The following is a 55,493-nucleotide window of genomic DNA, read 5'->3' as shown; positions in this document are numbered from 1 at the left end:
GGCAAAACAGACTCATCTCGAGTCAGGGGGGAGTGTGATGTGTTAAAAAGGCCGGAAAATCCGGCCCCAGTAGCAATTGACTCAGCGGGTTGTTACCCACCCGCTGAGTTTACGGATTACATCGTTTGGGTGAACGTACGGGTAATCACATCTTGTTGCTGTTCTTTAGTCAGCGAGTTGAAGCGTACAGCATAACCGGATACGCGGATGGTCAACTGAGGATATTTCTCAGGGTTTTCCATTGCGTCCAGCAGCATTTCACGGTTCATTACGTTAACGTTCAGGTGCTGACCCCCTTCAATTGACGCCTCGTGGTGGAAGTAGCCATCCATCAGACCGGCCAGGTTGGCTTTACGCACGTCGTCGTCTTTACCCAGTGCGTTTGGCACGATGGAGAAGGTGTAAGAGATACCATCTTTCGCGTAAGCAAACGGCAGTTTGGCGACGGAAGTCAGAGAGGCTACTGCACCTTTCTGGTCACGGCCGTGCATTGGGTTAGCACCAGGGCCAAATGGCGCGCCAGCACGGCGACCGTCTGGGGTATTACCCGTTTTTTTACCGTACACTACGTTGGAGGTGATGGTCAGTACAGATTGTGTTGGCACAGCATTGCGGTAGGTGCGCAGTTTCTGAATTTTCTTCATGAAACGTTCTACCAGATCACACGCGATGTCATCAACGCGAGGATCGTTGTTACCAAATTGCGGATATTCGCCTTCGACTTTGAAGTCAATGGCTAAACCGTCTTCGTCACGAATGGTAGAAACTTTCGCGTACTTGATGGCAGACAGGGAGTCAGCCGCCACGGACAGGCCAGCGATACCGCAAGCCATGGTGCGGTAAACATCACGGTCATGCAATGCCATCAGCGCCGCTTCATAGCTGTACTTGTCGTGCATGTAGTGAATAATGTTCAGTGCGGTAACATACTGTTTAGCTAACCAATCCATAAAGTGATCCATGCGTTCCATGACTTTGTCATAGTCCAGCACGGTATCCATCATTGGGGCTTCTTTCGGACCAACCTGCATTTTCAGTTTTTCGTCAACGCCGCCGTTGATCGCATACAACATGGTTTTAGCCAGGTTGGCACGCGCACCGAAGAACTGCATTTGTTTACCAACAATCATTGGGCTGACACAACAGGCGATGGCGTAGTCATCGTTGTTGAAATCAGGGCGCATCAGATCATCGTTTTCATACTGTACGGAAGAGGTATCGATGGAGACTTTCGCCGCGAATTTTTTGAAGTTCAGTGGCAGTTTTTCAGACCACAGAATGGTCATGTTTGGTTCTGGAGATGGCCCCATGGTGTACAGCGTATTCAGGAAGCGGAAGCTGTTTTTGGTAACCAGAGTACGACCATCAACGCCCATACCTGCCAGGGATTCTGTCGCCCAGATCGGGTCGCCAGAGAACAGCTCATCATATTCCGGGGTACGCAGGAAACGAACCATACGCAGTTTCATGACCAAGTGGTCAATCAATTCCTGAGCTTGTTCTTCCGTCAGTTTACCGGCGTTGATGTCACGTTCGATGTACACGTCAAGGAAGGTGGATACACGACCGAAGGACATCGCCGCGCCGTTTTGGGATTTCACCGCGGCCAAGTAACCGAAGTAGGTCCACTGTACGGCTTCTTGTGCGTTAGTCGCTGGGCGGGAAATATCGCAACCGTATTTGGCCGCCATTTCTTTAATTTGACCCAGAGCGCGATGCTGTTCTGCGATTTCTTCACGCAGTTGGATGGTCATTTCCAGATCTTCGCCGTTTTCCAGCTTGTCTTGCAGTGACTTGAACTGGTTCAGCTTGTCAGCCATCAGGAAATCGATGCCGTACAGCGCAACGCGACGATAGTCACCGATGATACGGCCACGACCGTAGGCATCTGGCAGACCGGTCAGAACGCCAGATTTACGGCAGTTCAGGATATCTTTGGTGTAAACATCGAAGACGCCTTGGTTGTGCGTTTTACGGTATTCGGTGAAAACTTTTTTCAGCTGTGGATCCAGTTCGCGGCCATAAACCTTGCACGAACCTTCAACCATTTTGATGCCGCCGAATGGAATCAACGCACGTTTTAATGGCGCTTCCGTTTGCAGACCGACGATGGTTTCCAGGTCTTTATTGATGTAGCCCGCATCGTGGGAAATGATGGTAGAGGCAACGTTGGTGTCGAAGTCAACTGGCGCATGAGTGCGGTTTTCCAGTTTGATCCCTTCCATGACTTTGTCCCACAGCGTGGTGGTGGCTTGAGTTGCGCCAGCCAGGAAGGATTCATCACCCTCATAAGGGGTGTAGTTTTTCTGGATAAAGTCACGCACGTTGACTTCGTTCTGCCAGTCACCTTTGCTGAAACCTTCCCAAGCTTGGGCTAACTTCTCATTAAGTTCGGTCATTATACACCTACCTTCTAATTGTGGATTTCGGACCTGGCGTTGCGATGGCAGCTTAGTGCTGCTGGTCACCACGCAGATAAATTACCCAATAAGTCAATCCAACCAGCAGACCGCCGCCAATGATATTGCCGATAGTGACGGGAATCAGGTTGTCGAAAATGAAATTGCTTACTGTCAGGTGAGCGAAGTGCTCGGGTGCTGTTCCTACGGCTTGCCAGAACTCTGGCGTGGCGAAATGTTTAACCACAATACCCATAGGAATCATAAACATGTTAGCAATGCTGTGCTCAAAACCGCTGGCGACGAACATCGCGACGGGCAGGATCATGGCAAACATTTTATCCATCAAACTGCGGCCAGAGTAGCTCATCCATACGGCCAGGCAAACCATCAGGTTAGCTAAAATGCCAAGACAGACGGCCTCAATGAATGTGTGATGCAGCTTATGATCGGCGGTTTGTAATACGTTCAACCCCCATAAACCGTTGGCGGCCATATATTCGCCAGAAAACCAAATCAGAGCGACAAAAAACAGCGCACCGATCAGATTACCAATATAGACATTTAGCCAGTTGGCTGCCAGTTGACCCCAAGTAATACGGCCGCTGGCTTTGGCTATCACGATCAGTACCGTGGAGGTGAACAAATCCGCGCCGCAGACGACAACTAACATTAACCCCATCGAGAAACAGATACCACCAATCAGTTTGGCTATGCCAAAAGGTATTGCAGCGGTGCCTGTTGTCGCAGTGATATAGAATACAAAAGCGATAGAAATGAAGACACCAGCAGTAATCGCCAAATAAAATGTTTTTAACGGCTGTTTAGTAGCTTTATATACGCCTGCATCTTCGGCAACTTTTGCCATTGCGGCAGGTAATAACAGATCGAAAGGGTTGTCTGTTTTCACGCTAGCTCTCGCTCTAAAGGGTTAAAACAACGCAATGAGATACTAGCAAAGCAGTATAAGGTAAAAATTGATTTGGATCATGACGGGCCGAAGTAAAACGCTCAAAAACCGTAATAAAAACAAGGTTTAATGCGTTATTTTATTGAATTTTATAGGAAAAATATTTTTTAATGTTTGCAATTTTTTTTGAAAAACCCAGTGTTTACTACGTGTTTTGCGTTAAATATTTGCTTTATTTTCGCATGTAGACAGCTAAAGATTAATGCATGGTTAATTTATATTTCACCGTCACGTAACAAATAATCGATGTATTGCTGAATTGTGCTTTTTTTTTAAGATTAAAACCGATAATAACGATTAATTAAGCAGCATAAATTAATCTGAAAATAAGGCGCGGTAAGGATACCGATTGGGAAGTTGCGCCGGCACACAGCGGCCGGCGCAGATAATCAATTAGGCTTTAGCCCAATAGCGGCGTTTCGCCTGTTGTAGCTTTTCATAGGCGGCGAGCAGCGCCTGATGAGCGGGTAGCGCTTTGAGGTCGTTATCTACGGCAAACAACCCATTAAAGCGTTCTTCACCGCTCATGGCCGCAGACGCAGCGTCAACGGCTTCATGACCATACATCTTGACGAAAGCGTGATGATATTGCGCAGGATCGCGTTCTGGCTCTTGAGCGAGTAATAACAGTGTCTGTAGGCAACGATAGTAATTACTACGCTGTGGGCTCATGACTGACGCATTGAAGTCTTGCGTCCATTCCGTCCAAATCAGCGCCTGCTCCATATCTCCCCCAGCCAGTGCCAGCATGGACTTGAGCTCACCGACGCGCAGCGTATGCCAAGCGTTATCTTTACCAGAGGCGATGCCCAATAACTCGCGTACCCGAGTAAAGTCATCGAGGCCTTCATCATCCAGACGTTCGAGCAGGGCCAGATATTCTTCCGGTGCCCAATCGCTGCCAGGCAACGCCAACAGTGTATCGCGCAGGTGTGCGCCCATACTGTTATTGGCCAGCAGTAAATCCTCTGCCGGGTAGATGTCTGACATACCCGGCACGATGATGCGGCAGGCGTAGACACCCAAATGTTCGTAATCTGCGATGTACACTTCGGCATCTTCTTTTTGGAAGATGTTCATTAAGGTAGTGAATTCTTCCTGCGTGCTGCCGCTGAAGCTCCAGTCAACAAACGGGTAATCCGCATCTTGCTTAAACATATCCCAAGAAATCAGGCCGCTGGAATCAATGAAGTGTGTTTCCAGGTTGGCATGTTCGGCAACTTCTTCATCGTCAAAGGTGGGGGCGGTAAACACATCCAGATCTTTCAGGCTGCGGCCTTGCAACAGCTCGGTAACCGTCCGCTCCAACGCGACGCCGAAATCCGGATGGGCGCCAAATGAGGCAAAACAGGTGCCGTTGGCTGGGTTGAACAGCACTACACAGATGACCGGGTAATGACCGCCCAAAGAGGCATCATAGGACAAGATAGGGAAGCCTTCTTCTTCCAGCTTAGCGATAGCTTCGACCACCTCTGGATAGCGGCCCAGAACCTCGGCAGGAATTTCTGGCAGACTGATTGATTCGGCGATAATGCGGTTTTTCACATATCGCTCGAACACTTCCGACAGGCCTTGTACGCGGGCTTCACTGGCTGTGTTACCGGCAGACATGCCATTCGACACATACAGGTTGCCAATGATGTTCATGGGGATATACACCGTTTCCCGATCGGACTGACGGATGAACGGCAGGGCGCAGATACCGCGATCGCCATTACCTGACTGCAGATCGATGAGTTCACTGGCGCGCACTTCTTGCTCAGGATTATAGAAGGCATGCAAGCGCTCATCGAGGATCCCTGACGGTAGTGAATCATCTGCGGGGATCGGGAACCACTTTTCATTTGGATAATGGACGAAATCACCTTCTGCGATCTGTTTACCCAAATAGAAGTCGGCAAAGAAATAGTTGGTCGACAAACGTTCGAAATATTCGCCCAAAGCGGAAGCCAACGCGGCTTTTTTGCTGGCACCTTTACCGTTGGTAAAACAAAGTGGGCAATCGCGATCGCGAATATGCACAGACCAAACGTGCGGAACCGGATTAAGCCAGGAAGCCTCTTCGATGTTGAAACCTAAATCAGTTAATTTTTGTTGGAAACGGCTGATGGAGTCTTCCAGTGCGGCGTCTTTACCGGGGATAAAAGTTTGCGTCATCGTCTTCACTTTATGTTTTCATGTTGATAGGTGTTTTTATTTTGCCTTTATTTTTCAATGTATTAACTAAAAATGAGGGCTGTATATTGTTCCAGTGTTTTTTGACGTTTTCTCATTCTTGCAGCAAAATGTGGGGTACGTGGTGGGGCCGAGCTGAACACTAAAAACAGCCTGCCATGAAGATGGCTTTCCCCTGAGGCTTATCTCAACCTTGAGGAATATCTTCTCACACGTGAGAGTAAAAAGGGTAGGTTCGGTCGGTTCAGTCGGTTCAATATTTATATGTATATGATTTATATTGTTATCTTTCTATTTCTTGAACCGACCTTGAACCGACTTTGGGCGTGTTTGAACCGACCCTATACAATGAGATTCAGAAACATCAAGCGAGAGGCTGTGCATGGCTTATGGAATGAACAAGCTAACGGATAAGAAGCTCAGGGCTCTGCTGGGTAGGCAGAGCGAGCGAGAGTCAAAGATCTCTGATGGGGCGGGACTTATGATTCGGGTCAGTAAGGCCGGTTCTATCAGTTGGTTCTACAAATATCGCCTTGGCGGGCGTGATACTCCTGCTTTGATGCTCGCTTTGGGCAAATACCCTGATCTTACTCTTGCAAAAGCCAGAGAAAAGCGTGACCAATGCCGCGCCTGGTTGGCAGAGGGGCGCGATCCTCAGCGCATGTTCAAGCTTGGCAGGGAAGCGACCTTGAAGCCAGTGACGGTGAAAGAGGCTCTCGAATACTGGCTCACAGAGTACGTTGATGGGAATTTGGTGAACGATGTACGCTATCGTGAGCGGTTCACCAATCACATATACCCCTACATTGGCGATATGGCGCTCTCTGACTGCGAAACTCACCATTGGCTTACCTGCCTAGCCAGAACGAAGAAAAACGCTCCTAGCGTCGCTGGGATGGTTTTACAGATGGGTCAGCAAGCTTTCAAGTTTTGCCGCATACGGCGTTATGCTGTTTGTCATGTCCTTGACGGGCTCACGATGCAGGATATTGGGGTCAAAACCAGTAAACGGAAAAGGGTTCTGACGAGCAGAGAACTGACGGATCTGCTGGTCGCCTTAAAAAACGATTCATTCTCGCCGTACTACACCAACCTTGTATCGCTGCTGATCTCGTTTGGTGCCCGTACCGGAGAAGTTAGGCTTTCGGAACTGAAAGAGTGGGACCTGCGCGATAAGCTATGGACCGTTCCGGAAGCGCATAGCAAAAATGGTGAGAAGATAATCAGGCCTATTCCAGATCGTCTATGTCCCCTTATCGATCAGCTAAAGCAGCAGAACAAAAAGTCGGGGTTTCTATTGGGTGAAATTAAGACTGATTCGGCGGTGAGCCAGACTGGGCGCAAGATATGCCAGCGCCTGGGTCACTCCGAACACTGGCGGCTTCACGATTTGCGTCGGACATTCTCAACAGGGATGAGTGACCTCGGGATCGCTCCTCATATCGTAGAGCTTCTACTTGGCCATACGCTGGGGGGGGTCATGGCTGTTTACAACCGCAGTCAGTATTTGCCAGAAAAACTGGATGCACTCAGCAAATGGGTCGAAAGGCTGGAAGTTATTTCTGGACAAAATGACAATGTCATTCTAATAAAGAAATTAAGGTAGAGGTGATATATGAGTGCAAAAAATTACCATGATATATGGTTTAAAGACTCGACCAAACTTGTAGAAGAGTTTAATGAAATAGTTCCGAGAGAGTTTATTAAAAGCGATGAATACAAAAGACATGTTACTGCTTTGAATGAAGTCTATGATATTGATGAGAATGAAGTTAACAATGGTTTCATTGAGTCTATTGCAGGAGATACATTTGATAAAGATTGTGAGTATTTTTTTAGGAAATATGAAGAGTTTTTTATTAAGGAAACGGTAAATTACTCCGAAGTGTATTCTTCTATCTGGAATAATGTCGGTTACAAAGAAGGAACTTTTTGTCATTTTTTGAACTTAAGTGCCGTGGAGTTGTGTAGGAGGCTAAGGGTGTCAAAATTGTTATTTTTTCCTTTAGCTTTCGAGATAATTTTACACGTTATTCAAGAAAGAAATGATGAAGCTTTTGCTCTCTATATGATTATGTTTTATCCGATAAGATATGCAGAAGATAAGGCTAATTTCGCATCAAAATTGGGCAAAACAGGAGGGCGTCCGACTCACGAGCATAAAGAAGAAACTATTTCTATTGCGAAGGGAATTATTGAGAAAAACCCAAATATGAGTGTGGATGCTGTCTGCGCTATTGTTTATCAGGAAATCTATAGTAAATATACGAAGCCACCATCCTTAGCAAGCGTTAGGCGATGGGTTAACGATAAGAATTAACAAAACCGGTTTTGAAATTAAAAGCGGTATGTGTTTTGAACCGCTTTTATAAATTTAACGCCTTGATGGTTTTTATCTGGTTTATATAAATATCATTCTATTTAAATAGATATAAAAATGGTCTCCACAACATGCAAACAGTGGAGGCAAAATGCCGCAATATACATACTCTCCCTCTGAACAACGCCATACAATTCTTGCCGAATACGGCGAGCCTAAAGATCGTAATGCGAAAGAGCCTGAGCGAGGGCGCATCACAGGAATTTCACGTTCTACGGCCTGGCAATATGAACGCGACGGTTTATTTCCCACCCGTCGTCACTTGGGGCGAAAAACATGCGCCTGGTTACTGAGCGATCTGCTTTGGTGGATTCGCAACCCTCCTGCTAGCGGTGGTGTGCATAATCCACATGAGCGCCGGAAAGCCAAAGCAGCTACGGAGGTGGGCCAATGAACAAAATTGTTGGGGCGTCACCTTTGTATGGTTTCTCATACAACAACAAATATCATTACTGGGTTTTTATCCAGTTCTTTAGCGCTAAACTGTTCTCCATAGCTTCCAAACAAAAGGAGACAGTATGTTAGAGGCCATCTTTACACCACCCACACCAGAACAGCGCCGCAGTATTTTAGCGGAGTATGGGTTCACCTACGATAAACGCATCCGCGAGCGTGAGTGTTTGGATATTACCAGCCTATCCCGCACCACCCGCTGGCAGTTTGAGAATGAAGGTAAGTTCCCGGCCCGCTGCCACTTTGGCCGTAATTCATGCGCCTGGCTTCTCAGTGATGTGTTGTGGTGGGTTCGAAATCCACCAGCCGTTACAAACGTTAATAACCCATATAGCCGTCGTTCCGCTTAACGAGGAATAACCAATGAAACTGAAAAGTACGGCCATTCTTGGTCGGGCCCCAACTCACCCTGAATTCACCTCCGGCGCTAATATCGCGGAGCTGGTGGATGCCAAAGTCAACTTATTGTCTCTGGCTCCCACCATGAGCAGCCTTGAAATGGTGGATTACATAAACGCAGAACGTAAATCGAAAGCGGAGGCTGAAGGGCTGACCTTTCCGTGCAAGAAATACCGCAAGCTTCGCCATGCTGACTTTATGAAAAAAGTCCCGCGAGTTCTGGGGGAAGGGTGTGCGAAAAATTTCTCACACCCCCAAAAGAACGAGCAGAACGGTGAAGAATATCCAGGGTATGCATTCTCTAAGCGCGAAGCGTGTTTGATGGCGATGAGTTACAGCTATGAGCTTCAAGCTCAAGTGTTCGATCACATGACTGAACTCGAAGGTAACGGTGCAGGAGAACTGCACGACGCTATTCAGCACATGGAAAATATCGTTGCTACGGCATGGAAAGTTTCGGACGAAGACTCATCTGATGCAGGCAGACGTTTGCAGAAGCGCCAGGTTGATTTGCCGGTACTGAAAAAGGCGAAAAAACTGGTGATCGATTTCAAGCAACTTCCGCTCGGGCTGATTGGCGGCGGTAAGAAAGAGGTGCTTTCATGATGGCTAATATCTATGGGGTGTGTCCTAAGAGAACCGCGCCGTTCAAGGGCTGCCGCGATGTTGTCCAGCACACAGGCCCGGTGATTTCAGTTCAGTTACGAGTAAACATTGTTAACGCGCAAAACTTGCACAATTTATTCGAGGTTGCACAACCTAACCCGTTGAATCTTCCGAAAGCCTGCGACGCAGTGCGTCGGAAAACCAAACGCTGCGATTTACCGAGTTTGAAGGTTCCGACGAAATTCGTCGCTACCTGCACACCGGGTATTCAAAAGGATGGTAAACATTCTTTTACGGCTAATCAGCAGGTTAAAGGCAAAGAAAAGGGTCACACTGCGAATGTGACCCTTTGGGACGACGGCTTTCTCAATCAGAAGCACTGTCAGTATATTGCAGAACGACGGGGTAGGCACTACGAAGATTTCGTAGGTCAGTCCTCTGGAGATTCCTTAGCTTTCTTGCGTTGTTCTGCCTTGAGCTTACGCCCACATGCATCGAGTACCCAGGACGAAAAATTAATACTGGGATTATCTGCTTTCTCACGCTCAACGCTGGAGTCGATCTCTTCAATTAAGTCATGCGGGAAGCGAATCCCTTTTGTTGTTGACCGATTGTTTTTGAAACCTGTCGCCATATCGTTTCCCTTTTGTTGGTGTAGAAACACTATACAGGAAAACAAGCAGAATAAAATCGTTGACGTGTATGTGCACCTAAATGTAAGGTGTATGTGCACCTTGGTTTTATGCAAGGCTAAAATGGCAAAGCCCGAAAGTGCTACCAACACTTGCCGGGCTTCTATCCACAACGTTATCGGAGCTAACACTATGGAATTATCACATAGTACCCAAACTCGCCCTAAATTTGTATACCTGTTCTTGGGCACCCCCAACGAATTTTCGGATTCCACGCCGACTGTGCTGCGAGCTGAGGCAGATACCGAGGTTGACGCTCGCGCCAAATTCCCTCGCTGGACGCTGACCTTTGCCGCTCAAATCCGCACAGCTGCGCCTTGTCGCCTGCAAATTTTCTCCACTGATGAAGGTTTTATGTGGGTTTACGAACAGCGTCAGTCTGCATCGGAGGTGGCTCATGCATAACATTCCCCCTGAAATTCTGACCTTGTTTGGCATTTATCCGGGCACTACTGGCCGAGTGATGTTGTACGTCGAGAACGGCGTTATCACTTCGAACCTACCGATCCCCGATCATCATTTCTGTTGTTCGGTGGAATGCTTCGTTGAGCTGGCGCAACGCGCCGGGTGGCATGTATCGCCGGAAATAAAGGAGGTTGCCAATGTCGCATGAAACCACGTTAGGTCAGGCCAAATATAAGGCTCTGCAACTGAATGCTTTGCTGTCATCACTGGCGGTTTCCGCTGATGTGATCGATTCCGATGAGGTAAAGACGTTGGTCGAAATGGCGGTGAACCTCGCTGCAGATCCGGTTTGTTGGCTGTTGGAAGAAAATCGCCTGAGGGAGCTGAACCATGTGTAATGTTATGGAATTGGATGCTATCGACGCTCTCGGCAAAATTCAGGCGTTGGCAGCCGCTGCCGGCTATCTGACATCGAGCGGGAAAGAAAAGCAAATCTGTTTTGAACTTATCGACTTGATTGAGGAAATCGCCCGATGTGGTGCGGAGGCCGAAAATGAATAAGACCCATATCTATCAGACTTATGAAGACGTGTTGCTGCACGTACAGCGAACTGCTGATTTGCTGGACTGTGCTCAGCAGATGTTGGCATCCGGTAACGACCACCTTTTGAGATACGTCGGCTCGGTAGTTGACGCGGCTGGTGATTATGCGCAGCGCGCGGCTAATGCGCTGGATCTCGGTGAACAACCGGCGGTGGAAAACGAACAGGGGGTGTGCAATGGCTAAGAAAACTGAACTGGTGGCCGTCGAGGCCAAAGACCTGCAGATCATCGAGTATCGCGGGCAGCGTGTGGCGACCACCGAGCAGCTGGCGGCGGGGTATGGTGCGACTGAGAAAATGATCAGCAATAACTTTTCACGGAACCAAAATCGCTTTATCGAAGGTAAGCACTATTTCGATGTTGAGGGTGAAGAACTTCAGTCCCTGAAGAACTTACCCTCTTTAAGAGGGGTAGTTGATAAACGCACACCACGCCTGAAGCTCTGGACGGAGCGAGGTGCTGCCAACCACGCGAAAATGCTAGAAACCGATCGGGCGTGGGACTACTACAACGACTTGACTGAGTTCTACTTCACCCAGCGTGACGCCAAGGCACTGCCTGCGCCGGCCGACTTGTCGAAGTTGGAAATCCTGCAACTGGCCATTGAGTCTGAAAAAGGTCGGCTGGCCGAAAAGGAACGAGCGGATCACGCCGTGCGCACCAAATCGCAGATCAGCCGCAAACGCGAAGCCTCTGCCCTTGGCAAACTCAGCGCGGCCACCCGCAAATGCCGTGAGCTGGAAGAACGCCTAGGCGAAAGCGTGAAGCACGCGACCATCACCAAGGTGGAGGGCAAGACCGGCGGCGAGTACAGATTCGTGGAGCTGCGCCGTTGGTGTAAGGCGCACGGAGTCGCAGCGGTTGATGTGCCAGATCCGCGCTATGGCAGCGTTAAGTCATGGCCAGCGGGCGCATGGTTGGACGTGTACGGCGTCGATCTTCGTGAATTGTTCGGAGGTGAGGCATGAGCCACATTGAGCAGGTATTAACCCGGGCGACTATGCAGGAAGAAGATACCGATGCGTTGTTTTACATCCGGCAGCACTCTGATTCGGCCTATGAAGGCATCATTTCCGGGTTGGGCGCGATAGGTAATTTGGCCTTCTGGGCATGTGATAGTGAAAATTACTCGGGATCAGATGCGCGAGAGGATTTACGCAATTTAGGTGAAATGTTAATGCACCTACCGGGAATTGCCGCTGCACTGAAAACGAATGCGGAAACCGCAAACTTTAATATTGGTGAGCGTGAGCAGAAAAAGAAACGCTAACGTCCAGCATTAATTAATCGTTATCAAAAAATTTAATACCGACGCCGGTCGGGGGCTTCACTCGGCCGGAATTCGGAAAGGACATAATATGACTCACTCAATCGAATTAAATCGTAAGCATATTACGGAAGCATTTGTAGATTATTGCAAACGCCGTAGCGGTGGACACCCGGTGTGTACGGTAACGGTCAATCGCCAGCAGGTCATCATTGGCGAGTTGCGTGTAGAGGCTGTGCACCGTTGCCTGACAGAGTGCTTTGAAGCTGCCTGCTTTAAAAAATACGGGAAGGCGAACAGCTTCAAACTGTTGGTATCGACCTATTCCGGCATGCTGAATAAAGACAACAGCAAATTAACGCCGGAAGGCATCGAGTTTATGAACTCGTTGATGAGTAACGCGGTAGAAGTTGCACTGAAAAATCCCACGAATAATATCCTTGGCTTGGAGATGTACTAATGGTAACGAAAACTACTCCTGAAATTATTCGCTCAGGCGAATTTATTTTAACGCCAGGAATGTCGGAAGAGGGACTATTGGATATTACTGTTCATTCTCAAAATGGAAGAGCGTTTATCGCGACAATATTGGCGAAAGATATTCCCAAATGGATTAATGAGCAGGAAGTGAGCGTTAGTCTGTTAGACGCCGAGTTAATGGCATTTTGGGTTGGTCAGATGGGTGAGCCATCGGCAGACGATATGCTGCTTTTCTGGCGTTGGCGTTTTGTCGATTGCTGGCGGAATTACCAAAAGGAATCAACTGGCTCACCTTCTTTCACGCATGAGGTCAACGGCAATCTGAATATTTTGCCGATGTATCCCCGGGCCATGCGTTTCGCCGTAGCCAGCCATATGGAGGGGGCTATGATTGAGCATCTGGGCGAAGAGGAGGGCACCCAGATGGCGCTAAGGATGTATGCACGAATGGTGGCGCCGCCAGACTCTTCTAAGTGGTTGACTCCACTGGGCATCGAAGCGACAGAAAAGCTGAAACTGGTATTTTTCGAGGCCATCGAGCTGACGGACAACGGCCCGCTTCCTGAAGAGGTAATGCACTGATGCGTAACATCGAACTGATCCGAGAGGTAAAACGCCAGTCAAAGGGGGGATGGTCCCAGCTTTTACCGATGTGTGGCGTTGATGTTCCTGCTCGTGATGGGCATGGATCATGTCCTGTCTGTGGCGGTACTGATCGGTTTCACTTTATCGACGATCACGACGGCGGTGAGTGGCATTGTCGGCAATGCGATGCGCCGAATCATGGCGATGGTCTTGACCTAGTAGCGCGTACGCACCGCATCGGTATCACTGAAGCCGCAGATATGGTGGCTGGGGTGCTGGGTATCGGTGACCGTTCAGCGCAACAAGCAGCAATCGTCACTCCCTCGCCCGTCAAACCTGCCCGTGAGGACAGGGACGAGAAGCCGATCGCAGACCGTGTCGCGGAATTGCTGTTGAAAACCCATCCGGGTGATGCGCTCTACCTCGCTAATAAGGGGCTTCCAAGCCTCTTCGAAGCCCTGCTGGACGATGGCTCGATGGTTCTGGTGTTGCGGTCGATGGCGGGGGCGGTTACCGGCGCGCAGATCATCAAACCGACAGGCGAAAAGCGTCTGTTGTCCGGTACTAAAAAGAAAGGCGCGTTTATTGCGCCATGGCCACTACCCGATACGGTTGAAACGGTTGTAATCGCCGAAGGTAACGCCACCAGCGTTACAGCGGCGTTACTGATGCCCGATGTATTGCATGTTGCCGCGATTGACGCCGGAAACCTGCTGCCTGTGGCGCAGGCTTTTCGTGAAGCATACCAGGCAGCGCGGATCGTTATCGCCGGTGACAATGACTGGCACGCGCCGGGTGAAGTTGATGAACAGGGTAAACCTCGCATTAACACTGGCCGACTGGCGGCAGAGAAAGCGGCAAAAGCCGTTGATGGTTGGATCACTCTCCCGCCGGGGGAGGTAAAAGCCGATTGGGACGACCACCGGCAGTTGCATGGCGTTGATATTGCCCGACAGGACTTCGTCAATGGCTTGTATCAGCTGGCAGGCATCCAGATTACCGCTGCAGAAAGCCGCCCAACGAAAGACGACCTAAAGCCTTATATCGACGGACGCCGTGGCGGTCTGTACTGGGTGGAACCCAAGTTGGACAAGGACAGCGGGGAGGTTATCGAAAAAGAGGTGTGGCTCTCGTCGTTTGTTGAGGTGGTGGGCGTTGGTGAGGATGATGCAGAGCGCTACCTGATCCTCGCCTGGACACCGGAAGGCAGTGACGAGCGACGTACGGAAGCCGTGCCCCTGCGTGATATTGGTGAACGTGACGGCTGGGCCAAACTCAAGGCTGGCGGGATGCTAGTCACCTCAAAGAGCGGTCTGAGGGCCATTCTTGCCGATCACCTGCAGCGTAGTGGGCAACGTGACATGTGGGCGATCGCCAGCGCCAGTGGGTGGCAATGTGGCGCCTACATCATGCCCGACGGCGAAGTGTTGGGTAATCCTGAGAAACCGGTGCTGTTCAATGGGCGCTCTGCTGCTGCTCGGGGTTATACCGTCAAGGGAACGTCGGAGAGTTGGCGTAATAGCGTCGCTAGACTGGCGAAGGGGAACCCGTCAATGATGCTGGGCATTGCCTGTGCACTGGCTGCACCGCTGATTGGTATCGCTGGGGCAGACGGTTTTGGCGTCCATCTGTTCGGTGGTTCGTCGGCAGGTAAAACCACCACCGGTAATGCGGCCAGTACGGTTTACGGTGAGCCGGATGCGTTAAAACTCACTTGGTACTCTACCGCGCTGGGGCTGGTGAATGAGGCGGCAGCGCACAACGATGGATTTATGCCATTGGATGAAATCGGTCAGGGTAGTAACCGCAAGGCGGTAGCTGATGCAGCTTATGCACTCTTCAACGGCGTGGGAAAGATTCAGGGTGCTAAGGACGGCGGCAACCGAGATATCAAACGATGGCGGGCGATGGCGTTCAGTACCGGTGAAATTGATATGGAAAGTTATATTCGTGCTGATGGCGGAAAAATTAACGCCGGGCAACTGGTGCGCCTGCTCAACGTACCGATCACCAAAGCGGCGCAGTATCACGGTTATACCGACGGTAAAACACATGCTGATGCTATGCGCGACGCCTGCAAGCAGAACTACGGTGCTGTGGGCCGTCAGTGGATCAACCAGCTTGCCAGCCAGAAAAAGGAGGCGGTTGATGCAGTTCGTGCTGCTGAACGCCGGTGGTTGGGATTATTGCCCGAGGAAGCCAGTGAACAGGTTCGTCGGGTGGCGTCACGCTTTGCCGTGCTGGAGGGGGCGCTGATCCTGTCTAAAGTGCTTACAGGGTGGAGCGAGCAGGAAAGCCGCGATGCCCTGCAACACAGTTTCAACGCCTGGGTTAATGAGTTCGGCATGGGTAATCGTGAGTCCAAGGCTTGGGTCGAGCAGGCGGAAGCCTTCTTGCAACGCTTCGGTTACAGCCGCTATTTACCTCATCCACATACAGATCCGCGTGATTTACCGATCCGGGATTTGGCCGGGTATCGGGAAGAGCGCCCGGGGCTTGAGACGTTGATATTCCATACCTACCCGTCGGTGTTCCGCGATGAGATTGCCTCTGGCGCCAATCCTGTCGCGTTTGCGCAGGCTCTGGCCGATGCCGGCATGCTGGACAAACCGGCTAAGGGAATGACCAAAAAGACGTTAAGAATTGATGGAAAACAGCCGCGTTTCGTCGTTCTGATGATGCCAGACGACAGCGAAGAATAGACCGAATGATGTTATGAGTATGGCGGCCTGTTGGCCGCCTGTATCAGGCTGAACACAGGGTGTGCAATTATGAAAGACCAGAAAGCCGAAATCCTGCGCCTCAAACGAGAAGGTAAAGGCTATAAAACCATTTCACGCCTGACCGGTGTGAATCTCAACACGGTAAAGTCCATCTGCCGTCGCTCGGGACTGTTTCGCGATAACCCTGAACACCGGGTGCTCTTCACCATTCCAGAAAAGAAATACAGCACGGCGATAGCAGTTCCCAAACCGTTGCCGCCCCAGAGCACCATCACGGGGGACAAACAGACCGACGCCTATTTGTGGGTGCTGGAGGTTATCAAAACCGGCGAGCCAGCACACATAACCGCCGCAGAAGAAGCGCTGAAGAAACTGACCATTACGCCGAAACAGGCGCAGGATAATTACACGCATTACCTGCAGGCGAAAGGGGCCGGCTGGACATCGGTATTTACCACCATGTGGATGGACAATCCTCAGTATTATATTGAACAGGCAAAAGTACAGTATGAGAAGGCTGGTTCCGTACGTGGCGTATTTGGCAGCCTGGAGGCGGTGTTCCAGCCAGTTGAGGCTGAGCGCAGTATCGAAGACGTATATGGGGCCTATCAGGAGGTTTGTTGCGACATTATGGCTAAAGTGCCTGGGGAGTACGTTTTTACTGATGTGCTCCCTGAGCCCTACACACTGAGCGATGTGGTGAGGGAAATTCAATATTGGGACTGGTTGTCATCCATGCGAAATAGCGCATTTAGGGAGCTGTATCCCGACGAGTACCCCAATGAAAATATGCATCTGTGGGACAGGGAGCAATATCTTGATCACTTACTGGAGACTATCAGGCCGATTACCCGCGCTGAGGCGCTTGATGTGCTGAAATGGTATCTGACTTATCCACGCTATCAGGATATGAATGCTGATAGCGATGGGGTTTACCTGAATCTGATTGGTATGCATGAGGCGGCGTAGCACTGGTTGTTATGTTGTTTCGTAAAATGCAATGAAATGATTTTTGTTGCAATATATGCAATAATTAATGCATTGATTTCATTAGGTGAAAGGTGGCAAAAATGAGACTGGAAGCGGCGTTAAAGCATTTCAGCCCCCAGGGTTTGGCAATTACCGATTCATCAACGTGTACATCAGCAGATCGCGTTACGGGTACTGACGTGATGGCTGCGCTGGGTATGGCCGAGTCGAAAGCTGAATTTGGGATGGCGGCATTTTTGGGTAAAACCGGTATTAGCCAGGAGGATAAAACACGGGCGATCGTTGCGCTGGCTCAGTATGCCAAGCGGAAGGCACCCAAGCACGTAGGCAAGGTGGCAGGCAGACGTATGGCTCGGTGTATGGAAATTCTCGCCGTATTTGCCTATGAAGAATACTCACACTCTGCCGGTACCGGTGTTACGTGTCACGATTGTAACGGAGTGGGGTTGGTGTCCGTCAGGCGAGATGTTGTGAAGTATGCTGGATATATTGGCGCGGACGGCGAAGAAAAGATCCCCCCTGTGGTTGAAACCCAGACAGTGCAGGAGTTATGCACATCGTGCAACGGGAAAGGTATACGCCACAAACGTTGCCGAAATTGCAAAGGAACAGGCAAGGCGCTTGACCGGTGCGCAACGAAGGCCAGCGGCGCACCGGTTATTAAAGATTGTGAACGCTGCAACGGGAAAGGTTTTAGCCGGACACCCTCGTCAACGGCTTATAAAGCGATCACAGCGTTGCTTCCAGAACTGACGCAATCATCATGGTCGCGTAACTGGAAGCCATTCTATGAAGCGCTGGTGGCTAAATGTGATATTGAGGAAGGCGTAGCTGCAACTGAGTTTCAAAAATTAACCAAGTGATGCATGTTCGGTACGGATGCCGACATTTTTACAACATAGGGTTGCATTTTGCATAAAGATGGCGTAAATTCTACAAATAGTGGGAAGTCGTGCGTGAGACACACTAAATAAATTTCAAACCCTGCCAGCAATGGTGGGGTTTTTGCTCTTATGTGCGCTGCGGAGTATTATCCCTCGAAACATCAGAAATAGGGATTTTCAATGGGATTAAGCTTGATTGATGGTATCCAACAAATACCTGCATTCCACAGTAAGCAGACCGGATGCTTGGCAATTCCTTCCAAGCTTCATCTTCATCCTGGGGGTATGGCCGTTTTGGCGGCATATATAAACCAGCATAATTTGGAGCAAGGGCAGTGCTGTTTACCTAACGAAGGGTACATGCAAGCCGTCGGCCTATATGGTGCTTTGTGGGGTAACGATTGCTATGGACAGGAAAGAGTTAATTTAGGTGTCAACTACAGCATGGTGACACCGTTAATTTCCGCTGAAACGGTTAATGAAGCAACAACGTCAATCAATAACTGCATTCGTCGTCTAGCCTATCCTGATGGCACCCCATACCCTACAGGTATAACAACCCTGAATCATGTTGTTGGAGAAATGCATGACAACGTTTGGTCTCATGGGCGTTCAACAGGCTATTCTTTTGCGCAGAAAAGTGCTGTTCCTTATACCAACCGACAAGATCACTACTTGGAGTTTGCCCTAGCGGACTGTGGCATGGGTTTTTTGCGCGAACTCAGAAGGGTTAACATTCCGAATGTTGCCACCCATCAGGAGGCCATAGAGTGGTGCATACAGGAAGGTAACTCGTCCAAGAATGCTGATTTTCAAGATGAATGGGCTCAACAGCTACCGGACGGGCACATGGGTGGAAATGTGTTTGGCTCAGCAGTTCCAGTGAAGGAAGGGAGCAATAATCATCAGGGGCTCGGGCTTTCTCATTTGATGACACTTGTAAAACGCTACGATGGGGAGTTAATGCTGGCCACTGGGGATTCATGTTTACATTATGTTGACGGTTGTGCCTCCTACAGAAATTTAACCAGAGACTGGCAAGGTGTAGCGTTATCGTGTAGGTTTAAGTTATCTAGATTATCAGTCGAGCCTGAAGAGCAAATTCCTCAGGACATACTGGATATAATGGAGCAACTGCAAGGGGGGCGAGATGACTACAGTTAAGATACCTTTGCCCAGCGGGGATTTAGCATCGCGCCGTCTGGCAATAGCTGAAAGGCAGAAGATCGAATTTTACCTGAACGATAAAGTTAGGGTTGAAGTGGATTTGAAGGATGTCGAGTCTATCTCTGAATCTTATTCAGATGAACTCTTTGGTGTTTTGGTTGCAAAGCTTGGTCTTGGGGTCGTCCTTGAACTTCTACAGGTTAGCAACGCCAATAACTCTGCACTAAAAAGCATTGCTACCGTCATGCAGCGTCGTAACCACGAACACTTTGTCAGTAAGCGTGCTTCGTAACTGGACTTGTACCCTAAGGGGACTTGCGAGACTTCTTGGTAGCGGGAAGCCAGGTGCGGGGAAAAGGCGATGACAAGCCACCGCTCCTGTGAAAGGGCATCAGAAATGGTGCCCTTTGTCACTTTCTCAGCCTGCCATTGTGCGGGTTTTTTTGCGTCTGTAGTTCAGGGGTAGAATACCTGCCTTCCAAGCAGGGAACGCCAGTTCGAAGCCTTACCTAAATCCGGAATGAAAAGGCCCCAGGCAGGGGCCGTAAATGCTACTGCTTTAGATTTTGCTCATACAGTTTGAGTGCTTCAGTGATGACGTTCGCTTGAGTGGCGCCTGTATCGGTAGCCAGTCGTTCAAGTAGTGCGATTGTGTCAACATGAAGCTTAACGCTTTTCACCTTAACGCCGCGTTTCTCATCACTACGCTTTTGAATGTCTGTTATTGACTGAGCCATATCAAACTCCTAAAATTGAGGGGTGAGGGTAGGAGGGGTTTCCCCCTCCCTCCTGACTGTCTTAGTAAGCTGGCGAGCTAATCACTAAGAGAACAATCAGGATGATGATTGACTTCATCATAACCCTTTCCTCATGTTGGCCTCTGCTTCGGTAGAGGCCTTCCCGTTTCAGCGTCCTGCTGATGTAGTAATTATAGGTAAACCTATTATATAGGTCAACCTACAAATCACAGAATCACAGAATTATTTTGAGGCTGCGCTTTTGCGTGGCTTTTTCTTTATGTAAGGGGTCTATCGATGGATAAGAACGAACCGTACTTTTTCAATCCTGGCTGGAGCACTGAACAGCTTGAGGATTGGCTAAATCAGCAGCGGCTGCACTTGGCTCACCACAATAAGTTAAAAGTTGAAAGAGCCGCCCTGCTGAAGCAGCTCTCAGAGGTTGATGCTGCGTTGGAATACTACGCTAATTCAGTGACACCAGGGGAATTGAGTTTTCCTTGGGATCCCAGTCCTCTTCTAAAAGCTCATCAAAAGTAAAAGCCACGCTTGGTAAACTGAGTGATTCAATAAAATCCTGTATATCCTTCGGGAGTTTATCAATACGAAGTTCATCTTGGATCACAAACAGACTATCGCTTAAAGAGAGCTTACGAATTTCTGACGGCTTCCAGGCTGTTTTTGTGAAGATTAAATGGTAAAGGGCGTTTTTGCCTTTAAGTGGTTCAAAAATGGTGGCAAATTTTTTCCGGTGCTCATTTAGCACGATTTCTAAGGTAAGTATCTGTGCAGAGCGATTCTTAATACAGTTATCTTGCTGGCTGCCAGAATAATATGCGGAGTGATTGAGGTTTCGATTTTGGCAGACCTTTGCCTTGATGACGTGCCACAGATTGTGAACTGCGCTCATAATGCATCCTTCTTGGTTGTGTGAGAACTCCCAAGATACCACCGCTACCTGAGGTGGGAAAATAACAGGCGAATAATTTCGAGGCTGTGCTAACGCGTGGCCTTTTCTGTTTTTATTACCCGTAGATCGGGCCAAGCCCCGGCAAGGGGGAGGTTATGAAAATGCCAAACAGTCCCCATAGCTGGGCGGATGTCTCAGAAATTCTCGCAGCATGGTGGCGCGGTGATGTGCCAATCGGTGGCGTAATCATGGCGGTCGTGATGGCAGTTCTGCGAATGGCGTATTCCGGCAGCAGTTGGAAGGAAACTATATTCGAGGGCTTGATGTGCGGTGCGCTGGCGCTAACAACCTATTCAACTCTGGATTATTTCGATGTGCCGAAAGCCTTAACAGTTGGTATCGGTGGTTTTATCGGTTTTGTCGGTGTGAAAAAGCTCAGTGCGTTTTTGTCTGGGTATGTCGGTAATCGTTTCGGCGGAGGCAATCGGAATGAAAACAAGTAAATATGGACGAAAGTTAATCAAGGAATTCGAGTCACTTCAGTTGGAAGCTTATCCAGATCCTGGCACAGGCGGTAAACCCTTCACGATTGGCTGGGGTCATACCAGGGGTGTTAATTCGGGTGACAAAATCACAGAGGCGCAAGCTGAAATATTCCTTGATGAAGATTTAGCTGTGTTTGAGCTGACCGTAAACACAGCAATTAATCGTCCTCTGGCACAGAACCAGTTTGACGCAATGGTTTCGTTAGCGTTCAACATTGGCGGAAAGAATTTTGCTCAATCAACGCTGGTGAAGAAATTCAATGCAGGGGACACGCAAGGCGCAGCTGATGAGTTCAAGCGCTGGAAGTTTGCCAATGGCGAAGAGATGCGTGGATTAGTTAGACGACGCGCTGCAGAGCGTGAGTTGTTCCTGTCGTGAAACTTTATGCTGAAAAGTGCAGATGGATCCTGCGGGCGTATAAAACAAAATCCTGATAATTTTTAAATCGTAGCAAAAATACTGAGCCTCGCCATTGTGCGAGGTTTTTTTGTATCCGCAGTAAATCATCGCGCCATGCCCGGCGCATAAATCACACAGAGTCTTCTAGAAACTAGCCTCGGAGGAACGCCGTTATAGGTGGTGACCTTCTCTGTGGGCGGCGTTTCTGGGCAACGAGGCTCGTTTCTAAAGGAAATACACGATGCAAGCAATCACAGTGCCGTTCCACGGCAATGCTCTGTATGTCGTTAACCATAACGGCGAGCCTTATACCCCGATGCGGCCGATTATTGATGGTATGGGGTTAACGTATCAGGGGCAGGTTGAGAAATTGAAATCTCGATTTTCTAAAGGGGTCAGGGAAATCAGTATCCCTACCGCTGGTGGGCCTCAAACGATGCTCTGTCTTCAACTCCGTAAATTGGCGGCCTGGTTAGCAACCATTCAGCCCAATAAGGTCAAGCCAGAAATCCGTGACACCGTCATCCAGTATCAGGATGAATGTGACGATGTGCTTTACGACTACTGGACGAAAGGCGCAGCGGCCAATCCTCGCAAGTTTAGTGTCATGGAAGAACTCAATCAGGCCTGTGCTGAGTTTAAGCGAGATAAACAGATCGTCAGTGTGTTCGGTACCGGCTTGAATGCATGGAAAACGGTCAAGCCTGAGCATGAATCGAAAATCAGCAGGCTGTTGGGCGACGTCAACGGTGTGATTGATCTTTGGTTGGCGGACATAGGCAAAGGGAAAACTACGAAAACATGAACATCGCTTTCAGTTGGCGGACGATGGTAATTGGTGTCCTGTTGGTGGCTTTGATTGCCGCTGGCAGGCTGGCCAGTTATTACCACGACAATTACCAGGAGTCTCAGCGACAGGTGGCAGAACAGAAAAAAACGCTGGCGCAGCAGTCAGGACTAATCTCAACTCTGCAAGATCAAGACCGGAAGAACAGAGCCTTGGCAGCAGAGCAACAACAACGAGAGCAGCAACTACGCCAGCAAGGGGAAACGTACCAGAGGAAATACAGGGATGCGATTAAAAACGACAACTGCGCTAAGCGCGATGCTCCTGGCTCTGTCATTGACATCTTGCGCGGAACAGATACCACCGCAGCCGGTGCCCATAGTTCTGTTACCCCCTGAGTCTGTATTTAAAGCCTGCGAACAGCCGCAGCTTGCCGGCAGCACATGGGGTGATATCGGTGCTCACGCGCTAGCACTTCAAACAGCCTTATCAATCTGCGCTGGTCAGGTGGACACACTGAACCAATGGCGCGCATCGGTAGGAAGATAATTATGGGGAGAAAAGCACCGACACCACCTCCATACAAGCCAGGGGGTAAAGTGAAGCGGCCTGCACCGCCACCAACTCCACCAAAACCACGATAGGCATTACAGGTGGCCTTTACGAGGGCCATCGATAATGCTGGCTTAAATTAGATAAGATGTTTTCTTTTTCTCATACGGAAGTCGGAAGATGGAAAAAGTTTATATTTTGACTCATGGGTTTAGGTATTCGTCAGCATCTGTTGTTGGTGTCTTCAGCTCAATGGAAAATGCGCGACAGCGACAAAGGGAAATATTGAGCAACCTTAGTAAGGATCTTTACCCTGAATTTTTCCGCATCGATAGTATTGTCCTCAATGTGGGGAAACCAATAACAGAAGAATGTACTCAGTTTGATCACAAGGGAAACATAATCACTTAAGCTTGCAGCGTTACTTGATAACCATAGCCATCAACCTTAACAGGCTGGTGGCTTTTTTATTTCTACCACCACCACGAGAAACCACTATGTACACACTTAAAATCATTACCCAAAATCGCAATGAAATTATTCAGTCTGTCGAGTCTATCGAGTGGAAGCCTGTTGAGAAAACCATCTATGCTGTTGCTCGTTCTGGTGAGTTATTACGCCTCACACTGCTAGCAGGTGATACCGCCTACCTTGTCAACGACATCAATCGAACGGTAGCGACATATACCAATACGGCAGAACCGATCGAGGCAGTAGAGTGAAAGAGCCAAGGATATACGGCAGCAAGTGGGACAAAGCGCGTCGGGTATTCCTTCAACAGAATCCATTGTGCGTCATGTGCGCACAGCAGGACAGAACGGTAGCCGCTGTTGTCGTTGACCACATTGAACCACACAAGCTGAAAGATGCGCTGATGTCAGGTAACAGGATAGCGATAGCAAAAGCGCAAAAACTATTCTGGGATAAAAAGAACTGGCAGGGGCTGTGCACGTCACACCACAGCGCTACTAAGCAGCGGATGGAGAAGAGCGGCACGGTCATCGGGTGCGATGCTAACGGCATGCCGCTTGATCCCAATTCACACTGGAGTAAATGATGACAAACGACCAGCAAACGCTACTGATGTTTAAAGGGCTGATTGCTTCGCTATCAGTTGAAAGCCAGGCGAAGGTAAGAGAAGCCGAGGAAAGATTGCGTGATGTGCTGCGTGGCTATCCTGATGGTGAGGGGATGGTGGCGCTAGGTTTGCTTGGTGCCGAGCTGCAAATGAGCGACACGGAAATGGTTTCAAAATGAAATGATTTCAAGTGAAATGATATTGGCTCTCATTTGCGGGGTGGGGGAGGGGTAAAACTTCAAAGCGCTCGTCCTGAATGACCACCCGTATCCCCCAAATTTAACGCTAACCCGATTTTTTTAGTTTTCAGGTAAATACAAAATGGCAACAAAACGAACCCGCTCGGATAGTTCGACGGCGGAGATTCAGGCCATGAAAAATGCTACCGAGGATACTATTCAACCTCCGGCGCATGCGGGTCTGGAGAAAAAAGCCGATCCGTTTTGGCATGACAATATCCGCTCGAAAGCGCTGGACAGTTGGACACCTGCCGACCTTCTGGCGTGTGCAGAATTATCAAATAATCAGCTCTATATCACTGTATTACGCAAGGATTTGCGCAAAGAAGAGCGCATTCGAGGCGAAGTCCGTAACGAAGGGTCAATCAAAGACCTGCGCAAACAGATTGTTGAATTACAACGAACCATTCTGGCGCAGCGCCGCGATTTGCAAATCCACTCACACGCCACGAACGGTGAAAGCCGCGACCAACGCGGTCGCAACAAAAATGATCAGGAAGCTCGTAAAGTGGCAGATAAATATGCCAACACCGACGACAACCTGATCGCATTTCCAAAACACGGTTAAGGAAATTTATGACGCGAGGTGAGCGCGTAATAGCGTTCATTGAGCGCTATTGCATTGTGCCAGAAGGGGCATTGTTAGGGCAGCCGATGCGGCTCGATCCGTTTCAGAAAGGATTCATCCTGGATGTTTACGACAATCCAGATAGGACCGACAAAGCCATTCTGAGTATTGCGCGTAAAAATGGCAAAACTGGTTTGATTGCCGGCATCCTGCTTGCGCACCTTGTCGGGCCGGAGGCGGTGCAGAATACGCAGATAGTTAGCGGGGCAATGAGCAGAGAGCAGGCGGCTATCGTGTTTAACCTCTCGGTTAAAATGATTAACCTGAATCCAGAACTTCAGGCGATCGTTCACATTATCCCCAGCGGAAAACGCCTAATTGGTAAGCCGTGCAACGTCGAATACAAAGCGCTGGCCGCAGAAGGGAAAACCACGCACGGCCTTTCCCCTATTCTTGCCATTTTGGATGAGGTGGGACAGGTTCGTGGCTCACAGGATGATTTCGTAGACGCGATTGTAACAGCACAAGGTGCGCACGAGTCCCCGTTGCTGATAGCAATAAGCACCCAGGCTGCTAATGACGCCGATTTGCTAAGCGTGTGGATAGACGATGCCGTGAACTCAAAAGACCCGCACATTGTTTGCCATGTTTATGAGGCTGATAAAGACGCTGACGTTAGCGATCGTACCGCATGGGAAGCCGCAAACCCCGCACTGGGTACTTTCCGTTCGTTGAGAGATATGGAGCGCTTAGCCCAGCAGGCTGGGCGTATGCCAAGTTTTGAAAACACATTCCGCAATCTCAACCTGAATCAGCGCGTATCTACCGTTTCGCCGTTTATGTCCCGCAACGTGTGGGAGTCTTGCGGCGAGGCACCAAAGCCGATCACGGGAATTTGCTATGCCGGCCTCGACCTGTCGGAGAGCAAAGACTTAACCGCGTTCGTTATCGTCGGGCAAAGTGATGATGGTTGGTGGAATGTTTACCCGTATTTCTGGACGCCGGAAAAAACGTTACTCGACAGAGCCAAAAAAGACCGCGTTCCGTATGACGTCTGGGTAAGGGAGGGGGTGATCAATACGTCCCCCGGCTCATTCGTTGATTACGGCGTGGTTATCCGCGATATCGCAGAGATTATCAGTGAATTCGACATTGGCTCCATTGCGTTCGACCGTTGGCGAATTGAGATTTTAAAGAAAGAGGCCGATGCGATTGGTCTTAGTTTGCCGCTGGCGCAATTTGGCCAGGGCTTTAAAGACATGGCGCCGGCGCTGGATACACTCGAAGCGGCCATGTTGAACGGTAAAGTCAGACACGGTATGCACCCGGTACTAACCATGTGTGCGGTGAATGCAGTAGTAGTAAAAGATGCCGCATCTAATCGCAAGCTGGACAAATCGAAAGCGACGGGGCGCATCGATGGCATGGTTGCACTGGCAATGGCAATGGGGGCCGCTTCAGGGGATGTTGTCGAGCAGCAAGGCGACATTAATGATTTTCTTTCCAGACCGTTGAGTATGTGATGGCAGAAAAAACGAATTACAGTATCGACCTGCGAACGAATAACGGCTGGTGGGCGCGTGCTGCGTCGTGGTTTGTCGGTGGCCGTCTTGTGACACCCGACCAAGGATCTCAGACAGGCCCTGTTTCCGCTCACGGTTCGCTGGGGGACTCCCTTGTTACCGATGAGCGTATTTTACAAATATCCACGGTGTGGCGGTGCGTTAGCCTGATATCTACGCTGACCGCTTGCCTGCCGCTGGACGTATTCGAGACGGACAAAAGCGACAACCGATCAAAGGCCGGATTGGATAACCCACTGGCCCGCTTGTTGCGATACGCACCTAATCAGTACATGACTGCGCAAGAATTCCGCGAAGCAATGACGATGCAACTGTGCTTCTACGGCAACGCCTACGCCTTAATTGAAAGAAACGGTGTGGGTGATGTGGTCAGTCTCATACCGCTTCAATCGGCGAATATGGATGTTCGGCTGGAGGGTAAGCAAATTGTGTACAAGTACCAGCGCGATCATGAGTTTGCGCGGTTCAGGCAAAAAGAGATATTCCACTTAAAGGGGTTCGGATTTAACGGCCTTGTTGGCTTATCCCCGATTGCACATGCGTGTAAGTCAGCCGGCGTTGCTGTGGCAATGGAAGATCAGCAACGAGACTTCTATGCCAACGGGGCCAAGTCGCCGAAAATCCTCTCGGTTGGCGATCGGGTAATGACAGATGAGCAGCGCGCGCAGATTGAGAAAAACTTCAAGGAAATTGCCGGTGGCCCGGTAAAAAAACGTTTGTGGATACTGGAGGCTAACTTCGAAGCCCATGACATCGGCGTCAGTCCGCAGGATGCCGAAACGATGGCCTCTCGGAAATTCCAGGTCAGTGAATTGGCGCGTTTCTTTGGCGTTCCGCCGCACCTTGTCGGAGATGTCGAGAAATCGACGTCATGGGGGACAGGGATCGAGCAACAGAACCTCGGCTTCTTGCAGTATACCCTGCAGCCGTACATCACCCGTTGGGAGCAAAGCATTCAGCGTTGGATTGTCAAACCGGCCGATCTTGGGCGCTATCATGCTGAGCATAATCTTGATGGCCTGTTACGCGGGGATTCGGCTTCTCGCGCTGCGTTTATGAAAGCAATGGGTGATTCAGGGCTACGGACTATTAACGAAATGCGCCGACTTGATAACTATCCTCCATTACCCGGCGGTGATGTTGCCACGCGGCAATCACAAAACGTACCACTCACCGATTTAGGCAAAGAACCCCGCTCAACCAGCGGGGTTTAGTTTTTTAGGGGGCTTTGATGCCAGAAATTAAAAAAACGCTGTCGTTTGAAGAAACCGAGATCAAGTTCACTGGCGACGGTACGCAGGGCATTTTTGAAGGTTACGCCTCGGTGTTTGGCAACGTCGATTCTGATGGTGACGTCATTCTTGCCGGCGCGTTTAAAAACACGCTTGAGCGCCAAACGCGCAAAGTCGCGATGTTCTTCAACCACCGCGCGTGGGAGCTGCCGGTCGGGAAGTGGGACGCGTTGCAGGAAGACACAAAAGGGTTATTTGTCCGTGGACAACTTACCCCAGGGCATAGCGGCGCCAGTGACCTGAAAGCGGCCATGCAGCACGGCACCGTTGAAGGAATGTCCGTCGGCTTCTCGGTGACCAAAGACGATTACTCGCTGGCGGCGAACGGCGGACGAATGTTTAAAAACATTTCGGCGTTGAGAGAGATCAGCGTGTGCACCTTCCCGGCTAACGAACAGGCCGGTATATCGGCGATGAAGAGCATCGACGGTATTGAAACTATTCGTGATGTTGAGAACTGGCTGAGGGACTCAGTGGGTTTAAGCAAATCACAGGCCGTGGGGCTTATTGCCCGGTTTAAGTCGGCTATTCGGAGTGAGTCCGAAACTGACGAAAACAAAACAGAAATATCTGCGCTGATCGAGCGCATTAGTTCATTCCCTCACTCATTAGGAAAATAACATGTCCGAATTAGCTCAAATTCAAAAGGCGATTGAAGATTCGCAGAAAAACATGACCCAGCTTTTCGACGCTCAGAAAAAAGAGATTGAAGAGACGGGGCGTGTATCTAAACAACTTCAGGACGACTTGGCCAAGGTGCAGGAAGAGTTGAAAGCATCCGGTGCCCGTTTGTTCGACCTGGAGCAGAAAGGCGGGCCGGGAGCAGAAAACCCGGAAGATAAAAAGGATTTCTCCGAGCGTGTAGCGGAAGGGTTAACCAAATCATGGAACGGCAGCAAGGGGACCTATGAGGCGAAAACATTTAATAAATCGCTGGGCAGTGACGCGGCTTCGGCAGGCTCGCTGATCCAGCCTATGCAGGTGCCGGGTATTGTTGCGCCGGGGCTGCGCCGTCTGGTCATTCGTGATCTGCTGGCGCAGGGGCGCATTTCCAGTAACTCGCTGGAATACGTGCGTGAAAAGCTGTTTACCAATAAAGCGGCACCGGTGAAAGAGAAGGCGCAGAAACCGGAGTCAGATTTAACGTTCTCAAAAGAGACGGCAAACGTAAAAACCATTGCGCACTGGATTCAGGCGTCGCGGCAGGTGATGGATGATGCACCCATGCTGCAATCTTACGTCAATAATCGCCTGCTTTACGGTCTGGCTCTGGTTGAAGAAGATCAGTTGCTGAACGGTGATGGTAGCGGCGATAACCTGACGGGAATTAACGCCGTGGCCACCGCATATGACGCCACATTGAATGCGGCTGGTGATACTAAGGCGGACATGATCGCCCACGCGATTTACCAGGTGACTGAATCCGAATTCAGCGCGTCGGGCATCATTCTGAACCCTCGCGATTGGCATAACATTGCGCTGCTGAAAGATGGTGAAGGTCGCTATATCTTCGGCGGTCCACAAGCGTTTACCAGCAACATCATGTGGGGCCTGCCGGTTGTACCGACTCGTGCCCAGACGCAAGGCACTTTCACCGTGGGTGGTTTCGACCTGGCATCCCAAGTGTGGGATCGCATGGACGCAACTGTCGAGGTGAGCCGCGAAGACCGCGATAACTTCGTGAAAAACATGCTGACCATTTTGTGTGAGGAGCGTTTAGCGCTGGCTCACTATCGCCCACAGGCGCTGATTAAAGGCACCTTCGAGGCCCCAGCAGCAGGTAAATAATCAGTAAGGAGAGGGCGGAATAATCCGCCCTGATTAATTATGGCGATTGTTGTCACTGATGTTGTTCCTATCGAGGAGTTGCGCCAGCACATTGAGTTTGACGGTGATGATCGCGATGCGCTGATTATGCGTTATGCCCAAGCGGCGCTGGACTATTGTTTGCGCTGGTGTGATGAACCTCGCTGGATTGCTGCCAATGATATTCCGTCGCCGGTGATATCAGCTACGTTACTGGTGTTTGGTGATTTGTTCGAGCATAGAACGAGCCAGAGTGAAGTCCAGCTATACGCGAATAAAGCCGCTGAAAACCTGATGTGGACCTGCCGCAATTGGCGTGGAACCGTTGATGAGGAGGGCGAAGATGGAACCGGGGCGATTTAGGCACCGCATCATGATCCAGAATTTTGAAACTGTCGAATTACCCTCAGGGCAGGAAAAAGAAGTCTGGATAGACGTTGCTCCCGAAAAAATACCCGCAGAAGTAAAGGCCATTAGTGGGCGGGAGTTGCTGGCCTCTGGTGCCGAGCGGGTTGAGGCCACAGTACGGATATGGTTGCGATATCGTGATGATGTATCTAGTGCGTCGCGCGTAATTTTCCGCGATCTTGCTTATGACATTGTGGCAGCGCTGCCCGATGTCAAACTAACGCGTCTGGAATTACTTTGTAAATCGGGGGTGAAAGTATGATCGGCGGAACGCTGGATTTTTCAGACCTGCTCGACCTGTCGAAAGATTTAGAGTTATTGAGTAAGGCGGAAAGTAATAACGTTTTGCGTCAGGCCACACGTGCCTCGGCAGCCGTGTTTCGTGATGAAGCACGACGTCGGGCACCCAAAAAAACCGGAAAACTGGCAAGAAACATTGTGGTTGTCAGCCCCAGAAGCAGAAATGGTGATGCTGTTGCTGGCGTTCATGTACGCAGCAAAGGTAAGGCGAGCAACAGAAACAATGCGTTTTACTGGCGTTTTGTCGAGTTGGGAACATCAAAAATGGCTGCCATTCCGTTTGTCCGACCGGCGTTTGATAGCAAACAGGAAGATGCGACGCGAGCCGCGTTTGATAAGGCCAATCAGGCGATCGATAAGGTACTCAGCAAATGACCGAAGCCGATCTGAAACCGCTTTTAAAGCCGCTGGTGAACGGTCAAGCATACCCGTATGTCGTCAAACTGACACCTGAAGGAAAGCCAGCAGTAAAGCCGCCGTGGATCGTCTACACCGTTCCCGATGAAAATCGGGGTGATGTGTTCTGCGGTACCGCCGAAACGGCCTACATGGTGCAGATCGACGTGTACGCCAGCAGCATTGACGAGGCGAAAGCCCTACGCGCTCAGGCCGTGGTCGCCGTGACGGTGCTGGCTCCGGTGGAAATCCACCTGTTCAGCAGCCATGAACCCGATACCGGCCTTTTTCGCGCCTCATTCGAATTCAAAATTTGGCAGTAATCCCTGCCCCCTCAAATAACCGCCTCCGTGCGGTTTTTTTATGTCTGGAGAACCCTATGACAAGTAAATTTGAGAAAACTCAAGGCACGGTATTTAGCGTATCTGCCGAAGAGGCATCGGAAGCCAACCCTAGCGATGCGACATGGCTTTATGCATCATGCTCAACAAAAGAGTTGAGTTATACCGGGGGGCAAAAGGCTGATATTGATGTTACAACGCTATGCTCAACGGAGCAGGAGATGACAAACGGCTTGGCCGCGCCGGGAGAAATGACAATCAACCGTAACTGGAGTGCGTACGAACTGGCGCAGGATTCGTTGATGGAAGCATATGAGACGGATACCCGTCGCGCTATTCGTGTTGTTTTCCCCTCTGGGAATGGTTTTGCTTATCTTGCCGAAGTGCGGCAGAACAGTTGGAGCGCAGGCACATCTGGTGTGGTTTCTGCATCCTATACACTGCGAATTATTGGTAAGCCCGTCAAAATATCGGCGGTAAACATTCCCGCGACAGGCGTTACCGTTGCCCCTACCAGCGGTAATGTAGCAGTCGGCGCCACTACGACGTTTAAAGTGAATATCGCCCCCGTTAGTGCAACAAACAAAACGTATACAGTCACATCCTCCGATCCGACAAAGGCCACAGCTACGCTGCTGGGGAACACGGTAACGGTTACCGGTGTCGCAGTGGGCTCGGCCAATATCACGGTAAAAACTGCCGATGGTGCGTTTACTGCCGTTTACGTTGCGAATATCACCGCATAACAGAAGGGAAAGAAAATGGCTGTGAAAAAGAAAAGTTTAAAAGCGCTAGCGTCTGCTCCCCTCTCTGGGTTTCGCACAAAAACAGTGATCGTTGATGAATGGGAAGGTGCAAAAGTTGTGCTGCGTGAGCCGTCGCCTGATGGGTGGGGGCGTTGGCGTGAAATTCTCATGCCGGAAGACGCTGAGGACGGGGCGGAAACGGTTAAACCGTCCATCTCAGAGCAAACGCAGCGGAATATTCGCGCAGATGCCGTGATGTTCATTGATGTGTTGCTGGATGAAGAGCGTCAGCCTGTTTTTTCCCATGACGAGCTAGCAGATGTGATCGCATTTTATGGTCCGGTGCACTCACGTTTACTTAAACAGGCGATGGATTTGGCAACGTCGCCTGAGGATGCCGAAAAAAAGTCAGAGAGCCAGACACTCAATTCATGATGAAGCTGGCTCTGAGGCTGGGGAAAACGCTGGGTGAATTGAAACAAACAATCAGCATTAGCGAGTTAAGGCTATGGGCGGCTTATGACCGGATAAACCCGATCGGCGATGTACGCGGCGATGTTCATGCTGCGCAGATTAGTGCGGCTATCTATAACGCACAGCGTGGACCGAAGGATCAGCCCGTTGACCTTAATGATTTAGTGCTCAAATGGAGCGCAGAAGATGAAGTTAACGATGGGGGTGATACTTCCGATTTAGAATCGTGGTTTGATAAAATGGCCGGATAGAATGGTTTTTTTGCGCTCCATTATTCGATTTTCTTCTGATACGATGGGCATGATATTGTTACCGAGGGAGTTTTTATCATGCATTATTCGCAGGAAGGATTTTATTTTTTAATCGCTTTGTTTTCTGTTGTTTCAATAGTTGTTTTATTTTTTGTTATTAGATATGCAGTAATGTCTAATGAAATTATTAAAGAGTTGAAGCTGATTAATGAAAAACAAGATAAGCAAATAAAAATAACATCCGCAATTTTAGATAATTCGTTGAAGAGAGATTGAAATTAATTGTAACTAACCCGCCAAGTGCGGGTTTTTTTATGGGTGGAATATGGCTTCTTTGCGTGAACTTATCATCAAAATTTCGGCTAACTCAAGTTCGTTCCAAACTGAGATTGCCCGCGCGTCACGCATGGGAGCCGACTATTACAAAACGATGGAGCAGGGTAACCGCAAGGCCGAATACGCTACCCGGCAAAGCCAGCGTGCGCTGGCCGATCTCAACGGGCAACTGGTCACCGTGCGGCAAACCGCTATGGGCATGGCGGGCGCGTTTGCCGGCGCTTTTGCTACTGGCCATCTGATCAACTTGGCCGACCAATGGAACCAGGTTAACGCCCGCCTGAAACAGGCTTCGCAATCGTCCGATGACTTTTCCAAAAGCCAGCAATCCCTGATGGCAATTAGTCAGCGTACCGGCACCGCTTTTGGTGACAATGCCAGCCTGTTCGCCCGTTCTGCGGCTTCAATGCGTGAGTTTGGTTTTGCATCTGATGATGTGCTGAAAGTAACAGAGGCAATATCTACAGGGCTGAAGCTATCGGGTGCTGGTACACAAGAAGCCAGCTCGGTTATTACACAATTTAGCCAGGCGTTGGCGCAGGGTGTATTGCGTGGCGAGGAGTTCAACTCGGTTAACGAAAACGGTGACCGTGTGATCCGCGCATTGGCAGCGGGTATGGGTGTTGCCCGTAAAGATTTGAAGGCGATGGCCGATCAGGGATTGCTGTCTATCGATAAAGTGGTACCCGCTCTGCTCAGCCAACTTGGCACCTTGCAAAGCGAATTTGCCGCGATGCCGAGCACGGTCAGTGGTTCCATCACAAAAGTTGAAAACGCCTTCCAGCAATGGGTAGGCAGCATTAACGAAACCAGTGGTGTGACAGCAACGCTTTCCGGATCACTGGATAGCTTGGCTGGAAATATCGACAACGTAGCTGCTGTTTTGGGGGCGCTGGTAGCCGTTGGCGCAGCGCGTTATTTCGGCGGGTTGGCGACCAGTATTGCCAGTTCTGCCGCGGAGACAATTTCAGCGACACGGAACCAGTTAGCACTGGCAGCAGCACAACGCCTTGGCGCTGCCGCGTCATTAGCTCAAATATCGACTGAGCGAGAGATGACACTGGCAGTACAAAAATCACTTGTTGCACAACTAGAGCTGGCCCAGACGGAAAAAACACGACTGGCCATCCGCACTCAGTTGTCGGCTAACTCGGCAGCGCTGGCATCACTGACACGTGCAGAAGTGGCCGCGACAGAAACCCTGGCAACGGCACAAAGTCGGCTTAATATTGCCGGCGGTCTGGCAAGCAAGGCGTTGGGATTAATCGGTGGGCCTGCCGGCGCGGCAATGCTTGCCGGTACAGCGCTGTATTTCTTGTATGAAAAAACAGAACAGTCACGGCAGGCGGCGATTGCATTGGCTGATCAGATGGGGACGCTTTCCTCACAGATCAAAAATATGACGCAGGCCCAATTGGCGCTCAATCAGGCGCAACTTCGCCAGTCACTTGAAGTGCAGAAAGAGCCCTTGCAGGAGTTGGTTATTGCCTATCAGGGAGTAACCGTCCAGGTAGAGCGATATCAGGCGCAGCTTGCTAAACTGACACCGGGTACTGATGAGTTTGTGCGTAAGCAGCGGGAATTGACCGCCGCTCAAGATGAGCAGACGATCGCGCAATCTAATCTTCAACAAGCCCGCGATCGCTTTAGCTCGACCCAAAATCAAATCAATATGATGATCACGCAGCAAACTATCGGGCTGCGTGAAAACTATGTTGAGATTAAAAACGTTACCTCTTCATTACCGTTAATAACGGCGGAGGGTTCTCGTTTTAACTCCGTTCTCATGGCGGGGAATATTGTTTTGCGTGAGCGTAACGCACTGTTACGCGCCCCGATGGCGATTCCTCAAAATCCCTTAACCTCACCTCAGGAGCAGCTTCTTCAACAAGCATCTCGTGCACGAGAACTATCAACGCTTACCGGTTCAACACGCGTTCGCAAACAGGCTGAGTTTATTGCTGACGACAAGGGATTGACCAATACCCCTGAGAACCAGAAAGCGCGGAAACAGTACATCGATGATACCGTTGCCGCATGGACGAATCAGGACAAGCTGAAAAGCTCGACTGCGGCGGCTGGTAGTGAAGCAAAAAAGACCGCAACCATTACCGGTGACTATCAGCAAAAAATAGCCAACCTGAATAAAGAAATTCAGATTGAGCAGGTGAGGCTGAAAGACGGTGACGTGGCGGCGGCGTTATTTTCCGCATCACTGGAAACCGGCAGCAAATGGACGGGGGCGCAACGTGCTGAGCTTGAGCGGCTCAATAAAACGTTAACGGAGGCAAAGCAGCGCTGGGATGACCATAACGCAGCGATCGCCTCCGACCCGTATCGTCAGGCGTCGCAAAACCGCAAAGAGGCAGAAGCGCAGCTACAGCGTCAAATTGCCGGTAATGAAATCAAGAGCGCTGAAGAGCTGGCCCGCCGTAAGCAGGAAATCAACACCGCGTATCTCAATGCGGTAGCTGAGGCCAATCAACGTCATGCAGTGACAGGCAATCAGGAGCTAGCCGGTAACGTTGACCCATTGCAGAACATTGAAAACCAATTGGCAAAACGGCAAGCCCTGATTGAAACCTACGCGACAGCCGGTGCGATTTCAGAGCAGCGTAAAAATCAACTTATTCTGGCATCTGAAAATGAAACCAACGAGCAACGCTATCAAGCTGCAATGGCCTTGTACGCTTCGCAAGGCGATATGCAGAAGATGGCCGTTGATATATTCCAGACCTCACAAGAGCGCGTAACAAATATGCTTACCGGCATGTTGACGGGTACGCAGACCTTTAAAGAGGGCATGCTCAATCTGTTCTCGTCACTCACTCAATCCATCATCGGCAATCTTGTTGATATGGCGGCACAGGCGCTTGTAACCAGCACGATCATGCAGACAATCACCGGTGTGATGGGTGGCGTGTTTGGCGGTATTGCGGGTGGCGCTTCTGCTGCGGCTGGCAGCACTGGTGCAATGGGAATGAGCACAAGTTACACCGCTTACGCGAAGGGTGGCGTTGTTGCCTCAAGTGACCTTAGCCATTTTAGCGGGCAGGTAGTTAGCAGCCCCACCATGTTTGCTTTCGCCCATGGGGCGGGGTTGATGGGTGAGGCAGGACCAGAGGCAATCATGCCACTGACACGCGCCGCCGATGGTTCTCTGGGCGTTCGTGCTATATCGCAAGGTAGCGCTGGTGGCGGTAGCGGCGGTTCCCCCCAGGTTTACATCAGCATCGAAAGCGGCGGACAAACAAACCAAACCACCTCGCCGGGGTGGGAACAATTCGGTAGTGAGATTGGGCGGTTTGTCGATCAGCGTTACCGCGCGTTGCGTGATAAAGATTTGGGACAGAACGGCATCCTGACGCAACGCATGAAGGGGAGCAGATAATGGCGTTGGAAGAGTTTTTGTATTGTCCCCGCGTTAACCCGACCGGGGATATCGCTCAGCGGGTACGAGAAGTGCAATTCGGTGATGGTTATAAGCAGCAGTCCGGCGACGGCATTAATGGTGAGCACCAAAGCTGGCCACTAACCTTCGTTGGCAACTGGCAGTACATCGTTGGTATACGGACTTTTTTACAGCGGCATGAAGGGTTTCGCGCTTTCACGTGGCGCAACCCCCTGTTTGAACTGGGCCTGTATACCTGCAACGGCCATCAGATCACCGCGATGGGGAAGAATTCACGTACCGAGCCGATGTATCAATTAACAGCAACGTTTGAAACTGCAAATAGGCCATAGGATCAACAATGAGCATTAACGCAGACCTGCAGCTATTGGCTCCGGGGAAAAGGGTGTTCCTGTTCCACGTAGACGGGAGCATGTTCGATGGACCGGAGCTATTTTTCCACAATTACCCGATCCCCTACACCGAAGCTGAATTAGTAGCTGCTGGTGGCGATCCCGGACGCTTGCCAGTTAAATCTATTTGGTGGCAGGGACAGGAATACAAGCCTTGGCCAGTGCAAGCGGAGGGGTTCGAAGTCACCAGCGACGGCAGTGCCCCGACGCCCACGTTGAGTGTGGCAAACCTTGACGGAACAATTTCTGCTATGTGCCTGGCATACCAAAACATGGCGCAGGCCAGAGTCACCCGGCACTTTACCTTTGCGCAATATCTGGATGCGCGAAATTACCCAGAAGGTAATCCAGAAGCTGATCCCACTAAAGAAAAGCTGGATGTTTACTACATCGAAAACAAAACCAGTGAAGACAATGAAATCATTCAGTTTCAGTTGTCCTCACCAGCCGATTTACAGGGGATGCTGATCCCACGTCGCCAAATTCACAGTCTCTGCACCTGGTGTATTGAAGGTAAATATCGCGGGGCATCATGTGGGTACACAGGAACCCGGTATTTTGATGAAGATGGCAACCCCGTTGACGACCCGTCAAAAGATGCCTGCGGCGGGTTGCTTAGCGATTGCAAAAAACGTTGGGGTGAAACAGAGCAATTACCCTTCGGCGGATTTCCCGGATCAGCACTACTCAAGAGGTAACGATGCGTAAACAGATAATCAGCGCCGTGTTGGCGCATGCGGAGGCAGAGTATCCGCGAGAGTGTTGCGGTTTGGTGGTGCAGAACGGCAGGCGGCAACGTTATGTGCCTTGCCGTAATCTTGCGCCGGAACCGACAAAACAATTCAGCCTGGCGCCAGAGGATTACGCCGCCGCTGAAGATGCTGGCACAATCGTTGCGATTGTTCACAGTCACCCCGATGCGACGACGCAACCCAGCCAGCTTGATATCGCTCAGTGTGACGCGTCACAGTTGCCGTGGATTATCGCCAGCTGGCCTGAGGGAGATATTCGAGAAGTCATGCCCACACAAGGCATCAAACCGTTACTAGAGCGCCCGTTTGTACATGGATTCTGGGATTGTTACGCCATTGTGCGCGATTGGTATCGGCTCGAGCGAGAAATTATCTTGCCGAATTATCCGCGTGAGGATGGCTGGTGGAACCGAGGTGAAAACCTCTATATGACGCACTATGCCGAGGCGGGTTTCGTTACGGCCTCGGGCGAGATCCAGATAGGCGACGTAATCATTATGCAAATACGTGCCAACGAACCGAACCATGCCGGGGTTTATATCGGTGACGGGTTAATGATGCACCACCTTTACGGCCAGCTAAGCAATCGCGTTCCCTATTTGGGCTACTGGCAAGAACGCACGATCACTGTTTTACGTTACAACGGGTGACACATGCCAATATTGATTCCAGAAATTAAAACTATCCGCTTATATGGTGTTCTAGGGGCAATGTTCGGACGGGAGCACCGTCTTGCAGTAGAAAGCCCTTTTGAGGCAATCAAAGCCTTATCTATTGTGATCCCCGGTTTTCAAAAATTTCTATTGGAAAGTAACGAGCGTGGACTTACCTATGCCGTCTTTGAGGGAAAGAAAAACCTAAGTAAAGATGAGATGGTCTTTCAGTCCAACGGTGCAGATATTCGCATTGCGCCGGTGATCGTGGGTAGCAAAAAAGCCGGGATGTTTCAAACCATATTGGGGGCCGTATTAGTTGTGGCGGGGTATTTCACTTTCGGCACCACGTCTGCGATCGGTGTCGGTATGATGATGGGCGGGGCGTCAATGGCGCTGGGCGGTGTCGTGCAAATGCTGTCGCCGATGCAAGGTGGACTGGCATCACGGCAGGACCCCGATAACAAACCCAGCTACGCATTCGGTGGTCCTGTAAACACGGTTGCGCAGGGAAACCCGGTTCCTGTGCTCTACGGAAAGCGGCGAATAGGCGGCGCAATCATTTCAGCCGGTATTTATGCCGAAGACCAACAATAAAAAACTCGATTTAACCAACTCGCTTCGGCGGGTTTTTTTATGTCTGGAGAAAAGCATGCTCGCAATTGAAGGCCGCAAAGGTGGGAGTAGCACGCCCAGCGCACCGAATGAATCCCCCGACTCACTGCAATCAACGTCCTACGCAAAATTGCTATTGGCGCTTGGTGAGGGTGAATTTGCCGGGAATCTCGACGGCACCCGGATTTTTCTGGATGGGACACCGCTGGTGGCCAACGATGGTACAGAAAACTTCCCCGGCGTGAAATGGGAGTTTCGTTCAGGCACTCCACATCAGGACTACATACCCGGCGTACCGGATGTTGAGAACGAAATCACAGTAAGCACGGAATTAACCAGCGAAAGGCCGTGGGTGAGAGCGGTAACAAATACGCAGCTTTCTGCTGTTCGCTTGCGTCTGTCATGGGCTCAGCTTCAACAGCAGCAAGATAATGGCGATGTGGTCGGTTATCGCATTGAATATGCGATCGATATTGCGACCGATGGCGGTGCTTATCATGAGGTATTGAACACGGCGGTAGACGGTAAAACGACAACGAAATACGAGCGCAGCCACCGTGTTGATTTGCCGAAAGCCTCGACCGGCTGGCAGGTTCGCGTAAGACGCCTGACGCCGAACAGCACCAGTAACCGCATTGCTGACAAGATGGTCGTTGAGGCCATTACAGAAACGATAGATGCAAAGCTACGGTACCCAGAAACTGCATTGCTTTTCGTTCAGTTCGATGCAAAGCAATTCCCGAATATCCCGCAGGTTTCGTGTGAGCCTGACGGGCGCATCATCCGTATTCCCTCAAACTACACCCCTGAAACACGAGAATATAACGGTGTGTGGGACGGTACATTTAAAACGGCATCGACTGATAACCCGGCATGGATACTGTACGACCTGATGATTAACGACCGGTTCTCTATCGGTACTCGCGTTAAAGCGGAAAATCTGGCGATCACTAAGTGGGATCTGTACGCAGTTGGGCAGTATTGCGATCAGTTAGTGCCGGATGGTCGCGGTGGCGATGGACTTGAGCCTCGCTTTAAATGCGACGTGTATATCCAATCGCAAGAAGATGCGTGGAATGTTCTACGCGATATTGCTGCAATTTTTCGCGGGATGACATTCTGGGCAAACAATCAGATGCATGCGCTTGCAGATATGCCGCGTGATATTGATTACATCTACACACGTGCAAGTGTTAAAGAGGGCAAATTCACCTATTCCAGTGCTAGCGAGAAGACGCACTACAGTACTTGCATGGTGAGTTGGAGCGATCCAGCTAATGGCTATCAAGATGCGGTTGAGCCTGTATCCGTTAATGCGCTGATTCGCCGGTGGGGGATCAACCAGGCCAGTTTGACAGCCATCGGTTGTACGCGTAAATCAGAGTCGATACGGCGTGGTAAATGGTTGTTGCTGAGTAACGAAAAGGATCGAGTGGTGTCATTTCCTGTCGGTCTTGACGGAAAAATACCACTCCCCGGTTGGATTATTGCTGTAGCCGATGAAATGCTGGCAGGGCGTCCGCTTGGTGGCCGTATCAGCTCAGTTAATGGCCGTAATATCACCCTTGATCGTGTTTCCTCTGCCGCTATCGGTGAGCGACTGATTCTAAACCTGCCAAGCGGGAAGGCCGAGGGGCGCACAATTGCAGCCGTATCGGGTAAAACGATTACGGTCACGACTGCTTATTCTGAAACGCCGGCAGCCGAGGCCGTGTGGGCGGTTGATGCGTCCGACCTCGCGTTGCAACAGTTCCGTGTTACCGGCATTAAAGAAGGCGATGATGGGGTATCGTTCGATATTACTGCTGTCGAGCATGACCCGAATAAATTTGCAAAAATCGACACGGGCGCGCGGATCGAGGACCCACCGATCAGCGTCATTCCGCCTGGTGTGCAGCCACCACCGGAGAACGTGCAGATCAGCAGTTACTCCGCCATTATTCAGGGGCTATCTGTAGCAACGCTGAGAGTTACGTGGGACAGCGCGCCCAATGCAATCGCCTATGAAGCTGAGTGGCGCCGGGACAATGGCAACTGGATACCGGCGCCACGTACGTCAACGCTTGGGTTTGAAGTGCAGGGCATTTATGCCGGCCGTTATCAAGCCCGCGTACGGGCCATAAATCCGTCTGAAATTTCCAGCATATGGGCGAATGCGCCAGAACAACAACTGAAAGGGAAAGAAGGAAGCCCACCGAAACCCATTAACTTTACTGCTTTGCCATTGCTGTGGGGGATCGTGCTGAGTTGGAACTTTGCTGAAGGCGCTGGTGATGCTTTGCAAACTGAAATTCAGTACTCGCGTACGGCCAGCGGTGAAAATCCGATGTTGCTCGTTGACGTGCCTTATCCTCAGCACGATTACACGCAGAGCGGACTGAAGGCCGGGCAGGAATTTTGGTATCGAGCACGGCTGATTGACAAGTTGGGCAATCAAAGTGCATGGACTGATTGGATACATGGGCAATCTAGCGCGCAGGGAAGTGATTATCTTGATGCGATAGCTGATGAGGTTGTTAGCAGTGAGCAAGGCCAGCAAATGCTGTCACAAATCGACACGAATACGGATGCTATTGTTGAAAATGCGCTGGCAAATGATGCTGATATTCAACGTTGGCGTAAAGAAAGTGGAAATTCGAAGGCTGAAATTCTTGATATACGGACCGTCATTGCCGATGATAAACGTGCATTTGCAGAATACCAGCAACTTGTTACATCACGCTTTAGAGAAAATGAAGCTTCGATAGAAACCAAAGCGACAACTAATTTCACTCAACAGGGTACAGGTAGTGCGCTTTATAGTGTTAAAGCCGGTGTTACTTACAATGGTGTTTATTACAACGCGGGAATGTCTATCGGAATAGAAGTTGATGGTATTAATTCGATAAAAAGCCGTATTTTGTTTAGTGCTGATCAGATTGCCGTAATAAATACTTATAACGGTGTTGTCACTTCGCCATTTGCTATTGATGGAGGCCAAGTATTTATCAATAGTGCGCTAATTCAAGATGCCTCGATAACTACGGCTAAGATAAATGATGCGGCGATTACCAATGTTAAAATTGGTGATTACATCAGTTCGAACAACTACGTTTCGGGCATGATGGGATGGATTATCAGAAAAGACGGCAGCTCTGAATTTCAGAATGCTAATATCCGTGGTGTTATTCGTGCAGACTCTGGCGAGCTTAATAATGTAACAATCAATGAAACATGTGTTATTAAAGGTGAGCTTTTAGCATCTCAGATAAAAGGTAATCTAATTCAGGGTAACTCATATTCATTTGAATTACATAACACTAACTCTCAGCGAGTTGTCAGGTATGATGGAAATCCTCTGATGCCGATGCGTATTTATGGGTATGTGATGGCAATAATGCTTAGGCAGGCTAAGACAAAAGTTTATTTTAACGGAAGTGAGTCTATAAATGGCATTGAGTTGTCACGGCAAGGGGGGAGTGCTACAGAGGTTAAATATACAAATATGTATTCCTTTTCGAAAGATCTATCTCAAGGGGAGGGTATTGATATAAATATTCATGCCGGAGCTTTGGATCAGGGGCGTGGCGAGAAGACAGATTACATTGTCATGGCGTGGGCAACACCTCAGGTTAGCGGTTTTTCTCTTAATTAAATTGATATTGGGATAAAATTATGGCGTGGTATGACGCAGGAACCGTTAGTATTAATGGTAATACGATGGTTGGTACAGATACTAAATGGGCAGATAATAAGTATGGTATTGGTCCTGGCTGTGCAGTCTTATTGCCGGGCTTGGGGAGCGTTCGTATTTATGAAATTATCGCCGTAGATAGTGACACTAAAATCAGGTTGAAGTCGGGGCCAGCGGAGGCGATAACGAATGCTAAATACGCAATTTTAACATTTTATACTGAATCACGTCCTGATTTTGCCCGCCGTCTTTCCGCTCAACTTGCATATTATCAGAGCCAGATGGATGGATGGCAGGAAGTTATGACTGGGAACGGATCAATTATACTTGAAGCGCCGAATGGGCAACAAGTTACGATTAGTTCATTTAAAAAACTGACATCCGACATGGAAGATAAAGCCGATAAATCAGCATTAGGTACGGCGGCAGGTTATAACGTACAAACTCACATCGGCGATAAAGTTGAAAATAGAGTATTGATAGCGGGTGGCTATGGCCTTGGAATTCCTGCTCACGCCCCTGCCTCGGGTTGGGAAGAGGTTAATACTAATTTCTCGTGGAACTATACAACAAATCATCTCGAGTCATACGGCGGGGCAGGTCATGAATTAAAGATGTGCATGTACTCTAATGAAAAAATAAATGATTTTGTTTCGATATTTTATGTCAACAGGCAATCTGGAAACATTGGCGTAGTAGTTAGACAGTTGCTTATTTCAGGGAACCCGACAAACAGCGAAGTTTGGAGAACTGAATTCAGAACGACGCGTAACACGTCAGTTGATGCTAACGGATTTATAAAACAGGCATCACCGATTGCCCGTGTTACAAACAACTCGGAAGAAATGGACGCTAATTTTTTGGACGGCTTTACTCTTGCCGGCACTGCCGCTGTTAACGATGAGGCGAACGGCGTACATGCTGAGCGGGTTTCAACGGGCGTTTATCGTATATCTGGAGCCAAAGGTTTGGCAAAAGAGGGCTGGACTATTGAAGTGCCGCAGGACGTAAATGGCAATAGACTTTGTTTTGTTGCTACAGAAACCGATGCAGACGGCACTATCACAGTGACAGTGAGTACACGCCGCTTTGATATAGATACAGCGATGGTTGTTGCTGGCAAACCTATGGACATTCCGCCGGGCCGATGGATAGACCTGAGACTTGAAATGTAAGCAAACCCACCCGCTTCGGCGGGTTTTTTTATGGAGAAAAACATGGCACTAATATCTGGGGTTTTGTGTGGGCCTTATAATGATCCGCGAGTTGGCGTTGCTATTCAAATGCGAGCACTAAAAACGTCTGCAACAGTATTAAACCTGGCAGTGTCTCAATCCGTCACAGACGACGATGGGCATTATTCACTGACAGTAGAACCGGGCGCATATGAGGTCATTATTTCTGGGTACGGCGCAAAACCGGAGCGCGTCGGCACGATAGTGGTATACGCTGATTCGCAGCCTGGCACACTCAATGATTTTCTACGGCGTCCTGATGAAAGTGATATCACACCGGAAATTATTCAGACAGTTGACCGTATGCGTGCAGATGCTGCGGAGTCTGCTGCTGCTGCAAAACTCAGCGAGCAAAACAGTGCAAATACGCTAAAAAATGCGGCCCAGAAAAATAAAGCTAACACGTTTAGTCTTCCGCAAAAAATCGACACGCTTAACACACAAAGCCCGTCACTAATAATCTCATCAAATGCCAGTGAGTCGCTGCGGGTTATTAGAAATAATGCGGATGTAAAAAATAGCAACATTGCTATTAAATTTGAGATGACTGAAAAAGATACCGGTGCAACATTGATGGGTAAGTATCTTGGCATCAATAACACGGGAACCGCTTACGTATCTGACGATGTAAATTTAAGTGCCGGCAATCCGCTAGTTGTTGATAGTGCGATCGGTCAACGGAAAACAATTGCGGGCGCGTTGGCTGGGCCGACAAACTTTACTTTCACAAACCAAAAAGATGTTGATGCGCCGTCGTTTATGGGGGCAGGTGCTACATTTAGTTTGCTCACGTTTAACTGGTATGTGACAACTGAAAATCCTCTGCCGTATTCATTGCAACTCATTGCAAGAAATTCGAAATTGGGATTCCGAACTGTAGATGCTGGCGTTGGCTCGGAAAAAGGTTTTTGCGAACTGTGGCACACGGGAAACACAACAACTGACAGCAACGGATTTATTAAGAAAGCCTCGCCGATTGTGAAGCTATTCTGTGATGGTACGTGCGAACTGAATGACGAGAGCGCAGGTGTGACAACTGAGCGAGTAAGCGAGGGTGTGTACCGTGTTTCCGGCGTGCTCGGGTTTAACTCAGATGATACATGGGGAGGGCCTGACGGTGGTATCGAGGTTCCACTAGACAGGAACAAGCAGCCCCTTATCTGGGTGGATTACGAAGTAGAGGCAACAGGTGATCTGCTCATCAAGACGTATCATCGTACACACCCAACCGCACCAGTGTTTGCACGTAACGAAATCGTGGGATATGACGAAGGCATGCCGATCGACATTCCCGCCGATCGCTGGATAGATTTACGCGTTGAGATGCCCGAAGTTGAGTCTGTTACTGAAGTTGCTGACAGCGAGCAATGATTTGTAGTTTTAAGCCGGGGTAGACCCGGCCCACTGCAGGTGTGTCGATACAGTGCCGGTGGTGCAGAAGTAGAGATAGATAGGTACAAAAAACCCGGCTCGGTGGCCGGGGTACGATTCTAAGCTGCAGTTTTCAAAATTATTCTAGCTGCTTGTTCGATTGAGTTTACCGAAGTTATGCTTACATCATAGGCATGCGCCAGATCCTGAAGAGCAAGAAAGGCACTATTTATCAATGCAATTTTCTTTTCCGAGTAAGCCGGATTGTCATCTGAAGGACGAAAAACAACCATTTCATGTGTGCTTCTATCGAACAAGTTGCTGTTTTTCTTTATCATTGATAAGTCTGAAATCTTTGCCTTACCGTCTCTAACTAACTCATTTAGATTTGATGGTAGTAATTTTCCTGTGTTTATTGCTGCGTAATCACTGAGATAAAATATTTTTGCAGGTCTATGCCCGTCAGAAAAAACATATTGCCTGTTAAAAAAAACTTCTCTGTGAATATCTTCTTTTATAACAGCATCAATCAGTTGCGTAGACCAACGGTCTTTTTCTTTTGTTGTGCCTGTACGCTTTTTGGACGAAAGCATTTCATCATCAAGCAATGAAGAAAGGCTGGATGATAAGGAAACTGCTTGCCTTAATATACCCGTGGCGCTAGAAGACGCTGCTTGTCGTGGTTCTCCAACAGAGATACCAGTAACCGGAGGCTGCCAACCAGTAAATGATTTATTTTGGTTAAGATGGTGGCTTAAGCTAGTAGAAATAAGCTCAACCATATTAGTGAAACCAGAAGATTTGAAGCCATACATAGCCTCTATCACTTCTTTCCTAATTGCTGGTTTTACTAAAGCTTCTCCTGTCGATGTGACTGCGGCAACAATGATCACAAGCCTCTCTCCTGAACCAAGCATAGGCTCAAGATACACAGGCATCCAGCTACCAATTGTTGCAGGCATCTGAGGGGCTGTCTTTAAGAGGTGGTCAAGGTTTAGCATCGTAGTTCATCTGTACTTGTTTGGGCTTGATCTGCTCATAGAGTATATCACCAAGCACTTCTATTCTAGCAGCGAGGAAAGACAACATCTGATTTTTTGTCTTTTCTTGTACGCTGGAGGATAGCACTACATCAAGGTTTTCAATCGACCCTTGCCCGCTAGAAACAGACCAAGCTCTAGCTTCGTTTGCTGCCATTTGCACTGCAAGTTCATTTTTCCGATCAAGGAGGCTACTTGCAATTTGCAGTAGCTGGTTGGAGTAATATTCAATGCCGCTTTGCTCAGGTGTCAGCCCAGGAGGTATGGCAGACTCATGATCGATTAAGTAAAAACCATCCCCATTGAACAATAGATTCCCATTGTGCCTATCATCCATCGCGATCCATTCATCAAAATATGCAGCCTTGCGGAGTAGAGGCCATGACTCCAGCTTTTCAAGAACACTTTTATCAGATGTATCATTAATGTATTGCGAAAAACTGGGGTAGGCAGTGTCAACGCTTCCGAAAAAAGGCAGGTCATTTTCATCAAAGAGGATTACTGGTTCTGGTATTGGAAGTGAAAGGCATCGACCAAGTGCCGCACAGGTAATCTCTGTAGAAATGCTCCTTGAGGAGATTTGCTTTGCAAAAACCACAACCTCTTCGGTATTTCCGTCACTAGTAGGAAGTATTGCAACACCTTTTATCGGTCGATGTTGACCTTCCTCAACGATAACGCCACCTGGCAGAAGTCGTCCTATTCTTATCATTGAGTAATCTCCATAATTTTAAAAGCAATCCTTCAGCCAAGTCTAAACCAGCCTCATCTTAGTCTCTACCCAGCCATCCCTTCCGGGCGTTGAGTTGCTCTGATAATTATATGATAAGGCGGATCCTCAACTTCTCAAATGCTGGAGTTTCATTCAGTGGTTGCAGCTATCTAGATTAGCGGGAGTTCTCGCGTTAATGATAGCGTACAGCCGTAATGATGACGGCGGATGGAGTCGGCATGACCGTAAGCCAGCCCCCCAATCCCCGTCACAATAAGCGTAAAGCTAATACCAATCACCAGCCGGGCGAACAGTAAAGGATGGCGGATTCGGCATTGACTCGGCTAACGCAGGGTAGTGAATCCGCCCCATTCAATGATGGTGCTGCTGATCGGGTTCATTCTGACTGGAACCAATCTTCAGCACTTTCCCAGCCTCCGCAATACCTCCCCATTCGACACTCAACTAAAATCCGCATTATCCCTCCGTGAAAACAAAGAACACCCGATACTCATGATTATAATCAATGAGTTGCCTTTGTCATGTTCTGAGTTTGCCTATCTTAAGAACGCCGATGAACCGACTTTAACGCATCATGAACCCACCCTTAGGTCGGTTCAAAATGGAAAATATATTCCTTAAATTTCATGTTGTTATCTTCGTGAACCGACTGAACCTACCGAACCAACCACCTTCTGGTTATATATAGAGAATTTTTTTGGGAATATTAATCCATAATCGAAGTGTTAAATTGATGGTTAAATATCGCTCAGAACATCTACCCAGTTGGCTATCAATGAAAATCAAAAACATGGAGCTCACAATTTACCGTGGGGTACGTGGTGGGGCCGAAAATTGAATTTATTCAGATTTTTTGTAAATTAATTAATTAAAATCAATATGTTGATGTTGGTGTATTTTGTTTGCGTCATTGTCTTCACTTTTTGAGCGTACTAAAAACGCGCAATGATACGGGTTTTTGGGTTCAAGCTCCATGTATTCCTAAAGCGCTGGAGCAATCACAGTTTTTATGATGATAAAGACGATAATTCAGCGGGTTAACCATCACGGAGAAAGATAATGAAATCAATGAAAATCAGTGTATTGGCCGCATTATTGGCGGGGGTGAGTAGTGGCGCTTGGGCGTTGCCGACCATCACGGTTTTGGCGACCGGTGGTACGATTGCCGGTGGCGGTGACTCAGCGACGCAGTCTACTTATACCGCCGGTAAGGTCGGTATTGACGCCTTGGTGAGTGCGGTTCCACAGTTAAAAGACGTTGCCAGCGTGCAAGGCGAACAGGTGGTCAGTATCGGTTCGCAGGACATGAATGATGAGGTTTGGCTGACGTTGGCGAAGAAAATCAACGGTGATTGTGCCAAAACCGACGGTTTCGTAATTACGCACGGAACGGATACGTTGGAGGAAACCGCTTACTTCCTGAGTTTGACGGTCAAATGTGATAAGCCCGTGGTGATGGTAGGGGCCATGCGCCCGGCAACGGCGATGAGTGCCGATGGGCCATTCAATTTATATAACGCGGTAGTGACGGCGGCCGATCCGCAATCTGCTAACCGCGGCGTCTTGGTGGCAATGAACGACACCGTATTGGATGCCCGCGATGTGACTAAAACCAGCACGACCGCGGTGCAAACCTTCCAGTCACCGAATTTCGGCGCGCTGGGTTATATCCATAATGGCAAAGTTGACTACCAGCGCTCACCGCAGCGTAAGCACACCAGCGCGACGCCGTTTGATGTCAGTAAACTGAATGCGTTACCGAGAGTGGGGATTATTTATAACTACGCCAATGCTTCCGATGCACCGGCCAAAGCGTTGATTGCCGAAGGCTATCAAGGGATTGTCAGTGCGGGAGTGGGGAATGGCAATCTGTATAAAACCGTATTTGATACGCTGGCCACTGCCGCACAGCGCGGGGTGGCTGTCGTACGCTCTTCTCGCGTGCCAACCGGTGCCACCACCATCGATGCGGAAATCGATGATGCAAAATATGGATTTGTGGCGGCCGGCACGCTAAACCCGCAGAAAGCGCGTATCTTATTGCAATTGGCGTTGACGCAAACCCAAGATACCAAGCAAATTCAACACATGTTTAGCCAGTATTGAGTGTTGTTGCGATTGGGCGTTTTTGCCCTCTACATGTTGTTAATAAATTTCCGTAAGTTGCTTTCTGGGGCGCGGCATGCGCGCCCCTCAACTTTTTCATGTGGCTAGTGCTCACCAAAGATGTTCAGTTTGTGCCAGTTAAGCAAAACCCTTATGTGGCTTCACTTTCTGGGAGGTTGCCGTTCCCTCATTTCACCGCTATGCCTAATGCAGCATCGTTGTTTGTAGTGCGTGACGACTATCGGATTTTCCTGACGTTGAGTGCGTCAGGTTCAGCATAAAAAACTGTGGTAACCTGCTGAATTAGAGAACGAGCCGGCGTTTTAGTACGCAAAAAGTCGATCACGCTACGGAACCCTTTATCATTGACGCCTGCCGTTTCTCTACACCGGGCGAATAAGCGTTGCAGCTGGATGGCGCGAGTGATAAAACCGATGTGCTGGATATCACATTATTCGGCTCGGGGTGTATTTCGGTTAGCCAACTGATTGGCAAAATAGTGAAAGTGGTGAGGGGAAATGACTCAGGTTTATAATTTTAGTTCTGGCCCGGCTATGCTGCCGGTTGAAGTTTTGCGTCGCGCGGAACAGGAACTGTGCAATTGGCACGGGCTTGGCACGTCGGTAATGGAAATTAGCCACCGCAGCAAAGAATTCCTCGCAGTGGCTGAGCAATCCGAACAGGATCTGCGTGATCTGCTGAAAGTTCCCTCCAACTATAAGATCCTGTTTTGTCACGGTGGTGCGCGTGCGCAATTCGCGGCGCTGCCACTGAATCTGTTGGGCGATAATCCTACTGCTGATTATATCGATGGGGGATATTGGGCGCACAGTGCCATTAACGAAGCCAAAAAATACTGCTCGCCAAATGTTATCGACGTAAAAACCACCGTTGACGGGCTGCGCGCTATTCAGCCAATGAAAGAGTGGCAACTGAGCGATGACGCGGCATATGTTCACTATTGCCCCAATGAAACCATCGACGGCGTTGCCATCGATGAAATGCCGGATTTCGGCGACAAAGTGGTCATCGGTGATTATTCCTCGACCATTCTCTCCCGGCCGTTGGATGTGAGTCGTTTCGGCGTCATTTATGCCGGTGCACAAAAAAATATCGGGCCTGCTGGCCTCACGCTGGTGATTGTGCGTGATGATTTATTAGGTAAAGCGCGCCGGGAAGTCCCTTCGATTCTTGATTATACGGTTTTGGCGGAAAACGGCTCCATGTTCAACACGCCACCGACTTTTGCCTGGTATCTTTCTGGCTTGGTGTTCAAATGGTTGAAAGAACAGGGGGGATTGGTTGAGATGGCAAAGCGCAATCAGGCGAAAGCTGAACTGTTGTATGCCACTATCGATCATTCTGATTTCTACCGCAGCCAGGTAGCAAAATCTAACCGCTCTTGGATGAACGTACCGTTCCAACTGGCCGACCCCGCGCTGGACAGCGTTTTCTTGAGCGAAGCCGAAGCGCTCGGCCTACAGGCACTAAAAGGCCATCGTGTTGTGGGGGGTATGCGCGCCTCTATTTACAATGCCATGCCGTTGGTGGGTGTTAAGACACTCACTGACTTTATGCTTGATTTCGAACGTCGTCATGGTTGATTGACGCTGCCCGTATTGATGGGCGATGACATATTTTACGGCATCGTCGTTAATCACATTTACCTAACCGAATGTTCGGCTCAAGTCAGCTCATTGGGTGCGATGCAGGATGCAACTCGAATTATTTAGGGTGTAGCTATTGTTGCATGAAAGCGGCTCCGGCATGATTCCCGGAGCCGTTTCGTTTATCAGATTTGGAGAGTTTTGTTCACATGGTGGATTCCCTGACGTTACAACCGGTGGCCCTAGTTAATGGCACCGTCAACTTGCCTGGTTCCAAGAGCGTTTCCAATCGAGCTCTGCTGCTGGCGGCGCTGGCTGCGGGGACGACTCGTCTGACTAACCTCTTGGACAGTGATGATGTTCGGCACATGCTGAATGCGCTGAAGGCTTTGGGTGTGAACTATCAGCTTTCCGCCGATCGTACCGTTTGTACGGTAGAAGGCGTTGCCGGACCGCTGGTGGCAGAACAGCCTCTGGAGCTTTTCCTTGGCAATGCCGGTACGGCTATGCGCCCCTTGGCGGCGGCGTTATGCCTGGGTAATGGCGACGTTGTTCTCACGGGAGAACCGCGCATGAAAGAGCGCCCCATCGGTCATTTGGTCGATGCATTACGCCAGGGCGGCGCGCAAATAGAGTATCTTGAACAAACCGATTATCCGCCGTTGCGCCTGCGAGGCGGGTTCCGTGGCGGTGATGTCAGCGTTGACGGCAGCGTTTCCAGTCAGTTCCTCACCGCGTTGCTGATGACCGCGCCGCTGGCGCAGCAAGACACGCATATTCACATCAAAGGTGAGTTGGTTTCCAAACCGTACATTGATATTACGCTGCATCTGATGCGTACCTTTGGCGTTGAGGTTAGCCATGAGAATTATCGCGTCTTCCATATCCGTGGCCAGCAGACCTATCAGTCTCCAGGAGACTATCTGGTAGAAGGGGATGCCTCTTCCGCGTCTTATTTCCTGGCCGCTGCCGCTATCAAGGGGGGCACGGTTCGCGTGACCGGAATTGGCCATAACAGCGTGCAGGGTGATACCAAGTTCGCCGATGTTTTGGCGAAGATGGGCGCGCATATCACGTGGGGTGACGATTTTATTGAATGTCGCCGTGGTGAGCTGAACGGTATTGATATGGACATGAACCATATTCCTGATGCCGCAATGACGATTGCGACCACGGCCTTGTTCGCCAACGGCCCAACCACGCTGCGTAATATTTATAACTGGCGAGTAAAAGAGACCGATCGGCTGGCGGCGATGGCCACCGAGTTACGCAAAGTAGGGGCGACGGTTGAGGAAGGCGAAGATTACATCCATGTGGTGCCACCGGCTACATTGCAGGTGGCTGAAATCGGGACGTATAACGATCACCGTATGGCAATGTGCTTCTCTTTGGTGGCGCTGTCTGATACGCCGGTGACTATTCTTGATCCCAAATGTACGGCGAAAACTTTCCCAGACTATTTCGAACAGTTCACGCGTATTAGTCAGCCCGCGTAACCAACGCGCACCTTTTTAACGGCCCTTAAATGGGCCAGAGCTTGATGACGAAGTCGCCTGATGGCCTGAGATACCCGGGTCTAGCGTAGCGAGGGGCGCTCCGGTGGCTTACGCCACTACGACCCCACTGCCACGCTTTCCCTAATAACGGGCTTTGTCAGCAGTTTGCGGCCCTTAAACGGGCCTTTTCATTTTTATCTGCCAAACTCGCTGTTTCTTCTATAATTTCGTCGCATCATGGCCTTATTTTCGCCAACTGGTGACATGCAGGGTAACAGTTCGCCCTACAGCAGCGTATAATACGCCCCCGAATCCGCCCCTGATTGGGGTGGACGGCAGGGACTCGCGTATTTTGCCGTTGTCGCATTGTGCCGGTGGCAGTTGAGGCCCTGTGAGGTTTTTTACCTGAAGGAGAGAGAAATGACGGCTACAGCCCCGGTGATAACCGTTGATGGCCCAAGTGGCGCAGGCAAGGGCACGTTGTGCCAAGCGTTGGCCGAATCCCTTGGCTGGCGTTTGCTAGATTCTGGCGCGATTTATCGCGTGCTCGCCCTGGCAGCGCTGCATCATCAGGTTGATATCACGTCAGAGGAGGCGCTGGTTCCGCTGGCCGCACATCTCGACGTCCGTTTTGTTGCTGAAAACGGCAAGCTGCAAGTAATTTTGGAAGGTGAGGATGTCAGCAATGAGATCCGCACTGAAACCGTAGGCAATACCGCCTCTCAGGCCGCTGCTTTTCCGCGAGTGCGTGAGGCGCTGCTGCGCCGTCAGCGCGCATTTCGTGAGGCACCGGGTTTGATTGCCGATGGCCGCGACATGGGCACCGTGGTGTTCCCAGACGCACCGGTTAAAATTTTCCTCGACGCTAGCTCGCAAGAGCGTGCGCACCGCCGTATGCTTCAGTTGCAGGAAAAGGGCTTTAATGTTAACTTTGAACGTCTTTTAGCCGAGATACAGGAACGGGATGACCGTGATCGTAATCGGCCGATTGCGCCTCTGGTGCCGGCTTCCGATGCCCTCGTGCTGGATTCAACCAGCATGTCAATTGACGAAGTCATCCAGCGTGCGCTGGCATATGCGCATAAGGTATTGGCGTTGCCGCAGCAATAAGCGCGGCGGCGTTTTTAGTTTTTTGCCAAATTTGTCATCGAATTGACATAGTAGTATCATGATATATCGGGTAAAATTTTACCCCTGTAACCTAAACCTGGTCGGCATGGAGCCAATGGCCGGGTATGTTAAACAACCCCATTCGGCGGGATGCTAAATGGACGTTAAACTAAAGAACCCTGAAGATTAACAACATGACTGAATCTTTCGCTCAACTCTTTGAAGAATCCCTGAAAACAATCGAAACCCGTCCGGGTTCCATCGTTCGTGGCCTTGTGGTTGCTATCGATAAAGACATCGTACTGGTTGACGCTGGTCTGAAGTCTGAATCTGCCATTCCGGCTGAGCAATTCAAGAATGCCCAAGGCGAAATGGAAATCCAGGTTGGTGACGAAGTTGACGTTGCTCTGGATGCAGTAGAAGACGGCTTCGGTGAAACCCTGCTGTCCCGTGAGAAAGCTAAACGTCACGAAGCTTGGATCACGTTGGAAAAAGCTTACGAAGACGCTGAAACTGTTACCGGTGTTATCAACGGCAAAGTTAAAGGTGGCTTCACTGTTGAGCTGAACGGCATCCGCGCGTTCCTGCCAGGTTCTCTGGTTGACGTGCGTCCGGTACGCGATACTCTGCACCTCGAAGGCAAAGAGCTCGAGTTCAAAGTCATCAAACTGGATCAGAAACGCAACAACGTTGTTGTTTCTCGCCGTGCGGTAATCGAATCCGAGAACAGCGCAGAGCGCGATCAACTGCTGGAAAACCTGCAGGAAGGCATGGAAGTTAAAGGTATCGTTAAGAACCTGACTGACTACGGTGCATTCGTTGATCTGGGCGGCGTTGACGGCCTGCTGCACATCACTGACATGGCTTGGAAACGCGTTAAGCATCCAAGCGAAATCGTCAACGTTGGCGATGAAATCACTGTTAAAGTGCTGAAGTTCGACCGCGAGCGTACACGTGTTTCCCTGGGCCTGAAGCAACTGGGCGAAGATCCATGGGTTGCTATCGCGAAACGTTACCCAGAAAGCACCAAGCTGACTGGTCGTGTAACCAACCTGACTGATTACGGCTGCTTCGTAGAAATCGAAGAAGGCGTTGAAGGTCTGGTACACGTTTCTGAAATGGATTGGACCAACAAAAACATCCATCCGTCCAAAGTTGTTAACGTGGGCGACGTTGTGGAAGTTATGGTTCTGGACATCGATGAAGAACGTCGTCGTATCTCCCTGGGCCTGAAACAGTGCAAATCTAACCCATGGCAGCTGTTCGCAGAAACCCACAACAAGGGCGACCGCGTTGAAGGTAAAATCAAGTCTATCACTGACTTCGGTATCTTCATCGGCCTGGACGGCGGCATCGACGGCCTGGTTCACCTGTCTGACATCTCCTGGAACGTTGCAGGCGAAGAAGCAGTTCGTGAATACAAAAAAGGCGACGAAATCGCAGCGGTTGTTCTGCAAGTTGACGCAGAGCGCGAGCGTATCTCCCTGGGCGTGAAGCAACTGGCTGAAGATCCGTTCAATAACTACCTGTCTATGAACAAGAAAGGTACTATTGTTACTGGTAAAGTCACTGCAGTTGACGCCAAAGGTGCTACAGTTGAATTAGCAGGCGGTGTAGAAGGTTACCTGCGTGCATCTGAAGCCTCTCGCGACCGTGTTGAAGATGCAACTCTGGTTCTGAACGTAGGTGATGACGTTGAAGCTAAATTCACCGGCGTTGACCGTAAGAACCGCGTTGTAAGCTTGTCCGTACGTGCTAAGGACGAAGCTGACGAGAAAGATGCTATCGCTACTGTTAACAACAAGCAGGAAGAAAGCAACTTCTCTAACGCTATGGCTGAAGCCTTCAAAGCGGCTAAAGGCGAGTAATGACGGGGGGCGGTCTTTGGCCGCCCCGATACGGTAGTTTAGCTGCAAAGCTTGGAGGAACTATGACCAAGTCTGAACTTATTGAAAGACTTGCTGGCCAGCAATCTCATATCCCGGCGAAGGCCGTTGAGGATGCAGTGAAAGAGATGCTAGAACATATGGCTGCGACATTAGCCGATGGTGAGCGCATCGAGATCCGCGGATTCGGCAGTTTTTCTCTTCACTACCGTGCTCCGCGCGTGGGTCGTAACCCGAAAACGGGCGATAAAGTTGAACTGGATGGCAAGTACGTTCCTCACTTTAAACCTGGTAAAGAGTTACGTGACCGTGCGAATATCTATGGTTGATCGTTGATTGCCCATAGAGTTGTTGCTTGTGAGAAATATAAAACGGTGCCTTTAGGGCGCCGTTTTTTTGTGCGCAGAAAACCCCCAGCTAGGCTGGGGGTTCAGTAAAGCTTTCAGCTTTGAGCCAGTTATAAAAACCCCTTTTGATTTGTTAAA

Annotated in this window: 64 protein-coding genes and 1 pseudogene; 56 read left to right on the top strand and 9 right to left on the bottom strand. The window is 49.7% G+C overall.

Going from position 1 to position 55,493, the window contains the following annotated elements:
* Positions 1–116: 116 nt before the first annotated feature.
* The 3 genes from pflB to ycaO all read right to left on the bottom strand — a co-directional run bounded on the left by pflB (position 117) and on the right by ycaO (position 5,526).
* Positions 117–2,399, bottom strand: a complete 2,283-nt coding sequence (pflB, locus tag ACQKDS_RS14870; RefSeq protein WP_399672114.1) for a formate C-acetyltransferase — start codon at positions 2,397–2,399, stop codon at positions 117–119.
* A gap of 52 nt (positions 2,400–2,451) precedes the next feature.
* Complete coding sequence (gene focA / locus ACQKDS_RS14865; protein WP_399672112.1) at positions 2,452–3,309, bottom strand: formate transporter FocA; 858 nt, start codon at positions 3,307–3,309, stop codon at positions 2,452–2,454.
* A gap of 453 nt (positions 3,310–3,762) precedes the next feature.
* On the bottom strand, positions 3,763–5,526 hold the full coding sequence (ycaO, locus tag ACQKDS_RS14860; protein WP_399672110.1) for a 30S ribosomal protein S12 methylthiotransferase accessory factor YcaO: 1,764 nt from the start codon (positions 5,524–5,526) through the stop codon (positions 3,763–3,765).
* A gap of 400 nt (positions 5,527–5,926) precedes the next feature.
* Between ycaO and ACQKDS_RS14855 the strand changes: the two genes are divergently transcribed.
* From ACQKDS_RS14855 to ACQKDS_RS14835, 5 genes are all read left to right on the top strand, one after another.
* Positions 5,927–7,150 (top strand): tyrosine-type recombinase/integrase, encoded by a 1,224-nt coding sequence (locus tag ACQKDS_RS14855; RefSeq protein WP_399672108.1) that lies wholly within the window; start codon positions 5,927–5,929, stop codon positions 7,148–7,150.
* Positions 7,151–7,159: 9 nt separating this feature from the next.
* On the top strand, positions 7,160–7,864 hold the full coding sequence (locus ACQKDS_RS14850) for a hypothetical protein (protein WP_399672106.1): 705 nt from the start codon (positions 7,160–7,162) through the stop codon (positions 7,862–7,864).
* A gap of 151 nt (positions 7,865–8,015) precedes the next feature.
* The gene (locus ACQKDS_RS14845) at positions 8,016–8,318 is read left to right on the top strand and encodes a helix-turn-helix transcriptional regulator (protein WP_399672104.1); all 303 of its coding nucleotides are present in this window, start codon (positions 8,016–8,018) and stop codon (positions 8,316–8,318) included.
* Positions 8,319–8,442: 124 nt separating this feature from the next.
* Complete coding sequence (locus tag ACQKDS_RS14840) at positions 8,443–8,727, top strand: helix-turn-helix transcriptional regulator (protein ID WP_337047241.1); 285 nt, start codon at positions 8,443–8,445, stop codon at positions 8,725–8,727.
* A gap of 133 nt (positions 8,728–8,860) precedes the next feature.
* Positions 8,861–9,382, top strand: coding sequence for a Rha family transcriptional regulator (locus ACQKDS_RS14835; protein WP_399672215.1), 522 nt, complete (start codon positions 8,861–8,863; stop codon positions 9,380–9,382).
* Positions 9,383–9,812: 430 nt separating this feature from the next.
* Here ACQKDS_RS14835 and ACQKDS_RS14830 read toward each other — a convergent pair whose 3' ends face one another.
* Positions 9,813–10,016, bottom strand: a complete 204-nt coding sequence (locus ACQKDS_RS14830) for a YlcI/YnfO family protein (protein ID WP_399672102.1) — start codon at positions 10,014–10,016, stop codon at positions 9,813–9,815.
* Positions 10,017–10,107: 91 nt separating this feature from the next.
* Here ACQKDS_RS14830 and ACQKDS_RS14825 point away from each other — a divergent pair, with 91 nt between their 5' ends.
* The 14 genes from ACQKDS_RS14825 to ACQKDS_RS14760 all read left to right on the top strand — a co-directional run bounded on the left by ACQKDS_RS14825 (position 10,108) and on the right by ACQKDS_RS14760 (position 19,470).
* A complete protein-coding gene (locus ACQKDS_RS14825; RefSeq protein WP_399672100.1) occupies positions 10,108–10,479 on the top strand; it encodes a host cell division inhibitor Icd-like protein in 372 nt (123 codons plus the stop codon).
* Complete coding sequence (locus tag ACQKDS_RS14820; protein ID WP_399672098.1) at positions 10,472–10,687, top strand: hypothetical protein; 216 nt, start codon at positions 10,472–10,474, stop codon at positions 10,685–10,687. The genes ACQKDS_RS14825 and ACQKDS_RS14820 overlap by 8 nt, the downstream gene beginning before the upstream one ends.
* The gene (locus ACQKDS_RS14815) at positions 10,677–10,877 is read left to right on the top strand and encodes a hypothetical protein (RefSeq protein WP_399672096.1); all 201 of its coding nucleotides are present in this window, start codon (positions 10,677–10,679) and stop codon (positions 10,875–10,877) included. The genes ACQKDS_RS14820 and ACQKDS_RS14815 overlap by 11 nt, the downstream gene beginning before the upstream one ends.
* Positions 10,870–11,040, top strand: coding sequence for a hypothetical protein (locus tag ACQKDS_RS14810; protein WP_399672094.1), 171 nt, complete (start codon positions 10,870–10,872; stop codon positions 11,038–11,040). The genes ACQKDS_RS14815 and ACQKDS_RS14810 overlap by 8 nt, the downstream gene beginning before the upstream one ends.
* A complete protein-coding gene (locus ACQKDS_RS14805) occupies positions 11,033–11,266 on the top strand; it encodes a hypothetical protein (protein ID WP_399672092.1) in 234 nt (77 codons plus the stop codon). Before ACQKDS_RS14810 ends, ACQKDS_RS14805 begins: the two co-directional genes overlap by 8 nt.
* Entirely contained in the window at positions 11,259–12,050 is a 792-nt protein-coding gene (locus ACQKDS_RS14800; RefSeq protein WP_399672090.1) for an ORF6N domain-containing protein, read from the top strand. Before ACQKDS_RS14805 ends, ACQKDS_RS14800 begins: the two co-directional genes overlap by 8 nt.
* On the top strand, positions 12,047–12,352 hold the full coding sequence (locus ACQKDS_RS14795) for a hypothetical protein (protein WP_399672088.1): 306 nt from the start codon (positions 12,047–12,049) through the stop codon (positions 12,350–12,352). Before ACQKDS_RS14800 ends, ACQKDS_RS14795 begins: the two co-directional genes overlap by 4 nt.
* A gap of 88 nt (positions 12,353–12,440) precedes the next feature.
* Complete coding sequence (locus tag ACQKDS_RS14790; protein ID WP_399672086.1) at positions 12,441–12,809, top strand: hypothetical protein; 369 nt, start codon at positions 12,441–12,443, stop codon at positions 12,807–12,809.
* On the top strand, positions 12,809–13,411 hold the full coding sequence (locus tag ACQKDS_RS14785; RefSeq protein WP_399672084.1) for a hypothetical protein: 603 nt from the start codon (positions 12,809–12,811) through the stop codon (positions 13,409–13,411). Before ACQKDS_RS14790 ends, ACQKDS_RS14785 begins: the two co-directional genes overlap by 1 nt.
* Positions 13,411–16,116 carry a DUF927 domain-containing protein gene (locus ACQKDS_RS14780; protein WP_399672082.1) on the top strand — a complete coding sequence of 902 codons (2,706 nt, stop codon included), beginning with the start codon at positions 13,411–13,413 and terminating at the stop codon, positions 16,114–16,116. The genes ACQKDS_RS14785 and ACQKDS_RS14780 overlap by 1 nt, the downstream gene beginning before the upstream one ends.
* Positions 16,117–16,185: 69 nt before the next feature.
* Entirely contained in the window at positions 16,186–17,106 is a 921-nt protein-coding gene (locus tag ACQKDS_RS14775; protein ID WP_399672080.1) for a hypothetical protein, read from the top strand.
* Positions 17,107–17,207: 101 nt separating this feature from the next.
* On the top strand, positions 17,208–17,990 hold the full coding sequence (locus ACQKDS_RS14770) for an antitermination protein (RefSeq protein WP_399672078.1): 783 nt from the start codon (positions 17,208–17,210) through the stop codon (positions 17,988–17,990).
* A gap of 201 nt (positions 17,991–18,191) precedes the next feature.
* Positions 18,192–19,175, top strand: coding sequence for a hypothetical protein (locus tag ACQKDS_RS14765; RefSeq protein WP_399672076.1), 984 nt, complete (start codon positions 18,192–18,194; stop codon positions 19,173–19,175).
* Positions 19,162–19,470, top strand: a complete 309-nt coding sequence (locus ACQKDS_RS14760; protein ID WP_399672074.1) for an STAS-like domain-containing protein — start codon at positions 19,162–19,164, stop codon at positions 19,468–19,470. The genes ACQKDS_RS14765 and ACQKDS_RS14760 overlap by 14 nt, the downstream gene beginning before the upstream one ends.
* 259 nt (positions 19,471–19,729) lie before the next feature.
* Here the strand turns inward: ACQKDS_RS14760 and ACQKDS_RS14755 are convergent, their stop codons facing one another.
* The 3 genes from ACQKDS_RS14755 to ACQKDS_RS14745 all read right to left on the bottom strand — a co-directional run bounded on the left by ACQKDS_RS14755 (position 19,730) and on the right by ACQKDS_RS14745 (position 20,825).
* Complete coding sequence (locus ACQKDS_RS14755) at positions 19,730–19,915, bottom strand: ribbon-helix-helix protein, CopG family (RefSeq protein ID WP_399672072.1); 186 nt, start codon at positions 19,913–19,915, stop codon at positions 19,730–19,732.
* Positions 19,916–19,976: 61 nt separating this feature from the next.
* Positions 19,977–20,036: a type I toxin-antitoxin system Ibs family toxin gene (locus ACQKDS_RS14750; RefSeq protein ID WP_390900751.1), complete on the bottom strand. Its 60-nt coding sequence runs from the start codon at positions 20,034–20,036 to the stop codon at positions 19,977–19,979.
* Positions 20,037–20,381: 345 nt separating this feature from the next.
* Positions 20,382–20,825: an ECs1072 family phage-associated protein gene (locus ACQKDS_RS14745; RefSeq protein ID WP_399672070.1), complete on the bottom strand. Its 444-nt coding sequence runs from the start codon at positions 20,823–20,825 to the stop codon at positions 20,382–20,384.
* A 155-nt stretch (positions 20,826–20,980) separates the two neighbouring features.
* Between ACQKDS_RS14745 and ACQKDS_RS14740 the strand changes: the two genes are divergently transcribed.
* The 31 genes and pseudogenes from ACQKDS_RS14740 to ACQKDS_RS14590 all read left to right on the top strand — a co-directional run bounded on the left by ACQKDS_RS14740 (position 20,981) and on the right by ACQKDS_RS14590 (position 45,030).
* Positions 20,981–21,328: a phage holin, lambda family gene (locus tag ACQKDS_RS14740; protein WP_399672068.1), complete on the top strand. Its 348-nt coding sequence runs from the start codon at positions 20,981–20,983 to the stop codon at positions 21,326–21,328.
* Positions 21,315–21,749: a lysozyme gene (locus ACQKDS_RS14735; RefSeq protein ID WP_399672066.1), complete on the top strand. Its 435-nt coding sequence runs from the start codon at positions 21,315–21,317 to the stop codon at positions 21,747–21,749. Before ACQKDS_RS14740 ends, ACQKDS_RS14735 begins: the two co-directional genes overlap by 14 nt.
* 262 nt (positions 21,750–22,011) lie before the next feature.
* Positions 22,012–22,575: a phage antirepressor N-terminal domain-containing protein gene (locus ACQKDS_RS14730; RefSeq protein ID WP_399672064.1), complete on the top strand. Its 564-nt coding sequence runs from the start codon at positions 22,012–22,014 to the stop codon at positions 22,573–22,575.
* A complete protein-coding gene (locus ACQKDS_RS14725; RefSeq protein ID WP_399672062.1) occupies positions 22,572–22,955 on the top strand; it encodes a hypothetical protein in 384 nt (127 codons plus the stop codon). The genes ACQKDS_RS14730 and ACQKDS_RS14725 overlap by 4 nt, the downstream gene beginning before the upstream one ends.
* Positions 22,843–23,106 carry an Rz1-like lysis system protein LysC gene (gene lysC, locus ACQKDS_RS14720; protein WP_427673883.1) on the top strand — a complete coding sequence of 88 codons (264 nt, stop codon included), beginning with the start codon at positions 22,843–22,845 and terminating at the stop codon, positions 23,104–23,106. Before ACQKDS_RS14725 ends, lysC begins: the two co-directional genes overlap by 113 nt.
* Positions 23,107–23,289: 183 nt before the next feature.
* Positions 23,290–23,520 (top strand): DUF7336 domain-containing protein, encoded by a 231-nt coding sequence (locus tag ACQKDS_RS14715; protein WP_427622609.1) that lies wholly within the window; start codon positions 23,290–23,292, stop codon positions 23,518–23,520.
* A gap of 86 nt (positions 23,521–23,606) precedes the next feature.
* Positions 23,607–23,831: a hypothetical protein gene (locus ACQKDS_RS14710; RefSeq protein WP_399672060.1), complete on the top strand. Its 225-nt coding sequence runs from the start codon at positions 23,607–23,609 to the stop codon at positions 23,829–23,831.
* Positions 23,828–24,166, top strand: a complete 339-nt coding sequence (locus ACQKDS_RS14705; protein ID WP_399672058.1) for an HNH endonuclease signature motif containing protein — start codon at positions 23,828–23,830, stop codon at positions 24,164–24,166. Before ACQKDS_RS14710 ends, ACQKDS_RS14705 begins: the two co-directional genes overlap by 4 nt.
* Positions 24,163–24,366, top strand: coding sequence for a hypothetical protein (locus tag ACQKDS_RS14700; RefSeq protein WP_399672056.1), 204 nt, complete (start codon positions 24,163–24,165; stop codon positions 24,364–24,366). The genes ACQKDS_RS14705 and ACQKDS_RS14700 overlap by 4 nt, the downstream gene beginning before the upstream one ends.
* Before the next feature lie 142 nt (positions 24,367–24,508).
* Positions 24,509–24,994 carry a terminase gene (locus ACQKDS_RS14695; protein ID WP_399672054.1) on the top strand — a complete coding sequence of 162 codons (486 nt, stop codon included), beginning with the start codon at positions 24,509–24,511 and terminating at the stop codon, positions 24,992–24,994.
* Positions 24,995–25,002: 8 nt separating this feature from the next.
* A complete protein-coding gene (locus ACQKDS_RS14690; protein WP_399672052.1) occupies positions 25,003–26,517 on the top strand; it encodes a terminase large subunit in 1,515 nt (504 codons plus the stop codon).
* Positions 26,517–27,791, top strand: a complete 1,275-nt coding sequence (locus tag ACQKDS_RS14685; RefSeq protein WP_399672050.1) for a phage portal protein — start codon at positions 26,517–26,519, stop codon at positions 27,789–27,791. The genes ACQKDS_RS14690 and ACQKDS_RS14685 overlap by 1 nt, the downstream gene beginning before the upstream one ends.
* Before the next feature lie 17 nt (positions 27,792–27,808).
* Positions 27,809–28,489, top strand: coding sequence for an HK97 family phage prohead protease (locus ACQKDS_RS14680; RefSeq protein ID WP_399672048.1), 681 nt, complete (start codon positions 27,809–27,811; stop codon positions 28,487–28,489).
* A 1-nt stretch (position 28,490) separates the two neighbouring features.
* On the top strand, positions 28,491–29,657 hold the full coding sequence (locus tag ACQKDS_RS14675; protein WP_399672046.1) for a phage major capsid protein: 1,167 nt from the start codon (positions 28,491–28,493) through the stop codon (positions 29,655–29,657).
* Between the two features lie 39 nt (positions 29,658–29,696).
* Entirely contained in the window at positions 29,697–30,038 is a 342-nt protein-coding gene (locus tag ACQKDS_RS14670) for a head-tail connector protein (protein WP_399672044.1), read from the top strand.
* The gene (locus tag ACQKDS_RS14665) at positions 30,019–30,345 is read left to right on the top strand and encodes a phage head closure protein (RefSeq protein WP_399672042.1); all 327 of its coding nucleotides are present in this window, start codon (positions 30,019–30,021) and stop codon (positions 30,343–30,345) included. The genes ACQKDS_RS14670 and ACQKDS_RS14665 overlap by 20 nt, the downstream gene beginning before the upstream one ends.
* Positions 30,342–30,758 carry an HK97-gp10 family putative phage morphogenesis protein gene (locus ACQKDS_RS14660; protein WP_399672040.1) on the top strand — a complete coding sequence of 139 codons (417 nt, stop codon included), beginning with the start codon at positions 30,342–30,344 and terminating at the stop codon, positions 30,756–30,758. The genes ACQKDS_RS14665 and ACQKDS_RS14660 overlap by 4 nt, the downstream gene beginning before the upstream one ends.
* Positions 30,755–31,102: a tail completion protein gp17 gene (gene gp17, locus ACQKDS_RS14655; RefSeq protein WP_399672038.1), complete on the top strand. Its 348-nt coding sequence runs from the start codon at positions 30,755–30,757 to the stop codon at positions 31,100–31,102. The genes ACQKDS_RS14660 and gp17 overlap by 4 nt, the downstream gene beginning before the upstream one ends.
* A 56-nt stretch (positions 31,103–31,158) precedes the next feature.
* A pseudogene (locus ACQKDS_RS14650) lies at positions 31,159–31,617 on the top strand (phage tail tube protein); the annotation flags it as partial.
* Positions 31,603–31,866, top strand: coding sequence for an Ig domain-containing protein (locus ACQKDS_RS14645; RefSeq protein ID WP_399672213.1), 264 nt, complete (start codon positions 31,603–31,605; stop codon positions 31,864–31,866). The pseudogene ACQKDS_RS14650 and the gene ACQKDS_RS14645, both read left to right, overlap by 15 nt.
* A gap of 15 nt (positions 31,867–31,881) precedes the next feature.
* The gene (locus tag ACQKDS_RS14640; protein WP_399672036.1) at positions 31,882–32,301 is read left to right on the top strand and encodes a phage tail assembly chaperone; all 420 of its coding nucleotides are present in this window, start codon (positions 31,882–31,884) and stop codon (positions 32,299–32,301) included.
* A complete protein-coding gene (locus ACQKDS_RS14635) occupies positions 32,301–32,591 on the top strand; it encodes a phage tail assembly protein T (protein ID WP_399672211.1) in 291 nt (96 codons plus the stop codon). The genes ACQKDS_RS14640 and ACQKDS_RS14635 overlap by 1 nt, the downstream gene beginning before the upstream one ends.
* A 78-nt stretch (positions 32,592–32,669) precedes the next feature.
* The gene (locus tag ACQKDS_RS14630; protein WP_399672034.1) at positions 32,670–32,867 is read left to right on the top strand and encodes a hypothetical protein; all 198 of its coding nucleotides are present in this window, start codon (positions 32,670–32,672) and stop codon (positions 32,865–32,867) included.
* Positions 32,868–32,916: 49 nt separating this feature from the next.
* Complete coding sequence (locus ACQKDS_RS14625; RefSeq protein ID WP_399672032.1) at positions 32,917–36,318, top strand: tape measure protein; 3,402 nt, start codon at positions 32,917–32,919, stop codon at positions 36,316–36,318.
* Positions 36,318–36,671, top strand: coding sequence for a phage tail protein (locus ACQKDS_RS14620; protein WP_399672030.1), 354 nt, complete (start codon positions 36,318–36,320; stop codon positions 36,669–36,671). The genes ACQKDS_RS14625 and ACQKDS_RS14620 overlap by 1 nt, the downstream gene beginning before the upstream one ends.
* A gap of 8 nt (positions 36,672–36,679) precedes the next feature.
* Positions 36,680–37,429, top strand: a complete 750-nt coding sequence (locus tag ACQKDS_RS14615; protein ID WP_399672028.1) for a phage minor tail protein L — start codon at positions 36,680–36,682, stop codon at positions 37,427–37,429.
* Positions 37,430–37,431: 2 nt separating this feature from the next.
* The gene (locus tag ACQKDS_RS14610; protein WP_399672026.1) at positions 37,432–38,133 is read left to right on the top strand and encodes a C40 family peptidase; all 702 of its coding nucleotides are present in this window, start codon (positions 37,432–37,434) and stop codon (positions 38,131–38,133) included.
* Positions 38,134–38,136: 3 nt separating this feature from the next.
* The gene (locus ACQKDS_RS14605) at positions 38,137–38,733 is read left to right on the top strand and encodes a tail assembly protein (protein WP_399672024.1); all 597 of its coding nucleotides are present in this window, start codon (positions 38,137–38,139) and stop codon (positions 38,731–38,733) included.
* Between the two features lie 55 nt (positions 38,734–38,788).
* A complete protein-coding gene (gene gpJ / locus ACQKDS_RS14600; protein WP_399672209.1) occupies positions 38,789–42,385 on the top strand; it encodes a TipJ family phage tail tip protein in 3,597 nt (1,198 codons plus the stop codon).
* Between the two features lie 20 nt (positions 42,386–42,405).
* Positions 42,406–43,599, top strand: a complete 1,194-nt coding sequence (locus ACQKDS_RS14595) for a hypothetical protein (RefSeq protein ID WP_399672022.1) — start codon at positions 42,406–42,408, stop codon at positions 43,597–43,599.
* A 42-nt stretch (positions 43,600–43,641) separates the two neighbouring features.
* Positions 43,642–45,030 (top strand): prophage tail fiber N-terminal domain-containing protein, encoded by a 1,389-nt coding sequence (locus tag ACQKDS_RS14590; protein ID WP_399672020.1) that lies wholly within the window; start codon positions 43,642–43,644, stop codon positions 45,028–45,030.
* Between the two features lie 119 nt (positions 45,031–45,149).
* On the opposite strand, the gene ACQKDS_RS14585 is transcribed toward ACQKDS_RS14590, so the two are convergent.
* Together ACQKDS_RS14585 and ACQKDS_RS14580 are read right to left on the bottom strand one after the other, a co-directional pair.
* The gene (locus tag ACQKDS_RS14585; RefSeq protein WP_399672018.1) at positions 45,150–46,031 is read right to left on the bottom strand and encodes a hypothetical protein; all 882 of its coding nucleotides are present in this window, start codon (positions 46,029–46,031) and stop codon (positions 45,150–45,152) included.
* A complete protein-coding gene (locus ACQKDS_RS14580; RefSeq protein WP_399672016.1) occupies positions 46,018–46,782 on the bottom strand; it encodes a hypothetical protein in 765 nt (254 codons plus the stop codon). Before ACQKDS_RS14580 ends, ACQKDS_RS14585 begins: the two co-directional genes overlap by 14 nt.
* Positions 46,783–47,862: 1,080 nt before the next feature.
* Between ACQKDS_RS14580 and ansB the strand changes: the two genes are divergently transcribed.
* The 6 genes from ansB (at position 47,863) to ihfB (ending at position 55,337) form a co-directional block, all read left to right on the top strand.
* The gene (gene ansB, locus ACQKDS_RS14575; protein WP_399672014.1) at positions 47,863–48,909 is read left to right on the top strand and encodes an L-asparaginase 2; all 1,047 of its coding nucleotides are present in this window, start codon (positions 47,863–47,865) and stop codon (positions 48,907–48,909) included.
* A 518-nt stretch (positions 48,910–49,427) separates the two neighbouring features.
* Complete coding sequence (gene serC / locus ACQKDS_RS14570; RefSeq protein WP_399672012.1) at positions 49,428–50,513, top strand: 3-phosphoserine/phosphohydroxythreonine transaminase; 1,086 nt, start codon at positions 49,428–49,430, stop codon at positions 50,511–50,513.
* Positions 50,514–50,725: 212 nt separating this feature from the next.
* On the top strand, positions 50,726–52,012 hold the full coding sequence (gene aroA, locus ACQKDS_RS14565) for a 3-phosphoshikimate 1-carboxyvinyltransferase (RefSeq protein ID WP_399672010.1): 1,287 nt from the start codon (positions 50,726–50,728) through the stop codon (positions 52,010–52,012).
* 420 nt (positions 52,013–52,432) lie between these two features.
* A complete protein-coding gene (gene cmk, locus ACQKDS_RS14560) occupies positions 52,433–53,122 on the top strand; it encodes a (d)CMP kinase (RefSeq protein ID WP_399672008.1) in 690 nt (229 codons plus the stop codon).
* A gap of 194 nt (positions 53,123–53,316) precedes the next feature.
* Positions 53,317–54,990: a 30S ribosomal protein S1 gene (gene rpsA, locus ACQKDS_RS14555; RefSeq protein WP_399672006.1), complete on the top strand. Its 1,674-nt coding sequence runs from the start codon at positions 53,317–53,319 to the stop codon at positions 54,988–54,990.
* Positions 54,991–55,052: 62 nt separating this feature from the next.
* Positions 55,053–55,337, top strand: coding sequence for an integration host factor subunit beta (gene ihfB, locus ACQKDS_RS14550; protein ID WP_015671760.1), 285 nt, complete (start codon positions 55,053–55,055; stop codon positions 55,335–55,337).
* Positions 55,338–55,493 lie beyond the last annotated feature (156 nt).

It is taken from the genome of Serratia sp. NPDC078593 (assembly GCF_050268245.1).
Taxonomy (GTDB): Bacteria; Pseudomonadota; Gammaproteobacteria; order Enterobacterales; family Enterobacteriaceae; genus JBNNGK01.
Note: the sequence above shows the minus strand (reverse complement) of the source record. Positions and strands in the feature narration are given on the sequence as shown.

Bases quoted from the DNA above. Each gene is read 5' to 3' on its own strand.
- pflB (WP_399672114.1), bottom strand. From the start codon at position 2,399: ATGACCGAACTTAATGAGAAGTTAGCCCAAGCTTGGGAAGGTTTCAGC.
- ycaO (WP_399672110.1), bottom strand. From the start codon at position 5,526: ATGACGCAAACTTTTATCCCCGGTAAAGACGCCGCACTGGAAGACTCC.
- ACQKDS_RS14855 (WP_399672108.1), top strand. From the start codon at position 5,927: ATGGCTTATGGAATGAACAAGCTAACGGATAAGAAGCTCAGGGCTCTG.
- ACQKDS_RS14850 (WP_399672106.1), top strand. From the start codon at position 7,160: ATGAGTGCAAAAAATTACCATGATATATGGTTTAAAGACTCGACCAAA.
- ACQKDS_RS14845 (WP_399672104.1), top strand. From the start codon at position 8,016: ATGCCGCAATATACATACTCTCCCTCTGAACAACGCCATACAATTCTT.
- ACQKDS_RS14840 (WP_337047241.1), top strand. From the start codon at position 8,443: ATGTTAGAGGCCATCTTTACACCACCCACACCAGAACAGCGCCGCAGT.
- ACQKDS_RS14835 (WP_399672215.1), top strand. From the start codon at position 8,861: ATGAGCAGCCTTGAAATGGTGGATTACATAAACGCAGAACGTAAATCG.
- ACQKDS_RS14830 (WP_399672102.1), bottom strand. From the start codon at position 10,016: ATGGCGACAGGTTTCAAAAACAATCGGTCAACAACAAAAGGGATTCGC.
- ACQKDS_RS14825 (WP_399672100.1), top strand. From the start codon at position 10,108: ATGTGCACCTTGGTTTTATGCAAGGCTAAAATGGCAAAGCCCGAAAGT.
- ACQKDS_RS14820 (WP_399672098.1), top strand. From the start codon at position 10,472: ATGCATAACATTCCCCCTGAAATTCTGACCTTGTTTGGCATTTATCCG.
- ACQKDS_RS14815 (WP_399672096.1), top strand. From the start codon at position 10,677: ATGTCGCATGAAACCACGTTAGGTCAGGCCAAATATAAGGCTCTGCAA.
- ACQKDS_RS14810 (WP_399672094.1), top strand. From the start codon at position 10,870: ATGTGTAATGTTATGGAATTGGATGCTATCGACGCTCTCGGCAAAATT.
- ACQKDS_RS14805 (WP_399672092.1), top strand. From the start codon at position 11,033: ATGAATAAGACCCATATCTATCAGACTTATGAAGACGTGTTGCTGCAC.
- ACQKDS_RS14800 (WP_399672090.1), top strand. From the start codon at position 11,259: ATGGCTAAGAAAACTGAACTGGTGGCCGTCGAGGCCAAAGACCTGCAG.
- ACQKDS_RS14795 (WP_399672088.1), top strand. From the start codon at position 12,047: ATGAGCCACATTGAGCAGGTATTAACCCGGGCGACTATGCAGGAAGAA.
- ACQKDS_RS14790 (WP_399672086.1), top strand. From the start codon at position 12,441: ATGACTCACTCAATCGAATTAAATCGTAAGCATATTACGGAAGCATTT.
- ACQKDS_RS14785 (WP_399672084.1), top strand. From the start codon at position 12,809: ATGGTAACGAAAACTACTCCTGAAATTATTCGCTCAGGCGAATTTATT.
- ACQKDS_RS14780 (WP_399672082.1), top strand. From the start codon at position 13,411: ATGCGTAACATCGAACTGATCCGAGAGGTAAAACGCCAGTCAAAGGGG.
- ACQKDS_RS14775 (WP_399672080.1), top strand. From the start codon at position 16,186: ATGAAAGACCAGAAAGCCGAAATCCTGCGCCTCAAACGAGAAGGTAAA.
- ACQKDS_RS14770 (WP_399672078.1), top strand. From the start codon at position 17,208: ATGAGACTGGAAGCGGCGTTAAAGCATTTCAGCCCCCAGGGTTTGGCA.
- ACQKDS_RS14765 (WP_399672076.1), top strand. From the start codon at position 18,192: ATGGGATTAAGCTTGATTGATGGTATCCAACAAATACCTGCATTCCAC.
- ACQKDS_RS14760 (WP_399672074.1), top strand. From the start codon at position 19,162: ATGACTACAGTTAAGATACCTTTGCCCAGCGGGGATTTAGCATCGCGC.
- ACQKDS_RS14755 (WP_399672072.1), bottom strand. From the start codon at position 19,915: ATGGCTCAGTCAATAACAGACATTCAAAAGCGTAGTGATGAGAAACGC.
- ACQKDS_RS14745 (WP_399672070.1), bottom strand. From the start codon at position 20,825: ATGAGCGCAGTTCACAATCTGTGGCACGTCATCAAGGCAAAGGTCTGC.
- ACQKDS_RS14740 (WP_399672068.1), top strand. From the start codon at position 20,981: ATGAAAATGCCAAACAGTCCCCATAGCTGGGCGGATGTCTCAGAAATT.
- ACQKDS_RS14735 (WP_399672066.1), top strand. From the start codon at position 21,315: ATGAAAACAAGTAAATATGGACGAAAGTTAATCAAGGAATTCGAGTCA.
- ACQKDS_RS14730 (WP_399672064.1), top strand. From the start codon at position 22,012: ATGCAAGCAATCACAGTGCCGTTCCACGGCAATGCTCTGTATGTCGTT.
- ACQKDS_RS14725 (WP_399672062.1), top strand. From the start codon at position 22,572: ATGAACATCGCTTTCAGTTGGCGGACGATGGTAATTGGTGTCCTGTTG.
- lysC (WP_427673883.1), top strand. From the start codon at position 22,843: ATGCGATTAAAAACGACAACTGCGCTAAGCGCGATGCTCCTGGCTCTG.
- ACQKDS_RS14715 (WP_427622609.1), top strand. From the start codon at position 23,290: ATGGAAAAAGTTTATATTTTGACTCATGGGTTTAGGTATTCGTCAGCA.
- ACQKDS_RS14710 (WP_399672060.1), top strand. From the start codon at position 23,607: ATGTACACACTTAAAATCATTACCCAAAATCGCAATGAAATTATTCAG.
- ACQKDS_RS14700 (WP_399672056.1), top strand. From the start codon at position 24,163: ATGATGACAAACGACCAGCAAACGCTACTGATGTTTAAAGGGCTGATT.
- ACQKDS_RS14695 (WP_399672054.1), top strand. From the start codon at position 24,509: ATGGCAACAAAACGAACCCGCTCGGATAGTTCGACGGCGGAGATTCAG.
- ACQKDS_RS14690 (WP_399672052.1), top strand. From the start codon at position 25,003: ATGACGCGAGGTGAGCGCGTAATAGCGTTCATTGAGCGCTATTGCATT.
- ACQKDS_RS14685 (WP_399672050.1), top strand. From the start codon at position 26,517: ATGGCAGAAAAAACGAATTACAGTATCGACCTGCGAACGAATAACGGC.
- ACQKDS_RS14680 (WP_399672048.1), top strand. From the start codon at position 27,809: ATGCCAGAAATTAAAAAAACGCTGTCGTTTGAAGAAACCGAGATCAAG.
- ACQKDS_RS14675 (WP_399672046.1), top strand. From the start codon at position 28,491: ATGTCCGAATTAGCTCAAATTCAAAAGGCGATTGAAGATTCGCAGAAA.
- ACQKDS_RS14670 (WP_399672044.1), top strand. From the start codon at position 29,697: ATGGCGATTGTTGTCACTGATGTTGTTCCTATCGAGGAGTTGCGCCAG.
- ACQKDS_RS14665 (WP_399672042.1), top strand. From the start codon at position 30,019: ATGGAACCGGGGCGATTTAGGCACCGCATCATGATCCAGAATTTTGAA.
- ACQKDS_RS14660 (WP_399672040.1), top strand. From the start codon at position 30,342: ATGATCGGCGGAACGCTGGATTTTTCAGACCTGCTCGACCTGTCGAAA.
- gp17 (WP_399672038.1), top strand. From the start codon at position 30,755: ATGACCGAAGCCGATCTGAAACCGCTTTTAAAGCCGCTGGTGAACGGT.
- ACQKDS_RS14640 (WP_399672036.1), top strand. From the start codon at position 31,882: ATGGCTGTGAAAAAGAAAAGTTTAAAAGCGCTAGCGTCTGCTCCCCTC.
- ACQKDS_RS14635 (WP_399672211.1), top strand. From the start codon at position 32,301: ATGAAGCTGGCTCTGAGGCTGGGGAAAACGCTGGGTGAATTGAAACAA.
- ACQKDS_RS14630 (WP_399672034.1), top strand. From the start codon at position 32,670: ATGCATTATTCGCAGGAAGGATTTTATTTTTTAATCGCTTTGTTTTCT.
- ACQKDS_RS14625 (WP_399672032.1), top strand. From the start codon at position 32,917: ATGGCTTCTTTGCGTGAACTTATCATCAAAATTTCGGCTAACTCAAGT.
- ACQKDS_RS14620 (WP_399672030.1), top strand. From the start codon at position 36,318: ATGGCGTTGGAAGAGTTTTTGTATTGTCCCCGCGTTAACCCGACCGGG.
- ACQKDS_RS14615 (WP_399672028.1), top strand. From the start codon at position 36,680: ATGAGCATTAACGCAGACCTGCAGCTATTGGCTCCGGGGAAAAGGGTG.
- ACQKDS_RS14610 (WP_399672026.1), top strand. From the start codon at position 37,432: ATGCGTAAACAGATAATCAGCGCCGTGTTGGCGCATGCGGAGGCAGAG.
- ACQKDS_RS14605 (WP_399672024.1), top strand. From the start codon at position 38,137: ATGCCAATATTGATTCCAGAAATTAAAACTATCCGCTTATATGGTGTT.
- gpJ (WP_399672209.1), top strand. From the start codon at position 38,789: ATGCTCGCAATTGAAGGCCGCAAAGGTGGGAGTAGCACGCCCAGCGCA.
- ACQKDS_RS14595 (WP_399672022.1), top strand. From the start codon at position 42,406: ATGGCGTGGTATGACGCAGGAACCGTTAGTATTAATGGTAATACGATG.
- ACQKDS_RS14590 (WP_399672020.1), top strand. From the start codon at position 43,642: ATGGCACTAATATCTGGGGTTTTGTGTGGGCCTTATAATGATCCGCGA.
- ACQKDS_RS14585 (WP_399672018.1), bottom strand. From the start codon at position 46,031: ATGCTAAACCTTGACCACCTCTTAAAGACAGCCCCTCAGATGCCTGCA.
- ACQKDS_RS14580 (WP_399672016.1), bottom strand. From the start codon at position 46,782: ATGATAAGAATAGGACGACTTCTGCCAGGTGGCGTTATCGTTGAGGAA.
- ansB (WP_399672014.1), top strand. From the start codon at position 47,863: ATGAAATCAATGAAAATCAGTGTATTGGCCGCATTATTGGCGGGGGTG.
- serC (WP_399672012.1), top strand. From the start codon at position 49,428: ATGACTCAGGTTTATAATTTTAGTTCTGGCCCGGCTATGCTGCCGGTT.
- aroA (WP_399672010.1), top strand. From the start codon at position 50,726: ATGGTGGATTCCCTGACGTTACAACCGGTGGCCCTAGTTAATGGCACC.
- cmk (WP_399672008.1), top strand. From the start codon at position 52,433: ATGACGGCTACAGCCCCGGTGATAACCGTTGATGGCCCAAGTGGCGCA.
- rpsA (WP_399672006.1), top strand. From the start codon at position 53,317: ATGACTGAATCTTTCGCTCAACTCTTTGAAGAATCCCTGAAAACAATC.
- ihfB (WP_015671760.1), top strand. From the start codon at position 55,053: ATGACCAAGTCTGAACTTATTGAAAGACTTGCTGGCCAGCAATCTCAT.